The 57,671-nt window shown below is 62.6% G+C and carries 31 protein-coding genes (1 of these 31 only partly in view); 17 read left to right on the top strand and 14 right to left on the bottom strand.

The genetic code is table 11. The features are described 5' to 3' along the window. The 4 genes from M2103_RS01165 to M2103_RS01150 form a co-directional block, all read right to left on the bottom strand. Positions 1-2,460: the 5' portion of a BACON domain-containing carbohydrate-binding protein gene (locus tag M2103_RS01165; RefSeq protein WP_277508206.1), read on the bottom strand. Its footprint begins 837 nt before the window's first position; the window shows 2,460 of its 3,297 coding nt (coding positions 1-2,460); its start codon is at positions 2,458-2,460; its stop codon lies beyond the left edge, outside the window. Between the two features lie 158 nt (positions 2,461-2,618). After that, entirely contained in the window at positions 2,619-2,750 is a 132-nt protein-coding gene (locus tag M2103_RS01160; protein WP_277508204.1) for a hypothetical protein, read from the bottom strand. A gap of 46 nt (positions 2,751-2,796) precedes the next feature. Further along, complete coding sequence (locus tag M2103_RS01155; RefSeq protein WP_277508203.1) at positions 2,797-11,547, bottom strand: autotransporter outer membrane beta-barrel domain-containing protein; 8,751 nt, start codon at positions 11,545-11,547, stop codon at positions 2,797-2,799. Between the two features lie 252 nt (positions 11,548-11,799). After that, entirely contained in the window at positions 11,800-12,780 is a 981-nt protein-coding gene (locus M2103_RS01150; RefSeq protein WP_277508202.1) for an NAD-dependent epimerase/dehydratase family protein, read from the bottom strand. 173 nt (positions 12,781-12,953) lie between these two features. Between M2103_RS01150 and gluQRS the strand changes: the two genes are divergently transcribed. The 5 genes from gluQRS to M2103_RS01125 all read left to right on the top strand — a co-directional run bounded on the left by gluQRS (position 12,954) and on the right by M2103_RS01125 (position 15,679). Continuing rightward, positions 12,954-13,832, top strand: a complete 879-nt coding sequence (gene gluQRS / locus M2103_RS01145; protein ID WP_277508199.1) for a tRNA glutamyl-Q(34) synthetase GluQRS — start codon at positions 12,954-12,956, stop codon at positions 13,830-13,832. Positions 13,833-13,912: 80 nt separating this feature from the next. Beyond that, a complete protein-coding gene (gene ykgO, locus M2103_RS01140) occupies positions 13,913-14,038 on the top strand; it encodes a type B 50S ribosomal protein L36 (RefSeq protein WP_107742546.1) in 126 nt (41 codons plus the stop codon). A 31-nt stretch (positions 14,039-14,069) separates the two neighbouring features. Beyond that, the gene (locus M2103_RS01135; protein WP_277508194.1) at positions 14,070-14,333 is read left to right on the top strand and encodes a type B 50S ribosomal protein L31; all 264 of its coding nucleotides are present in this window, start codon (positions 14,070-14,072) and stop codon (positions 14,331-14,333) included. A 171-nt stretch (positions 14,334-14,504) separates the two neighbouring features. Continuing rightward, complete coding sequence (locus tag M2103_RS01130) at positions 14,505-15,224, top strand: class I SAM-dependent methyltransferase (protein WP_277508193.1); 720 nt, start codon at positions 14,505-14,507, stop codon at positions 15,222-15,224. A 23-nt stretch (positions 15,225-15,247) separates the two neighbouring features. Beyond that, positions 15,248-15,679, top strand: coding sequence for a hypothetical protein (locus M2103_RS01125; RefSeq protein ID WP_277508192.1), 432 nt, complete (start codon positions 15,248-15,250; stop codon positions 15,677-15,679). Positions 15,680-15,868: 189 nt separating this feature from the next. Here the strand turns inward: M2103_RS01125 and recN are convergent, their stop codons facing one another. Next, positions 15,869-17,530: a DNA repair protein RecN gene (gene recN / locus M2103_RS01120; RefSeq protein ID WP_277508190.1), complete on the bottom strand. Its 1,662-nt coding sequence runs from the start codon at positions 17,528-17,530 to the stop codon at positions 15,869-15,871. Positions 17,531-17,743: 213 nt separating this feature from the next. On the opposite strand from recN, the gene M2103_RS01115 reads away from it, so the two are divergent. Both M2103_RS01115 and ybeY read left to right on the top strand, forming a co-directional pair. Then, positions 17,744-18,505 carry a hypothetical protein gene (locus M2103_RS01115; RefSeq protein ID WP_277508189.1) on the top strand — a complete coding sequence of 254 codons (762 nt, stop codon included), beginning with the start codon at positions 17,744-17,746 and terminating at the stop codon, positions 18,503-18,505. 169 nt (positions 18,506-18,674) lie between these two features. Then, positions 18,675-19,124 (top strand): rRNA maturation RNase YbeY, encoded by a 450-nt coding sequence (gene ybeY / locus M2103_RS01110; protein WP_277508188.1) that lies wholly within the window; start codon positions 18,675-18,677, stop codon positions 19,122-19,124. Positions 19,125-19,193: 69 nt separating this feature from the next. On the opposite strand, the gene M2103_RS01105 is transcribed toward ybeY, so the two are convergent. The 3 genes from M2103_RS01105 to M2103_RS01095 all read right to left on the bottom strand — a co-directional run bounded on the left by M2103_RS01105 (position 19,194) and on the right by M2103_RS01095 (position 23,271). Further along, on the bottom strand, positions 19,194-20,726 hold the full coding sequence (locus M2103_RS01105) for a sialate O-acetylesterase (RefSeq protein ID WP_277508187.1): 1,533 nt from the start codon (positions 20,724-20,726) through the stop codon (positions 19,194-19,196). Between the two features lie 38 nt (positions 20,727-20,764). After that, complete coding sequence (locus M2103_RS01100) at positions 20,765-21,847, bottom strand: discoidin domain-containing protein (protein WP_277508186.1); 1,083 nt, start codon at positions 21,845-21,847, stop codon at positions 20,765-20,767. Between the two features lie 137 nt (positions 21,848-21,984). Next, positions 21,985-23,271: a S41 family peptidase gene (locus tag M2103_RS01095; protein ID WP_277508185.1), complete on the bottom strand. Its 1,287-nt coding sequence runs from the start codon at positions 23,269-23,271 to the stop codon at positions 21,985-21,987. Between the two features lie 97 nt (positions 23,272-23,368). On the opposite strand from M2103_RS01095, the gene M2103_RS01090 reads away from it, so the two are divergent. The 6 genes from M2103_RS01090 to M2103_RS01065 all read left to right on the top strand — a co-directional run bounded on the left by M2103_RS01090 (position 23,369) and on the right by M2103_RS01065 (position 34,098). Next, positions 23,369-24,409: an SAM-dependent methyltransferase gene (locus tag M2103_RS01090; RefSeq protein ID WP_277508184.1), complete on the top strand. Its 1,041-nt coding sequence runs from the start codon at positions 23,369-23,371 to the stop codon at positions 24,407-24,409. A 226-nt stretch (positions 24,410-24,635) separates the two neighbouring features. Continuing rightward, positions 24,636-25,238 (top strand): OmpA family protein, encoded by a 603-nt coding sequence (locus tag M2103_RS01085; protein ID WP_277508182.1) that lies wholly within the window; start codon positions 24,636-24,638, stop codon positions 25,236-25,238. Positions 25,239-25,392: 154 nt separating this feature from the next. After that, positions 25,393-28,404, top strand: a complete 3,012-nt coding sequence (locus M2103_RS01080) for a PD-(D/E)XK nuclease family protein (RefSeq protein WP_277508180.1) — start codon at positions 25,393-25,395, stop codon at positions 28,402-28,404. Next, positions 28,397-31,699 (top strand): UvrD-helicase domain-containing protein, encoded by a 3,303-nt coding sequence (locus M2103_RS01075; protein ID WP_277508178.1) that lies wholly within the window; start codon positions 28,397-28,399, stop codon positions 31,697-31,699. The genes M2103_RS01080 and M2103_RS01075 overlap by 8 nt, the downstream gene beginning before the upstream one ends. Before the next feature lie 85 nt (positions 31,700-31,784). Then, entirely contained in the window at positions 31,785-32,819 is a 1,035-nt protein-coding gene (locus M2103_RS01070; protein WP_277508177.1) for a phosphate acyltransferase, read from the top strand. Between the two features lie 112 nt (positions 32,820-32,931). After that, positions 32,932-34,098, top strand: coding sequence for an AAA family ATPase (locus tag M2103_RS01065; protein ID WP_277508176.1), 1,167 nt, complete (start codon positions 32,932-32,934; stop codon positions 34,096-34,098). 92 nt (positions 34,099-34,190) lie between these two features. Here the strand turns inward: M2103_RS01065 and speA are convergent, their stop codons facing one another. Further along, positions 34,191-36,137, bottom strand: coding sequence for a biosynthetic arginine decarboxylase (speA, locus tag M2103_RS01060; protein ID WP_277508175.1), 1,947 nt, complete (start codon positions 36,135-36,137; stop codon positions 34,191-34,193). A gap of 104 nt (positions 36,138-36,241) precedes the next feature. On the opposite strand from speA, the gene yajC reads away from it, so the two are divergent. From yajC to M2103_RS01040, 4 genes are all read left to right on the top strand, one after another. Further along, a complete protein-coding gene (gene yajC / locus M2103_RS01055; protein WP_277508174.1) occupies positions 36,242-36,610 on the top strand; it encodes a preprotein translocase subunit YajC in 369 nt (122 codons plus the stop codon). A gap of 174 nt (positions 36,611-36,784) precedes the next feature. Then, on the top strand, positions 36,785-39,376 hold the full coding sequence (secD, locus tag M2103_RS01050) for a protein translocase subunit SecD (protein ID WP_277508172.1): 2,592 nt from the start codon (positions 36,785-36,787) through the stop codon (positions 39,374-39,376). Between the two features lie 120 nt (positions 39,377-39,496). Continuing rightward, on the top strand, positions 39,497-41,218 hold the full coding sequence (gene recJ, locus M2103_RS01045) for a single-stranded-DNA-specific exonuclease RecJ (protein ID WP_277508170.1): 1,722 nt from the start codon (positions 39,497-39,499) through the stop codon (positions 41,216-41,218). Between the two features lie 200 nt (positions 41,219-41,418). Next, positions 41,419-45,783 (top strand): AAA domain-containing protein, encoded by a 4,365-nt coding sequence (locus M2103_RS01040; protein ID WP_277508166.1) that lies wholly within the window; start codon positions 41,419-41,421, stop codon positions 45,781-45,783. A 102-nt stretch (positions 45,784-45,885) separates the two neighbouring features. Here the strand turns inward: M2103_RS01040 and M2103_RS01035 are convergent, their stop codons facing one another. From M2103_RS01035 to M2103_RS01015, 5 genes are all read right to left on the bottom strand, one after another. After that, a complete protein-coding gene (locus M2103_RS01035; protein WP_277508164.1) occupies positions 45,886-47,058 on the bottom strand; it encodes an Sb-PDE family phosphodiesterase in 1,173 nt (390 codons plus the stop codon). A 53-nt stretch (positions 47,059-47,111) separates the two neighbouring features. Then, a complete protein-coding gene (locus M2103_RS01030) occupies positions 47,112-52,589 on the bottom strand; it encodes a calcineurin-like phosphoesterase C-terminal domain-containing protein (protein WP_277508163.1) in 5,478 nt (1,825 codons plus the stop codon). 144 nt (positions 52,590-52,733) lie between these two features. Beyond that, the gene (locus tag M2103_RS01025) at positions 52,734-53,816 is read right to left on the bottom strand and encodes a glycerophosphodiester phosphodiesterase family protein (protein ID WP_277508161.1); all 1,083 of its coding nucleotides are present in this window, start codon (positions 53,814-53,816) and stop codon (positions 52,734-52,736) included. A gap of 417 nt (positions 53,817-54,233) precedes the next feature. Then, the gene (locus M2103_RS01020) at positions 54,234-55,448 is read right to left on the bottom strand and encodes a metallophosphoesterase family protein (protein ID WP_277508160.1); all 1,215 of its coding nucleotides are present in this window, start codon (positions 55,446-55,448) and stop codon (positions 54,234-54,236) included. A gap of 129 nt (positions 55,449-55,577) precedes the next feature. Next, entirely contained in the window at positions 55,578-57,374 is a 1,797-nt protein-coding gene (locus tag M2103_RS01015) for a sugar-binding domain-containing protein (protein WP_345783530.1), read from the bottom strand. Positions 57,375-57,671 lie beyond the last annotated feature (297 nt).

Genomic DNA, 57,671 nt, shown 5'->3' with positions numbered 1-57,671 from the left:
GAGCGCGGTGGCGAGCGGGATGTGCGCGGGTTGCGCGACTTCGCAGACGCGGCTGATGCCGCCGCTGGTAATCGTGACGGTGGCGCGCCGCGGGGAGCCGGTGTCGTTGGCGTCGTGGGTGATGGTGAGGGTTTGGCTGCCTGCGTTGCCGGAGGCGGGAGTGACGCCCAGCCATGAGTCGTCGGTTGTCGCCGTCCATGTTTTGGAGGTTGTGGCGGTGAGTGTGAAATGACCGGAGCCGGAGTCGGCCTCCTTGGTGCTGGGTGCGATGACAGGGTTGAAGTTGTCGGGTGTCCAAACGACTTGATCGACCCAAGCCGCGCCGGTGGTGCCGGCGGAGGCTTTGTCAAAGGTCCAGCCGAACTGGTGTGTGCCGGTGGTGGGGATGGGGATGATTTTTTTCTCCCAGCCTAGCTGCCCGGTGATGCACGCGGGGGTTTCGGTCAGGGCGGTTGAGAGGTCGGTGGTGGCAAAGACGAGGGTGTCGGCTGCGTCGGCGGATATTTTCCACCAGAAGCTGAGGGTGCCGGAGCCTTCGACGGTGGTGAGGACGCCGCTGCTCTGGCCTTGCGCGAGGGTTCCGCTTTGCGCGGCGGCGACCCCGTCGTGGGTGGTCGTTGTCTGGCCGAACCATTCGGTGTCGGCGCCGGGCTCTTTCGTCCATGTGAGTTCGCCGGCAAGCGCGGCGGCGAGGGATGGGTTGGACTGGACGAGGTTGGAGGTGAGCGTGTATTGGCCGATGCTGCCGTATGCGGTGTAGCCGGTGCGGCTGGAAATGCTGTTCGCATGAGGGTTTCCCGTGCTTCCGGAGGTGATGCGCAAATACCACTGGCCGGCGGTGAGCTGCCTGGAGAGCGTTGCGTGGGTGAGGGTGGGGGAGTCGTTGGAACTGTTTAAGTTTCCCGAGGAGTCGAGGATTTCGAGTTTGAGGTCGGTGCTGCCTATGATCGTGCCCGTGCCGGAGACGCGGGCCGGATAGAGCGAGAAGTCGATGGTGCCGGGGGCCGAGAGATTGATGCCGTAGTAGTGGGGTTCGTCGGCGTTGCGAATGAGGCCGCTCGCGCCGAGGATGCCGTCATCGCCGGTGGTGAGCGGGAGCGCGGCCGCGCGCGTGGTGGCTGCGATGATGCCGCGGTAGCCGAATTTGCCCTCAATGATCATGAGGTCGTCCTCCTTGTTGTTGGCGCTGTAATATTCTCCCTTCGACCATTGGTAGACATTTCTCCGGTTGGTGTTGTAGGCATTGCCCATGATCGTGCCCCAAGAGGTGGCGCCCGCGCCGTGTCCCGGATAATAGCCAAAATCGTCGCTGTTGGTTTGATAGCCGGGGCCATCGTGGCTGAGGCCGAGGTTGTGGCCAAATTCGTGCGCGGTGGCGTAGGCGATGTCGGCGTTGATTGAATTCAGCTTGTCATAATAAATGAAGGCGGGGCTGTAATCGGTTTCATAACCGAGCCATCCAAACCTCTGGAAAATCGCGACCCCGTCGGCGCCGTCGGCGGCTGCGGGCATCTTTCTCCCGTTGGCGTCATTGCTGCGGGTGATCAGCACTCGGCCTGTGGTGCGGGTGAAGACGGCGGGTTTTTCGGTGGTCACATCCACGTCGAAGGCGGAGAAGTATTCGGAAACGCGCTCCCATATTTTGACGATGTTATCCTGCTCCTGTTCGTTGAAAGTGGTGGAGTCGCCGTCGATGTTGTAGGGGAGGGCGCGGTAGAGATTGACCTCATAGGATTTGTTCCATGCGGTGTTTTCAATGAGGCCTCCTCCGAAGTCGAGGAAGAGAACCTTGGTCGAGCCGGGGCGCGAGTGGCGCACGGGGGGCTGGTTGATGGGAACGGCGGCGGCGGCCACCACAGGATCGAGCGCGCCTGATGTGGAAGTTTCAGCCGTCGCGCCGCCGGAATGGTTTCCCGCGACAAAGCGGCACGCGTAATAAAGATGCCCCTTGGGCGTGAGGTGCAGGCTGGCGAAATCCGCCGCGGGTATGCGGTTTGCCGCGAGGGTTTTAAATGCGAAAGTGCGGGCATCGGGGGCAAGGGAGAGGAGTTCGTCGCGGAAGCGGGCCGAGGGAATGGTTTCGAGGATGGCGCGCTGCTTTTGTGTGAGCGCGTCTGTCCCGGCGGCATCATTGCTTCCGGCGGGGGCGGAGGCGTTTGCGCCGGATGGTTGGGTTGCCAACGAGGCGCGGACGTCTGTGCGACGGCGGTGATGTTGGTCGTGGTTAGCTGCAATGGTTCCGGCGGAAACGGGCGCGATCAGAGTTGCGGTGTCGGTTTGGGGATTATGGCGGTCCGCGACGGATTGCGGCGCGGTGACGCCGACGGGCTGTTTTGCGGTTTGCGGAGAAATTTGCCTGGCTTTCCTAGAATGAAAAATGAAGGCGACTCCCGTCACGAGCAGCACGGTTGTGCCGATTAGAAAAATCTTCCGGACTGCGGGTTTCTTGAAAGCGATCATGCGTGGAGGGAACATGGCTTTGGGTTTTTGTGCCATCCTAAAAAGTTTCAACGGCACGGATGGGGTGGCGCGCGAGGTGGGGGTAAAACGATGTTTCGAACAATAATCGCAGGGGCGGGTTTTGCGCGCACCCGCTGCCGGTCCGCGGACGTTTCAGGCTATTTCAACAGTTTGTCGAGCGCCGGGAGACCCTCGCCGGAGTAGCCGGCCAGGCCGGCGTGGAGGCATTCGCGCACGGTGTTGAATGTAGGGGAATCGTCGCAGCCTTCCGTCCGCGATGCCAGACGCATGTCCTTTTAACATGCGTTTTGCCGAAAGTTACGGCGCAAAACCGCCTTACCACATGCGGCGGTAGCCGAGGCTTAGGGACCAGGGGCGCTCGTAGGCGGGGGCCTTGGCGTATTCATAATCCAAATACACCTGGCTGCCGTCGTCGATTCGATACGCCGCGCCGAGGCCGGCTTCCATGCGCCAGCCGCGATAGGTCGGGCCCACCTTCGTGTCCAACGCGGTGATTTCGCCGCCGTTGGCATCGACACGGGCCGCGCCGATTTTGCCGTAGGGATGCCAGCGGCTTGAGAGGAGCTGGCGTCCAAAGCGGAGCTGGCCGCGGTATTGCAATGTGTCGCTGTCGGAGACGCGCACGGTCATGCGGTTGCCCGGATCGGACGATTCCGTCTCGTAGGTGTCGCCGTTCAGCCAGCCTTGCGAGATTTGCACGGAGGGTTCGAGCCACCAGCCGTCGGCGCGCTTGAGCATGCGGCCAAACTCAACCGAGACGCCTTGCGCCTTGCTCGTGTAATCGCCGGATACCGTGGCGCCGCCATACGGGCGGCTTTCAAAGTCGTGCTTGTAACGGTCGGCGCGCAACACGATGTCGGCATACCAGCCGGCGTCGCCGAGCCAGGTGGCGTAGAGGCCGAGGCCGACGTTGGTGCTGGAGCCGTCGTCGGCGTTGCGGAAATCGCGGTCGGTGCCGCCCATGTCAATGAATGCGCCGAACAGCCAGGTGGCGTTTGCGGAGTTGTTGCGCAGGGCTTTGTCGGCGCCGGCGGTGATGCCGTAGGTGTCTTGGCTGAAGCGGCTGGAGCGCATCGGGCTCAGGGCGTTGAGGCGGTAGGTGTAGCCGCGCATCCAGACGTTGCCGGTGAGCGGCGCGTTGGCGGCGAGGTTTTCGGCGCGCACGTCGCCCATGCGTTTGTGCAGGGAGTCCATGCCGTAGTGCCAGCTCAGGCCGAGGAGGGAGGCGGAGTTGACAATGGTCTGGCCGGCGTCGCTGTAGGGCGAGGGTTCGTCGCCGGTGCCGGTGGGGTTGGCAAGATACCAGTTGGCCGGGTCGGTTTCGCCCTTGACCCAATAATAACGGTAGAGGCCGGCGTCGCGGTATTGCGGGCCGGTGAGGCTGAAGTCGGCTTCGTTCGCGGCCTGCACAATCATGAGGCGTTGTCCGGCCTTGGTCGGGTTGCCGCCGTGGTTGGAGAGGTCGAGCGTGTAGGAGCCCGTCGTGTTGCCGTCGATGCGGAGGAGGTCGCCTCGGAGGAGGGCGAGGTTCGCGGACATGGTGATGGTGTTGGCGCCGCCGGCGAGGTTGCCGTGGACGCGCAGGGTTTTGAAGACGGTGTTGTCTGCGGCGGGCGCGCCGAAGAAGATTTTCGCGCCGGTGGCGAGGGTGAGGTTGTTGACGTCGGAGCTGGCGGTGATCGTCCACGAGCTGGTGGCGTCGATGTCCACGTTGGCGATGTCGATTTTGCCGGTGAGCGCGGTCGCGTTTTTCAAGAGGACGCTGACATCGGCGATTGCATTGTCGGTGATGATGTTGCCCGACAGGGATGAATTTTCGACGTTGAGTGTCACTGTCGTGGGAACATTTGTTACAGAGCCATCAGTGCCGGTGCGGGCTGTTTGCACATTAAGAATGTTGCCGGTCTCGGCGACGAGCGAGGCTGCGGAGCCGATGTTTTTGATGGTGACAACCGCCTGATTTTCCAGGTTCGCATTACTGGCGGACGAGCCCTTGGGAACCTCAATGTAACCCACATTGATGATGTCACCCGCGGTGTGCATGCTCCCGCCGTCAATGGTGACGGTGCGGGCGCCAACCGTGCCGCTTGTGTGCGGGGTGATGTCAACACCGTGCGCATTCGGGCCGGTTGTGGTGATCGCCGTATTGACGAGCGAGACGGTTGAGTCACCGGGATTGCCGAGATAAACGCCGTGGGCGCTCGCGCCCGTGGTGGCAATGCTCACGTTCGTGGCTGTGACAACAGCACCGCCGCCGTCGGCAACAACGCCAAGGCCATAAAAGCCGCTTGTGGCAATGGCGCTATCGGCGAGGTTGATGACACCGCCGTTTGAGGCATAGGCGCCATAGGATTTGGAGCCGGTAAGGCTGATATCAACCCGTGACGCATTGATGACGCCGCTGCCGGTGCTTGTGAGGGCCGAAGCTCCGGCTCCGGTGGTGCGCAGGGTTCCGCTGGTGATCGTGATGGAGGACCCCGCGGCGGAATAGACCGCATGAGCCGCGTCACCTCCAGTGAGAATATCAACATTGAGGCTGCCGCCGTCGGCATTGATTTTTGCGTTGCCGGCGTAAATGCCCATGCCCGTTCGCACACTGCCAGTGGTGGTGGCTGTGACATTCAACACGCCTCCGCCTGTATTGATTGCGGAATTTTCAGCAGCGACAACCTGGCCGTGGACGGTTTGCTCGTGGCCGTCGAGGTTGAGGACGGAGCCGGGGTCGAGGGTGAGGCGGCTGGTTTTGCCGAGGGCGTTGTCGGTGATGGCGGTGACGGTGCCGGTGGCGATGGTGGTGGCGCCGGTGTAATCGCTGAGGCCGTTGCCGACGCGGATGTTCATGCCGTCGGTGGCGGTGAAGGTGTAGTTGCCGGAGCCGGAGAGGATGGCGCCGAGGGTGTTGTCGGTCGCGCCGTCGGTGGAGATTTGCACAGTCTGGCCGGCGAGGGCGTCGATTTGCGCGAGGCCGTAGTTGAGGTAGATGCCGCTGCCGGTGACGGCGCCGTAATAGTCGTAGGTGAGGTCGGCGACGTGCGTGCCGGATTGCACGAGGGCGCTGGTGGAGGAGACCGCGCCGGTGATTGTGCCGGAGCTGGTCGAGGAGGGGATGAAGTTGATGGAGAGTTGCGTGCCGATGTTGCGCACGGTGCCGGTGGCGGCGACGAGTTGGTTTTGCATCATGCCGGCGGTGCCGGTTTCGATGTAGTTGTCCTGGTCGAGGAGCGCGGGGGCGCTTGGCGGCGTGGCGGGGATGATGTTGTGCACGGTGCCGGAGAGGGCGACTTCGACGGTGCCGCCGCCGGAGGCGTCGAGCGTGCCGGAGACGGTGAGGAGGTCCTCGACGAAGTTCACGCCGGTGCTGCCGGAGGTGCGGACGGCGAGGGTGCCGCCGTTGAAGGAGAGGCCGGCGATGGCGCCCGCGCCCTCGACGGCGGTGCGGTTGAGGGCGTCGAGGCGGAGGGTGGCGTTGGCGAGGGCGGACATGTTGGTCGCGCCTTGCGAGTTGGCGGCGCCGCCAAGGATGAAGCGGCCGTTGCCGAGGGCGAGGGTGCCGCGGAAATCGTTGACCATGTCGGCGGCGGCGTTGGTGCCGAGGGCGATGAGGTTTGTGCCGCTGCCGTCGGCGAGGCTGATTTTGAGAACGCTGGTGGCGTCGGTCGTCGTGCGGTGGTTGTAGGTGTAATCGCCGGAGGTGGCGCGCCGGACGTGGAATTGCGAGCCGTTGAGGAGGTCGAGGTTGAGGGTGTTGGAGCCGGTGGCGGCGGTGTAGGACCAGAGGGTGTCGTCGGGGGTGGTTTCGCCCTGGCGTCCGCCGATGATGTCGCCGGTGACGCTGGTGGCGTTGTCGAGGATGACGCGGAGGGCGTTGGTGTTGGTGGCGCTGGCGTGGAACGAGATGGCGTTTGTGCCGTTGGCGACCGAGGTGACGCCGTCGAGCGTGAGCGTGCCGGTGGTGTTGACGGCGCGGACGAGTTCGGCGGCGGCGGTGATGGCGCCGGTCTTGATTGTGACGCTGCTGCCGAGCGGGGCGCCGACGGGCTGGTTGTCCGTGCCGAAGAGGATGGCGCCCGTCTCGCTGGTGATGGTGGCGTTGGTGGTTTCGATTGTGCCGGCGTTGTCAACGGTCACGGCCACGGCGTTGTTTTTGGCGATGAGGGTGGTGTTTTGCGCGACGAGTTTTCCGCCGCGATCGGCCCCCGGCGTATTGTCGTAGCCGGAGGCCTTGATCACGGCGGTGCTGGCGTTGGCGCTGGTTGTGGTGAGCGTGCCGCCGGTGATGCTCACGAAGGCGTCGTAGTTGGCGAAGGCGGCGTGCGCCATGTTGCCCGCGGTGGTGATGTTGAAGTTGTCGAGCGCGAGCGTGCTGGTGAAGAGTGTTCCCGCGCCGCTGGCCGCCGCGCCGAAGGAGAGGTCGCCGGTTGTGGTGATGGAGCCGTTTTTGAAGGAGAGGATGGCGCCGTTGGCGGCGTGGATGCCGTAGGATGTGGAGCCGGTTGTGCTGACGTTGGTTGTTTCGGCGGCGCTGACGACGCGCGCGCCGGAGCCGACTGCGTAGATGCCGTGCGAGTAGTCGCCGGTCGTGGCGATTGTGCTGGTGGAGCCGGGGGCGGGCGTTGCTGTGAGGGCGGCCAGATAAACGGAGTTGTTTTCGGCGTTGTTGCGGGCGTTGGCGCTTACGGAACCCGAATAAGCATGAATGCCGTGGGAGGATGTGCCGCTCGTGTTGATGTTGCCGGAGTTGACGACAATGGCCGCGCCCTCGGTATTCTCGGTGCGGGCGTAAATGGCGCTCGACGAGCCGCCCGCAGTGATGAGGCGGCCTGTGTTGATGATGGCGGCTGCGCTGTTGGCGCCGCCCGGCGTGGTGCCGGAGGTGACGCCGGCATAGAGCGCGTAGGCGGAATTGCCGCGGGTTTCGATGGTGCCGGAGGAATAGGTGATCGTCACATTGCCGTCGTTGCGGACCGCACTGCCGTTGATGGTCGCGGCGAGGCCGTAGGAATAGACGTTTGTGCCCGTGCTCTCGGGGATGTCGGCGGCGGCGAGGATGTTGCCCGAGCCGGTGATGGACAGGTCGCCGATGTTGTTCATGGCGTGGATATACGCACCGGCGCCACGGTTTTGGGCGTGGGTTTCGATGTCGCCGTCGATGACCAGGTTGACGTTGCCGGTGCCGGATTTGCTGATGTAGACGGCCACGCCGGCGCCGTTGAGCCAGCTGCCCGCGCCCGTGTCGTCCGAGCCATCTTCGATGGTGATTTTGCCGGTGGCGTGCGTGACGCTGACATCGCCGTTGCCGCTGTTGGCGTTGACCAAAATGCCGTGCGCGCTTTTGGCGCCGGTGGTGATGCCGGCGTTGTTGTCGATGGTGATGCCGCTTTTGCCGACGACGTAGATACCGTGCGAGAACGTGCCCGTGGTAATGATCGCGCCGGAGTTGGTGATTGAGATGTCGCCCGTGCCGGTGGCGTGAAGGCCGTGGGCTTCATTGCCGTTGGTGGTGATGTCGCCGGTGTTGTTGATCGAGATATTGCTGTCGCCAGCCGCCTGGGCGTGGATGCCGTGGGAGGCGTTGCCGGTGGTTTCGATGTCGGCGGCGTTGTTGATGTAAATGTCGCCGGTGGTGCCCGTCTTGACGGCGTTGATGCCGTGGGCGTTGGGTTCGGAAACGCTGTTGATTGAGATGTCGCCGGCGTTGTCAATTTTCATGAGACCGTCGATCGCTTCCGCGTGGATTCCGGACGGAGCCGTCGTGCTGCTTGGCGCGATGGCGTTGGCGAAGGTGATGCTTCCGGTGTTGCGGATCGTCAGGTCGCCCAGGGTGTTGTAATGACGGGCGTAAATACCGTAGGTGGCGGCTTCGATGACGCCGTTGTTGGTGATGTCGATCTCGCCCGCGCGGGTCACGCTTGCGGCGCCCTTGTGCGACGCGGCGTAAATGCCGGCTCGGTCGGTGTCGATTTTGCCATCGTTGATGATTTTTATTTGGGAGGCATCGCCGCCCGTGACCAGGGTTCCCATGGACACCCTGATGCCGCCGCCGCCGTCTTCAGCGCCGCCCTCGGTTCGCGTCGTAATATCGCCGGTGTTGCGAACAAGGTTGAGGGAGTCGGTGAGGTCGTCCCGCACGCGCTGGTCGATGAAGATGCCGTAAGCGCGATTTCCCGTGGCATCGATTGTCGCGGCGTTGTGGATTTCAATGTTACCGCCGGCCCGGACTTCGCCCGAATAAACATGATAACCGGGGCTGGAGGTGCCGGTGGTGGTGATGGAGCCCGTGATGGGCGCGGTGTCCGTGCCGAGCCGGATGTTGACGTTGCTGTTCGCGGCACCGGCTTGGATGCGGTAGCCCGCCGCGTTGTGGCTGTTGATTTCGGCGGCCGAGGCGACGGTGATGGTTCCATAAAGACCTCGATTCATGACGGAAACCACGCCGTCGCTGTAAGCGGTGGAGGGGCTGCCGTTTTTGAGGTCGAGCCTGGCCTTGCCGATGTCGAGGTTGATGTCGGCTTTGTTATCCGCGTCCGCGATGCTTGCGTCCGGCTTGTAAATGGCGTGAATGACGCCCTCGCCATTATTTTTTGTGGCAATGGTGTTGGTGAACGAGGCGTCGTCGCCGACTTTGATGTTGATGGTCGCGTTGGCGCCTAAGTGCTGGGCGAGAATGCCAAAGCCGCCGCCTTGGGAGGCAAAGGTGCCCGTGATGGGAGCCTCGGAGCCGTCGGCGTTGTAACCGATAAAAATGCCGCCGCTGGAAGACGCGGCATGCGTGGCGTGAATGAGATGGGCCAGTTGCGTGGTGGAGCCCGGGTCGAAGTTGCCGGTGCTGGCGATGTAGGTGTTGCCGGAGCCGGCGTGTAAGGTGGCGATGGCACGGGTCGGGGAATTCTGGGTGGCGGAAATATTGCCGGAGTTATTGATGATAATGTCGCCGTCGCTCGCGGGGTTGGCAATCACGGCATGGATGCCGTAGCTGCCGGCGCCGCCAGTGGTGATGTCGGCGGCGTTGTTGATGGTGATGGCTCCCGAGCCGGCGTTGCTGGCGTAGATGCCGTGCGAGGCCGCGCCGGCGGTGGCGATTTTTCCCGAGACGGGCGCGGCGGCGCCGGAGTCGTTCACGCCGATGCTGATGTTGCCGGTGGCGGCGGTGCCGCTGATGAGCGCGTGGATGCCGTGCGAGTTGCCGCCGAGGGTGGAGAGGTCGCCGGTGCTGGTGATGCGGATGTCGCCTTGAGCGGTGAAGGCGGCGCCGGCGGCGGTCTGCTGATGCGCGTAGATGGCGGAGGCGGCGTTGGCGACGCCGGTCGCGCCGGTGCCGGTGGAGATGTCGGTGCCGTTGTTGTCGATGTTGATGTCGCCAGTGGCGTCGGCCAGCGCGCCGGTGCCGGTGATGTGGAGCGCGGCGATGCCGTAGTTGGCGGAGCCGTTGCCGGTTTGCGAGGGTGTTTCGAGGATGTTGATGCTGCCGCCGTTGGTGGTGATGTTGATGTCGGTGTCGGTGCCGTTCAGGCCCTTGGTTTGCACGAGGATACCGTCGCCGTTGACGCCGTTGGCGGTGATGTTCGCGTCGGTGACGGTGACGGTGATGTCGCCGGAGGTGGCGGTGGATTCGGCGCGGATGCCGGTGGCGTCGTAGGCCGCGGTGGTGATGCTGCCGTTGGCGTGGTTGATTTCGATGCCGTCGGAGGCTCCGGTGGCGGTGACGTAGGCGTGGATGGCGTGGGAATAGGTGCCGCCGACGGTGGCGGTCGAGGTCGTCACGAGGTCGCCGGTGTTGTTGATGGTGATTTTGCCGGAGCCGGAGCCGCTGGCGTGGATGCCCATGGCGCCGGTGCCGGAGGTGGTGATCGCGCCGGTGTTGTTGATGTTGATGGCACTGCTGGTGACCGGGGCGCTGGCGCTGGCGTAAATGCCGTGCGAGGAGTTGCCGCCGGTCGTGATTTCGGCTGCGGAATGGATGTTGATGTTTCCGGTGCCCGAGTTGACGGCTTCGATGCCGTGCGCGCCGTGTCCAGTGGTGGTGAGCGTGCCGGTGATGGGGGTGACGGCATCGCCGATGTCGATGGCGCCGGAGCCGGTGGCGATGGCGCGGATCGCGTCGGACGCGGTCCCTGCCGTGGTGATGTTGGCGGTGGTGTCGATTCTGATTGATCCCGCGGAGCTGCTGGTGGAAATGCCGTGGGCGTTTGCCGCGGTCGTGGTGATGGATGAACCGGGGCCGGTGATGTTCACCGATGCCCGCGCGCCGCCGTTTGCATAAATGCCGACACTGTCCGTGCGGATTTGTGTGTTGCTGCCGGTGATGTTGATGATGGCGGTGGTGGATGAGCTGGCGGAGAGGCCTGTCGCGGCCAAGCCCCGCGATTCCACTGTGGTGTTGTCCCCGGTGATGTTGATGACGGCCTGTTTGCGTCCGGAGGCGTAAATGTTGGCGCCGGTTCCCATCTCGCGCACAGTGGCTCCGGTGTAGTTTGTTTTGAAGGAATTGTTGTCACCGGTGATGTTGACGATTGTGCCGCCGCCCGAGGAGGCCTGGTTTTCGGCGAGTATGGTGTTTGTGTAGTTGCTGTTGCCGGAGCCGACCGCACTGGTGGTGACATCCACGACGCTGTTGGATGCGTTGAAGTTGACCGTGTTGGTGGAATCGACGGACTTGGTTTTGATGTAGATTCCCTCCACAATGGCGCTGCCCCGGCCGTAAAGCAGGATCGAGCCTTCGAGGTTGAGCGTGAGATCACCGTAATCCTGATCGTTTGGCAAAACAACGCCATTGTTGCCGCCCAGTGAGATCAACGAGGCGTGACCGCCCGCGCCCGTGGCTCGTGATGCGTCGGTGCCAATGGTCGCTCCATTTATTGTGAGGATGGCGCCCTGTCCGGTGGCGCTGAACGCGGGCGAAAAGTTGGGGTCGCCCGCGACGAGATAATTGGTGGACGAGGTGATGCCCGACACATTGGCCGTGGGCGTCTGGCCGTTGGCAATGCCCGCCATGAAAATAAGCGAGAGGATAAATGCCGGGGAAAAACCAGCCAGTGAATCTAGCGAATGGCGAATGTGCGTTTTCATCGTGTGTGTGCTCAAAGAAAAAACTTTGTTAAAAATGATCCCTGAATTTGCAAAAAAGATGAAATAAGGCCCAATTGCAAGATTCAGTGATCCTGTTTGAATTGGCGGAACTCATGAGTTTGCCGCCAAGGGACAATTTCGATAAACACGCAACGTATTGTTTATAAATACAATAACTGTATTTGTGAGATGTGTGCCTTGAAAAAAGAGGGTGAGGCGCAACCAAACCTGAATGCGCCATTTTTGCCCGTGCTATTTCTTATAGTAGTCCTTGAACCAATCGACGAAGTTTGCGAGGCCGGTGTCGAGCGTGGTTTTCGGTTCGTAGCCGGTGGCGGTTTTTATGCGTTCGATGTCGGCCCAGGTTTCGGGCATGTCGCCGGGTTGCGGGGGGAGGAGTTTTACGTCGGCTTTGCGGCCCAGCAGTTTTTCCATTTTCCCCACGAACTCCAGCATCCGGACGGGTTTGTTGTGTCCGAGGTTGAACACGCGATAGGGGGGCTTGGGCTGCGGTTCCTGCGCGGGCAGCTTGAAAAGCACCTTGAGCACGCCGTTGACGATGTCGTCGATGTATGTGAAGTCGCGCAGCGATTTGCCGTGGTTGAAGAGTGGCAGCGGTTCTCCTGCGCTGATTTTTTTTGCAAAGATGACCGGCGACATGTCGGGGCGGCCCCACGGGCCGTAGACGGTGAAGAGGCGCAGGCCCGTGATCATCAATCCGTGCAGGTGCGCGTAGCTGTGGGCCATGAGCTCGTTGCTTTTTTTTGTCGCGCCATAAAACGACAGGGGCTGGTCGGTGATCTGGTCCTCCGAAAAGGGCAGGCGCGCGCTTGCGCCGTAAATGCTGCTCGACGAGGCGAAGACGATGTGCCGCGGCGGATGCTTGCGGCAGGCTTCGAGGATGTTGAGAAAGCCGGTGATGTTGCTGCGCACGTAGGCATCGGGATTTTCCGTGCTGTAACGCACGCCCGCCTGCGCGCCGAAATGCGCGACGTAGTCGGGCCGGTAGTTTTCATACAGGCTGGAAAAGGCGTCCGCGTTGGCAAAATCCATCTGGACAAAACGAAACCCGTCCAGGCCTTCGAGTTGCGCGAGGCGCGCGCGTTTCAGATCCACGGGATAATAGCTGTTGAGGCTGTCAACGCCCAGCACTTCGCAGCGTTTTGTTTCCGCGAGTTGGCGGCTGATGTGATAGCCGATGAACCCGGCGGCACCTGTGACGAGAATCTTCATGAGTTAAGTGTGAGTGAAGTAAAGGCGGGCGATTGCTCCGCCGCCAGCGAAATTAAAAACCGGAACGGGAGGCGCCGAAGCGGGCGGCGCGTCCGATTGCGTCCCGCGGCGCATGCCGCAAATTGACATCGCTTTCGATTGCCGCCTTTCTTGGCTTTTCGCCCGCAAAAAACGTGTCTCTCGAAAAAACACCGCCAGCATCCCCGCGCTACGTCGGACGCCTCGCGCCGTCGCCGACCGGATATTTGCACCTCGGGCATGCGCGGACATTTTGGCATGCCGCCGAACGCTCGCGGACGGCGGGCGGCACGCTTTTGATGCGCAACGACGACCTCGACCGCGTCCGGTGCCGGCCGGAGTTTGCCGGGGCGATGCTCGAGGATTTGCGCTGGCTCGGGTTTTCATGGAGGGAACCCGTCTATTCGCAGAGCGGGCGGATTTCGCTCTATCGCGAGGCGCTGGAGCGTTTGCATGAGGCGGGGTTGATTTATCCGTGCAATCGTTCGCGGCGCGATGTCGCCGGGGCCGCCGGCGCGCCGCACGAGGACGGGGCGCAGGATGACGAGCCGGTGTTCCCCCGCGAGTGGCGTCCTCCGTCGGGTGCCAAAATCCCCGCGCTCCCGTCGCGCGCCGAGCCGGTCACGACAAACTGGCGTTATCGTGTGCCGGATGGCGAGGCGGTGACGTTTTTCGACAATGCGCTCGGGCCGCAAAGCGCGGTGGCGGGGCGCGACTTTGGCGATTTTATCGTGTGGAGGCGCGACGACATGCCGAGCTACCAGCTCGCGTGCGCGGTCGATGACATTGCGCTTGGCGTGACGGAAGTCGTGCGCGGGGCGGATTTGGTGCGCTCGACATTTCGCCAGATTTTGCTGATGCGCGCGCTCGGCGCAAATACGCCGCAGTATTTTCATTGCCCCTTAATGGCCGATGAAAACGGACGGCGGCTTGCCAAACGCCATGACGCGCTGGCGCTGCGCACGCTGCGGGAACGGGGCGTTTCACCGGAGGCGCTTCTGCGGCAATTCCACGCGGATGCGAAGGCCGGCTGATATTTGCCCGGGTGAAGGCGCGCTTTTTTCCACATTTCATTTGACAGACGGTGAAGGGAGCGGTGTCTTTTCCGGTTTTTATGAAAGTCGTCTCCTCCATCAAATCCGCGAAGAAACGCCATCCTGACTGCCAGGTGGTTCGTCGTCGTGGCAAGATCTACGTTATCAACAAGACCGACCCGCGTTACAAGGCGCGTCAGGGTTGATCTCCCAACTATTTAATCAGGAATAATTACCGTGAAAGCCGAAGGTCATCCTACTCTCAACAACGTTTGCTTCCTCGACGTCGCAACCGGAAAGCGTTTCCTCACCAAGTCCACCATGAAGTCCGCCCGCAAGGAGACGATTGATGGCCAGGAATACTTCGTCGTCGTGCGCGACGTGACGATGGACTCGCATCCCGCCTACACCGGCGAGAAGCGCCTCGTGGACACGGCCGGTCGTGTCGAGAAGTTCACGTCGAAGTTCCGCCGCCGTGGCAAAGCCGCCGCTGCCAAATAAGGTGTTTTTCAAAAACTCTTAAAGCTCTTTTCGAAACCCTCTCCCAACAGCGGAGGGGGTTTTTTAATGGCCGCAAAGAGGCGTAAAAGGCGCGAAAAAAGGAACGGAGTTGCCCGTCGGGTTTGCTTTTCAGTCTTTCAGCCCTTCAGTCTTTCAGCCTTTCTTTCCGTCATGCCCGATCCTGTCGCAGTCAATTCCATGTTTTCGCGCATTGCGCGCCGCTATGATTTGGCGAACCGCCTGCTCAGTTTTGGCATGGACCGGTGGTGGCGCTGGCGGCTCGTGCGCGCCGTGCGCAAGGGCGGGCCGGACGCGGTGCTCGACCTGGCGACCGGCAGCGGCGACGTGGCGTTTGCGCTCGCGCGCGGACTGGATGCCGGCACGCGGATCACGGGCATGGACTTTTGCCAGCCGATGCTCGACGAGGCGGAGGTGAAAAAGGCGGCGTTGAAAAAGCGCGGCGGGCGTCATGCGGCGCGCGCGGACCGGATTGTTTTCCGGCAGGGCGACGGCATGGCGCTGCCCCTGCCCGACGCGTGCGCGGACGCGGTCACGATTTCGTTTGGACTGCGCAACATGGCCGGCCGGCACAAATCGCTTTGCGAGATGCGCCGCGTGCTTCGCCCCGGCGGGCGCGTGTTCGTGCTGGAGTTTTCGCAACCGTGGTGGTGGTTCAGGCCGGTTTATTATTTTTATCTCCGGCACCTGCTGCCGCGAATCGCGGGATGGGTGACCGGCGACCGCGAGGCCTACAATTACCTGAACAACACGATCGAGCAATTCCCCGCGCGCCCGGTGCTCGAGGCTGAGTTGCGCGCGGCCGGTTTTGAAAAGGTGGCCTCGCACGGCATGACCTGCGGCATCGTGGCGCTGCATTCGGGAACCAAGTAAACTTTTTTTTGACGCGGGCTGGCATGGACAAAAACTTGCAACAACCCGCCGGGACGGCACTCTACGGCACCGTCATCAAAGGAAATAGCATCCAAAACCATCCAACCATCATGAAAAAAATTCTGTCATCCATCGTCATCGCCCTTTGCGCCAGCGCCTTCGTTCTTGTTGGCTGCGCGAAGAAACAGGAAAACGCGCTCGAGATTCCGACCTTCAAGAGCAACAACATAAACCTCTATCTCAAGGACTACGCGGCCTATTGCGACTCGGTGAAGGATCCGCAGCAATACGCGCAGATTCCCGAAAAAATGGCCGAGTTTGCGAAACGCCAGGCCGAGGTCGTCAAGGAGCTCCAGGGCGAGACCGAGGTGAACGCGTTTAACAAATGCATCACGCAAATTCGCGAGCGCTTTGAAAAAACGCGCGGCGAGGCGGCGAAGGCGGCCAATAAATAACAAGTCCGCATCGCTTAAAAATTCTAAAACAAAAACGGATGCCGATATCAGATCGGCGTCCGTTTTTGTTTTATTTGTTGTTGGCCATAACGGTAGGGCGAAGCCTCCGGCTGAGCCGGCATATATAGAAATGATCAATCGGCTCAGCCGGAGACTTCGCCCTGCCCGAAATCCATTAACGAACAGGCTCTATTTCCCCAGCAATTCCCCGGCGTGGGCGAGGGCGCTTTTGGCGGTGCGGTCGCCGAGCATGCGGGCGAGTTCGCTTACGCGGGCCTTGCGGTCTTCGTGGATCGGCTCGATTTCGACAACAGTGCGGTTTTTCGACTGGTCTTTTGTCACAACGAAATGGTTTGCCGCCTGCGCCGCGACTTGCGGCAGGTGCGTGACGCAGAGCACTTGGTGGTTGCGTGCGATGGACGCCATTTTTTCGCCGACCACTTTTCCGATTTCGCCGCCGACATTGGCGTCGACTTCGTCGAACACAAGCAGCGGCACTTCGTCGAGGTCGGCGAGCACGGTTTTTAACGCGAGCATCACGCGCGCGAGCTCGCCGCTCGATGCGACGCGGTTGAGCGGAAGCGGCGGTTCGCCGATGTTTGGCGAGAAGAGAAACTCGCAGCCGCAATCGCCCGTCGGCCCCGGCTCGGCGAGCGAGGTGATGCTCACGCGGAAATCGGCCTTTTTGAAACCGAGCTGGGCGATGCTTTTGGCGGCGACCTTGGCGAGTTCCTTGGATGCCTTTTCGCGAACTTCGCGCAGCGCTTGCGCGGCTTTTTTCATGGCGCGCGAGGCGTCGGAGATTTGTTTTTCGATGCGCGCGAGCGAGCCTTCGATGTCGCCTTGGATTTCGAGGCGGCGGCGCATGTCGTCGCGCGCGGCGATGACGGCGCGGACGTCGTTGCCGTGCTTGCGGCGGGCGTCGAGCCACGCGTCCATGCGGGTTTGCAGTTCGGCGGCCTGTTCGGGGTCGAATTGGTATTCGCCGCCGAGGGCCTCGAATTCCGCGCCGAGGTCGGCGAGTTCGAGCGAGGCGGATGAAAGGCGGTCGGCGAGCGCCTTGCTGGCGGGGTCGAGAGTCTCAAGATGGCGCGCCTCGCGCACGAGCGCGGCGATTCGCGCGGTCGCGCCGTCCTCGCCCATGAGTCCTTCGGAAAGCGCGGAGGCGAGGCTGATGAGTTCCTGCGCGCGGCTTTGGCGCTGAAAATCGCGCTCAAGGTTTTCGACGGCTTCCCCGGTGAGTTCGAGCGAGTCGAGTTTGGCGAGCTGGGTTTCCAGAAAATCGATCTGGTCGGGCGAGAGGCGGGTTTCCCTGGTGATGCGGTCGCGCTCGGCGAGGAGCTCGCGCCACGCGCGGTATTTTTCCCGGTAGGCGGAGAGCTCGGGCGAGGCGCGGCCGAAGAGGTCGAGCAGTTCGATCTGGCAGTTTTCCTTGAGTAGGCGGCGCGGTTCGCTCGGGCCGTGAAAGTCGATCCAGGCCTCGCCGAGTTGCTGGAGTGTCGAGAGCGAGGCGAGGCCGCCGTTGACGGTGATTTTGGGGGCTTTTTCGCGGGCGAGGCTGCGTTTCAGGATGAGCAGGCCGTCGTCGCATTCGGGCAGGTCGAGCGAGGCGAGGAGGGTGTTGATTTGTTTCGCGCTCTTGAAAAAGAGCGCGGCCTCGACTTCGCACGAAGACGCGCCCTGGCGGATGAGAGTTTTGTCCGCGCGCTCGCCGGCGAGCAGGCTGAGCGCGCCGAGGAGGATGCTTTTGCCCGCGCCGGTTTCGCCCGTGACGGCGGTGAAGCCGGGCTCGAAGTCGAGCGAGACTTCCTCAAGCAGGGCGAGGTTTTTGATGCGGATCGATTGAAGCATAGGCGGGCGTGAAAATTGGAGGCTGCAATTATGGGCATACTAAAACAGCGAGACTTTCAAGCCGAAGCGGGGGCGTGGCGTTTTCGGGGCGATTCCGCGTTTGTTTTTTTTTACAAAAAACTATTGCCTATTTGCTTACAACAATGAGGTTGCCCGGCAAAAGTGCCTCGGTAGATTTGGAACCAACATATTTTTTAGGACACTATTCCAATCATGAATGCCACAACCATGCCCCTTGGCAAATTGCGGAAAGCGGCGGTGCTCGCATTGCTTCTACTGCCCGTCCAACTCGTGCTTGTGTTTGCCGCGCCTGATAAGAAGGCCGCCTACTTTAGCGATGCGACCACGCCGAACATCGTGGCGCTTTTGCCCATGCCTCCGGACGCGGGGACGCAGGAGGACCTGGCCGACCGCGAGAGCAGTTTCGCCGTTTATTCAGCGCGCACGCCCGGGCAGACGGCCAAGGGCAAGGCGCAGGACAAGCTGAATGTGTTTCATTTTTCGCCAAGCATCGGCTCCGCGTTCAAGAAGGGCGCCATTCCAAAAACCGAGGCGCTTTTTGCGCAAGTTGACCGCGAGGTGCGGACAATGATTACCAATGCGAAAAAGTATTATCAACGTCCGTATCCGGCGCAGGTTGACTCGGAGCGTTTCAAGGACGCGATTGCGAAGGGCGACATCGGTTCCTACCCGTGCAGGAATTCCACGACGGGCACGCTTTACGCGCTTTTGCTCGCCGAGTTTTTTCCCGATCAGCGGGCCGCGATTTTGGAGCAGGGTCGCGAGGAGGGCTGGCTGCGCGTGCAGGGCGGCGTGGTGACGCCGCTGGATGTTTACGCGGGGCGCGTGCTCGGTCGTTCGCTTGCATCCTCGCTCGCGCGGAATCCGCAATTTCTGGTCGATTTTGAGGAGGCGCGCGCGGAGCTCGCGGAGGCCATGGCGCCCAAGGCGGATGCGCCCGCCGTGAAAAAATAAAGCGGCGGCATTGGCGGCGGATTGTTCGCGACTGCGTGAAACCGATCTCACGCCGGCAGCGGGTGCGTTTGGGGAAAATTATCCAAACGCGAGGCTTCACGTCGCGGGTGATTCGTGCATTGATGTGCGGGTTATGCGCGAAGTCCTTGTCCGCAACTCACACCGCCGCTTGAGGCTCGACCGGAAGTGTCGCGCCGCGCTTGTGCGCGCCATCGGCGTGCTCGATGAAAACCGGGCGAAGTTCCTCGGCGGGTGCCCCGCCGGCGAGCTGTCGATTGTTTTTCTGTCCGACGCGGCGCTGGCTCGGTTGCACGACGAATTTCTAAACGACCCGACGACAACCGACGTGATTACCTTCGAGGGCGCGCCGGAGTTTGGCGCGGCGGGCGAGGTGTGCGTGTCGGCGGACACCGCCGCAAATTACGCGCGGGCACACGGGCGCGAATTCGCGGAGGAATTGATGTTGTATGTCGTGCACGGCTGGCTGCACCTGGCGGGCTACGACGATTTGCAGCCCGCCAAAAAACGCAGGATGCGCGCCGCCGAAAACCGCGCGATGACGCTGCTGCGCAAGGCGGGCGCGCTGCCGGGTTTTGCGTTCCGGAAGGGGGCAAAATAATCGGCGCGAATATTCGCGCCGATTGTGCTGTTTGCGCCGGGTTGCCGTCCGGCGTTTTCGAGGCTGCTGTTACTTCCAGTCGTCGCTGCGGAAGGGCGAGGCGGGGAGGTCGGCGCCGTTGTAGAGCGGGGCGGGCGGGTCGTTGTCCCATGCGTAGCGGACGGCGACCGGATCTTTCACGCGTTCGCTGGAAACGACAATGGTCTCGCCTTCGATGCGTGCTTGCGCGGGGAAGAATCTTTTGTCGGCCCCGGCTATCACAAAGCCGGGCAGGTTCGGGTCTTTCGACTTCAACCCGGCGGCGTGGTCAAACTTCACTCGCAATGCGCCGTTTTCCTTGGAGACTCCGGCAAACATCGGGCCGGAGTATTCGCCGCCGAGTTTGTAGGTATGGGCGAAGGCGTTGAGCGCGAGGCGGAGGCCGACGTCCTGCTTGTTTCTGGGATGGATGTCGTTGCTGGCGCCGATGTCGATCGTGACGGCCTGGCCGGTGTTGGGGAGCTTGAGCGCGTATTCCTGCGCCTCGCGCAGAAATGCCCAGTTGTTGCCCCGGGCGTAATTGGCGAGCTGCACGTAGTAGAAGGGGATGTCGCCTTGCTGGAAGTCGGCGCGCCACTGGCGGATCATTGTGGGGAAGAGCGTGCGGTATTCGGCGTAGCGGGAGGCGTTGGCCTCGCCTTGATACCAAATCACGCCGCGTATGGCGGCGGGGACGAACGGGGCGATCATGCCGTTGTAGAGCGAGCAGGGGGCGCGGCGGCTGGTGGGCCCCTCGGGTTTTTTGGGCGCGGCGGTCGTGAAGTTTTTGCCCTCCTTCTTGGCGGTGTCGCGGTTCTTTTTCCACTGGTCGGAGTCCTTCTCGTATTTCTCGGCGCGGTAGGGGTATGATTTCACCTCATCCTGCCAGCGTTCGAAGACCGCGCGCGCGGCGGGGTCGGAGGCCAGTCCTTGCAGGCTCATCCACGGCTCGATTTGCGTGCCGCCCCACGAGCTGTTGAGCAGGCCGATTGGGACGTTGAGTTTTTTGAAAAGTTCGCGTCCGAAGAAAAACGCGGTGGCTGAAAACTCGCCCGCCGTCTCGGGGCTGCACACGGTCCATTCGCCGACGGCGTCGTCGGCGGGAGTGGAGGAGGGGACGAGCTTTGTCTTGAAATGCCGGATGAGCGGATAGTTCGCGGCGGCGATTTCGTTCGCGGCGTTGTTCATGGGTTTGACGACCCACGCCATGTTCGACTGGCCGGAGCAGAGCCACACTTCGCCGACGAGGACGTTGCCAACGGTGACGGTGTTTTTGCCCTTGGCGACGAGGCTGGCGGGCGTGGCGTTGGCGGGCATGGGCGCGAGTTTCACGCTCCAGCGTCCCATGTCGTCGGCGGTGGCCGAGACGGTTTGCGACTGGAAGGTGACGGTGACTTTTTCGCCGGGGTCGGCGCGGCCCCAGACCGGCACGTCCTTGTCGCGCTGGAGCACGGCGTTGTCGCGGAAGTAGGGCGCGAACACGACGTCGGCGGTCGCGGTCGTGAGTGAGAGCGCGATGAGCGCGGCGAGCGCGACGAGGCGGTTTCGCGAGTGGGTGGGTTTTTGAGTGGTTGAACGGATCATGTTTGTGAGAGTGGTTGCAGTGTGGTTGCGGGTTGGAATCAGCGTTCAGTTTGCGCGTAGGCCTCGACTTCGGTGGTGAAGCAAAACGCGGGATCGTAGTTGCCGACTTTTTCCGAGTGGTTGCCGAGGTAGGAGAGGCGCACGTGCCGTGCGAGCGTGGGCGCGAATTCGAAGAGGTGCGCCTCGGCCTTGCCGAGCGGGAAGTCGTGGCGTCCGACCTCGGTGTAGTTCACGCCGTCATAGCTGACGGAAACGGCGATGGTTTTTGTGGAGCCGAAGTTTGGCACGCCGACGCGCACGTGCGTGAGCTTGGCGCTCGTGTTCAAGTCGATGGTCACGTTTTTGGGGAATTTCTTTGCGCGGTCGGTGGCGAAGGTGGCGCCGCGGCGCATTGCCCAGAGGCCGTCGTTGAGTCCGGTTTCCCAGTTGCTGGGATTGGGCGCGTCGCAGGTGTAAGGTTTGCCGAGGGCGAGGTTCATGACGAGACCGCTCGGGAGGCGTCCACGGGGAAGTTCCTTCTTCGGGTCGGCTTTCGGCGGGGGCGGCTTCTGGTCCGCGGCGAGGCCGCTTTGCGTCGGGCCGCCGGAGGTGCCGAACACCTCCACTTCGGTGATGAAGCAAAACGCCTGGGAGTAGGCGCCGGCTCTTTCCGAATGGTTGCCCGTGAACATGAGCCGGACGTAGCGGGCCTTGACGGGTTTGAATTTGTAGAGGTGGTTGTCGTTTTTCCCCAGCTCAAAATCATGGCGTCCGACATCCTTGTATTTTTTGCCGTTTTCGCTGGTTGCGATGACCACGGTTTTCGTCGAGCCGAAATTCGGCGTGCCGACAAAGATGGACGAGATTTCCTGTGTTTTTTCGAGGTCGATGACGACGCCTTTTGGAAATTCGTTGGTGTTGCCCGAGGCGTAGGTGTTGGCCTTGTCGGTCACCCACGAGCCGTTGGTGAGGCCGGGTTCCCAGCCGTGTTTGTTTATGTCACTCGAGAAGTAGGGTTTTCCAAGCGCGAGATTGGGGCCGAGGTTTTTGGGCAGTTGCTCGGGTGTGAGGGCGGCGTTCGCAAACGCGCAGGTCAGCAATGCGAGCGAGACGGTCAATGACCGGCGGAGTCGATGTGTCATGTGTCAGGGATGTTTTTGGTTTTGCGGGAGGTGAAAAAGCAACGCCCGTTTCGGGCGGAAACTGTTTGTTGTGCGGGCAACCGTAAGGTTTTTGGGGGCCGGTTCAAGAAAGGGATTTCGCGTTTCCGGCGACGCGCTCATTGGCGGCCCAGAATCGTCACGCCTTGGAGCGCGGTGATGGCGGCCTGCAATTGGCGGTCGGGCATTATTTCCGTTCCGAGGCGCTCCTTGAACTCGGCGGGGTCGGCGGCGAGGTCGGGTCGGGAAAGTTGCAGCCCGATATTTTCCTCCTCCTTCGGCTCCAGCACAACTTCGATCTGCGGCGCGACACCGCGCTCGTGGATGGTCACGCCGCCTGGCGTGAAATAACGGGCGGTTGTCAGTCGCATGCCCTCGCCGTTTTTAAGTTTAAAAACACTTTGAACCGAACCCTTGCCGAAGGAGCGCTCGCCGACGATCACGGCGCGGTTTGTGTCCTTCAACGCGCCCGCCACGATTTCGGCCGCGCTCGCGCTGTTCGCGTTGATCAGGACCGCCACGGGAACGTCGATCGGCGGCTCGTCCGAGCCGGAGCGAAACTCCTCGCGATCCCCCGGCGCCCGGCCCTGCGTGAACAGGATCAACTCTCCTTTTTTGAAAAACGGCTCCGCCACATCAATCGCCGAGTCGAGGACGCCCCCGGGATTGTTGCGCAGGTCGATGATGAGGCTGGTTGCGTTTTGCGAGGCGAGTGTGTTGAGCGCCTTGTAGAATTCCTCGCCGGTGCGGTCGGTGAATTGCGTGATCTGGAGGTAGCCGACATCGCCCTCCAGCAGGCGCGCATTGCGGACGCTTTCGGATTGGATTTTTTCGCGCGTGAGCGTGACGGTGAACTCGCGATTTTCCGATGCGCGGAATAAACCGACGTCAACCTTGGTCTTGGGTTTGCCGCGCAGTTTTTCCACGACGCCGTCCATTGTCGGATTTTCAAGCGCGACGCCGTCGATGCTTCTGATTTCGTCGCCGCGCCGGATGCCCGCGCGCTCGCCGGGCGTGTTCGGCATCGGGGTGATGACGCGCACGCGCTCCTTGCGCAGCTCGATCTGCACGCCGATGCCGCCGAACTCGCTGGTCATTCCCTCCTCGAGTTCGCGGAAATATTTTTCCTCAAGAAACTCGGAATGCGGATCGAGCGATTCGAGGACGCCGTGCAGCGCGGATTTGGCGAGCTCGGGCGCGCGCGATTTTTCCGGATCCACGTATTTGTTGTTCACGAGCGTCATCACATCGCGCACATAGGCGGACGCCTTGCGCAGCTCGCCGTCGGGCAGAATGCCGATCGCAATCGCGACCCGCTCGACGCCGCCAATCAACAGTATCCCCAGCGCGACACCGCAGGCGACGGTCAGGATGGTTCGAAATGTGGATGAATGGGAGGGCTTCACGGGCTGCGGATTATTTTTGAAAATATAGACTGTGGCTCAACGGTCTTGTTGTAAATGGATTCGTCAACCGTTCTGTCATAATTCAACCTCACCTCCCATGAGCGATTTTCTTGAGCTTTTTCGCGCGCGCGCCGATGCCGGGGCGGACGGTGTTTTGCGGATGCCGTTTGATCGCTTCATGGCGCTGGCGCTCTACGATCCCGCGCTCGGTTATTACCGGCGGGATCGCAAACGCGTGGGGCGCGGGGAGGGCACGGATTTTTTCACGGCGAGCACGAGCGGGCCGGTTTTTGGCGAGCTGATTTGCGCGGCGGCGGAAAAGCTTTTGCGCGAACAGGACGCGGGCGCGGATTTGCGCGATTATGTTTTTGTTGAAATCGGCGCGGAACCCGGGGGCGGCGTGCTTGCGGGCGTGGCGCATCCGTTCGCGCGCGCGCGCACGATCAGGGTCGGCGAATCCGTGGCGGGCAATGCCGCGCTGACGGGAAAATGCGTGGTGTTTTCGAACGAGCTTTTCGACGCGCAGCCATTTCGGCGTTTTGTGTTTCGCGACGGCGCGTGGCGCGAGCTCGGCGTGGCGCTGGATGCGCGCGCGGGCGCGCTAATCGAAACAGGACTGCCCGCGATTGAAGGCGCTCCGATGCGCGACGCGCCTCCATTGCCACCCGCGCCAATGCCCGGGGGCTGGCATCTCGATTTGCCGCTGGCCGCGAGCGCGCTTGCGCGTGAAATCGCGGCGCAACCGTGGAGCGGACTTTTCCTCGCGTGCGATTATGGAAAAAGCTGGCGCGAACTTCTCGAGACGACTCCGGCGGGCACGGCGCGCGCGTATCACCGCCACATGCAATCGAACGACTTGCTCGCGCACCCCGGCGAACAAGACCTGACGTGCCACATCTGCTGGGACTGGCTTGCGGAGGCGCTGGCCGAAAACGGTTTTTCCCCGCCGCGAGTCGAGTCACAGGAGGCGTTTTTTGTGCGCCATGCCGGCAAGTATTTGGAAAACGCGTTCGCGGAGGATGCCGCGTGCGCCGCCGGGGCGGGTTCGCGCAAACGCTCGCTGATGCAACTGTTGCACCCCGCGCACATGGGGCAAAAATTCCAAGCGCTGCATGGATTCAGGGCGGCTAGAGTGTAATATGTTGGAAATCAAAATAGTTATCATATTTTGCCCCAATGTGTTTTCACGGGGGAAATTTTTCAAAAACACATGAAACTCGACGCGTAACTTGGGCTCCCCGCGCCTGCAGTTTTGGCTTGGTGTATTCCGCGCAAGAATGACGAAAAACGAGGATAAATAACTTGCCGAGCCAACGGCATTGCACGATAAGTTCGAACTTACACCACTTTTTTCCCAATCAACCATGAACATCTTCAGCAAAAAGCTCATCCTCGCCGTCGCCGGCGCATTGCTCCTGTTTTCCACTGGCTGCGCGACCAAAAAAGCCTCCCGTGACGCCCGCCCAACACCCGACCAAACGCTTCTCGGCGACAGGGGTGCGGCAGAATATAATCCCACTGATAGCACTTACGTTCCCCCCACGTATGTTACGGATGTTACGACATCCACACACACGCTCATAGATCAGCGCAATACCCCTTCTGCCAACCAAAATGGCGAGATTCGCAACGTCCCCGAGCTCCAGTCGATTTACTTCGGCTTCGACCGCTCGGCGATTGACCAGAAGGAGCGCTCGAAATTCCAGGCGATCAAAGACTATCTCGCGAAGAACCCGCAGTATCGCGTCATCTTCGAAGGCCACTGCGACTGGCGCGGCACCGCCGAATACAACATGGCTCTTGGTAGCCGCCGTGCAAGCTCCGCCAAAAAATATGCCACGACCATTGGCATCGACCCTGCCAAGGTCGACGTGCGCTCCAAGGGCTCGACACAGGCCGTCGAACGCGGCTCCGAGGAAGTCATGGCCAAGGACCGTCGCGCCGAAATCGTCGTGCTCGTGAAATAAGCGCCGGATAAAGAGTATCCAATTTTCAAATACAAAGCTCCGGATGCGAAAAGCGTCCGGGGCTTTTTTGCGCCCCTTCGCCGGGCGCTCTTTTTCCACGCGTCGCCGACTCAAAACATTGACCGCGCGCGCGCTTCGCTTTTCGCTTTCCACCATGCCCGCAGCCATTCACCTCTACCGTCACATGCAGAGCGCGTGGAGGGATGTCGTGACGCCGTGGCTTGCCGCCGACGGACATGCGCGAGGGCTCGTTCGCAGCCATGTGGTCGTGCCGACGCGCGGGCAGGCGCATGCGTTCAAACAGCGCTGCCTCGAGCTCGGCATTTCGCTGTTCGGCGTCGAGTTGCTCACGCCGGGGCTGGCGCGCGCGCGCTGGCTGGCGCGCATGGAGCCGGGGCGTTTTCGTCCGGCGCTGGGGCGCGAATTTCTCCTGTTCGGCTTGCGCGAAATCATCGGGCGGCGGTTGGAGCCGCTTGATCCCGCGCGCGAGGAGGATCGCCCGGAGTGGGGATTTCTCAAGAGCCTTCAGAGCGATTGCGAGCGGGCGCTCGGCGATTTCGACGACCTGATAAAAAGCGGGTTTTCGGCGGATGATTTTCCCGAGCCAATTTTGCGCGGGGTGTTTGGCGAGCTGGCCGCGTGGGTGGAAAAACTCGGCTGTGATTTTGCGCCGCGCCAGACTGCCGCGTTTGTGCGGGACGACGAGCCCGGCCCGCGAATTCGCGGACGCCTGCTCGTTCACGGTTTCAGCGCCGAGCAGCGCGGGGAGTTTTTTAATGTCGCCGCGTTCGCACGCTGTTTCGACGACGTGACGCTCACGCTGCCCGAGCCGGAATTTCGCGGGCGCAAGGCGCTCGACGAAACGTGGATCGAATTGTGGGAGACCGCGCTTGGCGCAAACGCCGTTCCGATCGACGAGCCCGGCGAGCCTCCGGCGTCGTGCGAAAATGTCGCCGAGGTTTGGGCGTCGAGCGACGGTTTGCCGGACGAGGCGGCGCGCTCGCTCGAGGCGCAGTCGGACGTGATTGTCGGCACCACGCGCGCGGCGGAGATGGAGCTTGCGTGCGAAAAAATCGACGCGCTGCTCAAGCGGGGCGCGGAAAACATCGGCGTCGTTTTTCCGACGAGCGACGCGGCGCACCTCCGGCTCGCGGAGCTGCTCGTGGAGCGCGGCATCGCGTTTGTCGACCAGCTCGAAACCGCCGCGCCGGTGCCGGTCGAAATCCAAGCGCAGCGCGCGTTGCTTGCGTTTTACCGCAACGACTGCCGCCTGGAGGACTTGCTCGCGCTGTGGCCGTTATTGCAGGCGACGGGCGAGGCGAACGGGCAGACGCTCGCCACCGCCCGCGATGTGTGCGAACGCCTGTTCGACGAGCACCAGACGCACTCGCTCGCGAAGTGCATGCCGACGCTGATCGCACGCGCGGAAGAACGTCGCGAGTGTAAGGATGTCGCCGTGGTGTGCGTGGAAAAATTGCTCGGCGCGGACAACGAGTTTGCGTGGCCGGAGCGGCTCTCGCTCGCCGACGCGCTCAAGTGCTTTTCGGCGGCGTGCGAACGCCTCAACCTCGGCGAGATTCCGGGGCGCGCGGCGCTGGATGAGTTTGCGCGGCACGATCAGCGGGTGCTGCCCGCGCCGATTGTGTTTTCGCTGATCGAGTCGTTCATTCCCGCGAAGGGCGCGGCGGAGGGCGTGCCGGGGCGCGGGTGTTTCGCGCGCGTCACGCTGACGACGCGCCGGCGCGCCGAGGGCGGCGTCTGGTCGCACCTGATTTTTGTCGAGGCCAACGCGGGCGTGTGGCCCGAGCGCCAGGAGGCGAGCTGCTGGCTGCCCGACGAGGCGCGCGCCGCGCTCAACGCGCGCGGCCACGGCGGCATCGATTTGTTCACGGCGGACGACCGCGCGTTCTTGGAGAAGCGCGGCTACGCGGCGCTCGCGCGCGACACGGGCGAGGGCATTGTTTTCACCGCGTCGCTTTTCAACGAGGAGGAGCCGGAGTTGAAGCTCGCGCCGAACAGCTGGGTGGAGCGCGTGCGCTGGCAGGCGCTCTCGCACGCGGCCGGCGGCGCGGTGCCGGGGCACGAGGAAATTTTCGACCGGCTGGCGCGGCGGAGCGGGGGGGCGCACCTTGCGCCCGATTGCGTTGGGGATGCGCAAGCCGATGATTCTTCGAACACGAGGGCGCACGCCAGGTGCGCCCCCACGGGCTGGCTCGCCGTCTGGAAGTCGCGGCGCGATCCGGCGTATCCATTTGATGAATACTTTTTCTGCGCGGCGCCGCGCAAGCTCGCCGACGTGCGGCTCGGCGTGCGGCAGATCGAGGCCGGCGCGGGCGATCCCGCGAGCCTGTGGTTCAGCTCGGTGCTGGGCGCGGGCGCGGTGGACTGGGGGGTGTTCGAGCGCGCGCCAAACAAGATTCGCGGACAGCTCGCGCACCGGTTGCTCGCTGACGCGTTGCGCGGCGATCCAGCGGGGGGACAGTTTTGCACCATGCCCGCCGGGACCGCGGCGCGCGCGCAGCTCGACGCCTCGCTTGCGGAGTTGCGCAAGGCGTGGCCGGACGACGCGTATTGGGAGTCCTTCCACATGGAGCTGGCGGAGGCGTGCCACGCGTTGCTGGGAAAAATCTTCGCGCACGATGCGGGTGGTTTTGTGGCGACGGAATACTCACTGCCCCGCGATACGCGCCTGCAGCTCGACCCCGCGGACGAGGACTCGCGCATTTGCGTGAGCGGGCGCATGGATTTGCTGCGGCTCGACAAACCGGATTTTCACGGTGCGAGCGCGGACATCATTGATTTCAAAACCGGCAGGGCGGGCACGCTCTCGGCGGCGGCGATGTCGAAAAAGGGCGAGCTGTTGCAACTGGGGATATATCTGGAGGCCGCGCGGACGCTCGGCGCCGCGAACGGTCGCGTGTGGCTCTTCAAACCCGACGCAAGCGAGCCGGCGTGCATCGGCATGGAGGAGCTTCCGGAGGCGCTCGCGGGGTTGCGGCAGATCAAGCGTTATCTGGAGGGGGGGCGTTACGGCGCGCTGACGGAGGACCGGTCGGAGTATTCGTTTGGCGGCGGAGGCTGGCCGATCGCGTGCGCGCCGATTCCGCACGCGGTGCTCAAGGCGAAGCACGGGGTGACGTTTGGAAAGGCGGTCTCCCATGAGTGACGCGAACGCACAACAACCCCTCGCCGACGCCGGGCCGCGCGAGCGTTTCCGCAACGAGTGGCGGAGCAATTTTGCCGTGAGCGCGAACGCGGGCTCGGGGAAAACCACCGCGATTTCCGAGCGGCTTGCCGCGATGGCGATGTCGCCCGAGGCGGCGGTCATGCTGCCGAAAACCGCCGTCGTCACCTACACAAAAAAGGCGGCGCAGCAAATCGGCGAACGCGCGCGCGCGGTGCTCTTGCGGCGGCTCGCGGAAGGTAGGGCGAAGCCTCCGGCTGAGCCGTCGAATGGCAATGACTTCCCGGATGCGGCTCAGCCGGAGGCTTCGCCCTACCCAAATCAATCGGGCCAGGCCGCGCTCAATCATCTGGAGCGCGCGTTTTTCGGCACGATCCACGGCTTCTGCCTCACGCTGGCCAAGCGCCACGGACAGGCGCTCGGCGTGAACCTGAATCCCGAGGTGGTCAGCGACGGCGACGCGGCGTGCTGGGAGGAGTTTGTCGAGCAGGACCCGATGCGTTTCGACGCTCTCTCGGCGGAGCAGTTGCGCGCGTTTTTGCGGCACATGCCGCTGCCGGGCATTTTCGGGCTCGCGGGAAAAATGACCGCGTCGGTCGCGAAGGAGTTGCGCGCGCGCAAGCCCGCCGGCCTGCCGCCCGGCCCGGACGCGCGGGCGCTCGATGAAATCATGGCGCTGGGCACGCGCGCGGGAAAATCCGCCGACGCGCTCAGGCGCAACCAGCAAAACGCCGACGAATGGGCGCGGCGTTTTCGCGAGGAAAAAACTTTCCTGCCGTTCATCTCGCCGGAGGGCTCGGCCGCTAAGATCAAGGAGCACTACGCGCGGTTTTTCGCGCCGATGAAAAGCTGGCTGGCGGCGGCGAGCGCGACGCTCGCGGCGGAGCTGTCCGAGCGTTATCGCAACTGGCGCTTCGAGCGCGGCGTGCAGACGTTTGCCGATCAGGTCGAAACGGCGCTGGCCGTTTTGCACAACGAGGCGTTTCTCGACAAAATCCGCGCCGAGGGCTGGCGCGTGATTCTCGACGAGGCGCAGGACACCGACCCGATGCAGTTCGCCGTGCTCGTGGAGATCGCGCGGCCGCCGGGCGCGGCGCTCGGCACGTGGCCCGACGCGCGCGCGGGCAAGGCCGGACCCGCGCCGAGGCCGGGACATTTTTGCATGGTCGGCGACGGGCAGCAGGCGATTTACGGAAGCCGCGCCGACGTGCGCAATTTCACGCGGCACCTCGCGGCGTTCGAGCGCGGCGACGGCGGCGAGAAGCTTGAGTTCAGCGTGACGTTTCGCACGCCGCGCCGCGCGATCGCGCTTTTCAACGGGGCGTTTCCGGGCGCGTTCGGCGAGGGCCACGATTTTAATTACGGGCTGCCGCCGGCGGAGGGCGCGGAGCCGCCGCTGTTGCAGGTGCCGTATCAGCCGTTGATTCCCGGCCCGTCGAACGCCGAGGGCGCGGCGTGCCGGATCGAGTTGCGCCTCCCTTCCGACGACAGGCTCAGCGTCGAGCAATGGATGCAGCTGGAGGCGCTTCAGCTCGCGGCGTTTTTCAAGGCGCGCGGGCCGGCGGGCGTGGGCGCGAGGGAGTGGGGCGACGTGTGCCTGCTCGCGCCGGCCAATCCGTGGCTGGTTACCGTTGGAAAAATTTTGAAGGAAAGCGGGCTCAAGGTCGCGTTGCAGGCGCGGCGAAACCGCTGCGGCGACAACCCCGTTTACGCGTGGATGACGGGACTGCTCGCGGTGATTTGCGATCCGGACAACGCGTTCGAATGGTTCGGCGTGCTGCGCGAGGTCTTCGGCGTGAGCGATGCGCTGCTCGCCGCGGAAATCCGCGAGCCGGAGCTGGACGCGCTGGGCAAGGGCGGGCGCAACTGGCTATGGGAAACGCCGGAGGAGCACCCGCGGCCGTTGCGCGACGCGCTTGAGACGATGCGGCCGTTTGTGCTGCGGGCCAACGACGGCGGCCTGCCGCTCGCGCGCTTTGCGGAGGAGCTGGCGCGCGCGTGCAAAATCGAGGAGCGCGCGCTCGCGATCTCGCCGGGCGGCGAATTGGCGGACGAGTTGCACCGGCTGCTTGCGAACGCGGCGACGCTCGGGCTCGAGGGCGCGGGGCCGCGCGAGTGGCTCGCGCATTTGCTCGACGGGCTCGACGAGCAGCGCCCGACGGGCAAGGCGGAGCGCGACGCGATCAACCTCGTCACCTCGCACTCGTCGAAGGGGCTGGAATGGGATGTCGTGATTCCGCTCGGTTTCTGGCGTCCGCAGCAAAAGCCTCCCGTGGCGGGGATGCAGCTCGTGCCGGAGGTGCCGGGCGTCGGGCCGGTCGTATATTTTGACACGGCCAGCATGCCGGAGGACATGCGCGTCTCGCGCGACCGCGAGGCGAAGCGCGAACAGGCGCGGCTGCTGTATGTCACGCTCACGCGCGCGAAAAAGAGGCTCGTGATTCCGTGGGGCGGCGGCGGTTTTGGGAAAGCCGGAAACGGCGCGAGCTTCGCGGATATTTTCGGACGAGTGGATTTGATCGAGGCGCTGCCATTGTGCGAAAGCGATGCGGAAATTGCGGATGCGGCGGGCGTGGCGCAAGAGGGTGGGGCGGGCGGGGCATCCTCCCCGTCCGGCAACGGGACGCCGCCGCTCCTTGCGCAAGCGGAATTGCCGCCGCTTCCGGCGCGCGTGCTGCCGCACCAGCTCGCGCACTTCGACGCGGTGCGCGGCGCGCTTCACGAGGCGACGGCGGACGACTTGCGGCCGGCGCGCGACGGCGACGAGGCGATTGAATACGGGCTTTGGTGGCATGGCGTGATGGAGTCGCTGCCGTGGGACGCGGACGATGCCGCGCTGTCCGCGTATTTCGAAAAATCGCTGGAGGCCGCGCGGGAGCGGTGCGGCGAGGCCGGCCTTGCGCGCGGACGCGAGGAGCTCGGGCGTTTTCAGACGGGCGAAACGCTGCGCGAATTGCGCGAGCCGCGCTGGACGCGCGAGGCGGAGCTGCCGATCTTCGCGCCGGCAAACGAGGCGGGCGACGCGTGGGTTGACGGCATCATGGACATGGTGATTCACGACGCCGCGGCGAACGAGGCGCGCGTGGTCGATTGGAAAACCAACCGGCGGCGCGCGGGCGAAAGCGACGAGGCGCTGCTGGCGCGGCTCGCCGACGAATACGCGCCGCAGTTGCGCGCCTACGGACGTTGCGTGACCGGATTTTTCCCGAAGGCGCGAGTGCGTCTGTTCGTGTATTCGAGCGCGGCGGGCAAGGTGATCGAGATCGCCGGGGAATGATTTTTTGCGCTGTTTGTTTCGGGCGCCATTGGCGATTGAACGAGCCATTGACGAGGGCGCGAAGGCGCGCATTCTCCTGTTTTCAATGCCGATCATCCCCAAACTCGCCGCAAAATTGCAACGACACCCCAAGCGCGTCGTTTTCGCCGAAGGCAACGACCCGCGCATACTCCAGGCCGCGCGCCAGTGGGTCACGAGCCGCATGGGCGCGCCCATTTTGCTCGGAGACCGCACGCTTATTAAAAACTCCGCGATGCGCCTCGACATCAACCTTCAGGGCATGCGCATCATCGACCCCGCGCAGAGCGAGGAGTTCGAGCCGTTTGCGATGCAATTCGCCGAGCTGCGCAGAAGTCGCGACAAGGAAATCTCACTCGACGAGGCGCGCGACACCATGCGCGACACCAGCTACTTTGCCACGATGATGCTCGCCAACGCGCAGGCGGACTGCCTCGTCGGCGGCGCCACGCGCGTTGCGTCGAGCGCGCTGCGTCCGCTTTTCCAAATCATCCCGAAGCACGAGCACGCGCAAAATGTCGCGTCGCTCATGATCATCGCCTTCGACGAGCACAAGGTCGGCTCCGACGGCACGTTGTTTTTTGCGGATTGCGGCGTGATTCCCGAGCCCACGGCCGAGCAGCTCGCCGACATCGCCGTGTCCACGGCGCAGATCGCATATCACATCACAAACGAGACGCCGCGCATCGCGATGCTCAGCTGGGCCACGCACAGTGATGCGTCGCATCCGTCCATCGTGAGGGTTCGCAGGGCGACGCAACTGGCCCGCGTCAAGGCAATCGAGGCGGGGCTCACCGTTGAGATCGAGGGCGAGATCCAGGCCGACGCGGCGCTCGACGCGCTCACGGCGCAGACAAAAAAAATCGGCGGTCCCGTCGCCGGTCGCGCCAATGTCCTCATCTTCCCCGACCTGGCCAGCGGCAACATTGCGTTCAAGCTCGTGAACATACTCGGCGGCTCCTACGCCTACGGGCAAATTCTCACCGGCCTGAGCCGTCCCGCCGCGGAAATCAGCCGCGGTTCCAGCGCGCACGATGTTTACGGCGCCGCGGTCATTGTCGGCTGCCAGGCCATCGACCACAAGCTGCTCTACGGAACGTGAGGAAATTAGAAATTAGAAAGTCCAAGCCTGTGCATTATTCAAATTTCACCCGATTGTTTTTCTGATCCGTCTCATCGCGTTGTCTTTAAATTCTGATTCATAATTTTTCCGCATGTCCTCCGAACCGACCGCCAATCCTTTCGAGCAACCCGCGCTTCCCCTGCTGACAAAGCCGACCAACACCGAGACGAAGCGCATCTTTGTCGCCGCCACGCGCATGAACGACGGCAAGACGACCACCTGCCTCGGCCTTTACGCCGCGCTCCAGGCGCTTTATCCGCGCGTGGGCTTTATCAAGCCCGTGGGCCAGCGTTTCGTCACCATTGAGGGCACGCTCATCGACGAGGACTCCTACCTGCTCGACGTTATTTACAAGGTGAGCGTGCCGATCCAGAGCATGAGCCCGGTGACAATCGACAGCACGCTCACGCGTCGCTACCTCAAGCAGCCCGACGAGATGCTCGCCGCGCTCGAGGATAAAATCTGCCGCGCCTTTGACCGGGTTTCGTGGGAAAAGGATTTCACGCTCATCGAGGGCACGGGGCACGCGGGCGTCGGCTCGGTGTTTGACCTTTCGAACGCGCGCGTCGCGCAGCTGCTTAACGCAAAAGTGATCCTCGTTTCGCCCGGAGGCATCGGGCGCCCCATCGACGAAATCGCGCTCAACAAGGCGCTTTTTGACAAGGCCGGCGTGGAGGTGATCGGCGCGATTCTCAACAAGGTCGAGCCCGACAAGATGGACATGATTGCCGAATACGCGGGCGAGGGGCTGCGCCGCCTCGGCGTGCCGCTTCTCGGCGTGCTGCCGATTCACCGGATGCTTTCGACGCCGAGCATTTCGCAAATCGCAGAGGAGATCGACGGGCGCTGGCTCAACGGCCACTGGAACGCGCCGGTGCACCGCGCCGAGCGCGTGATTGTCGGCGCGATGACGGCGAAGGGCATTGTCGATTACCTGCAACCGGGCGTGGTGATCATCACGCCGGGCGACCGGGACGACATCATCCTCGCCGCCATTTCGAGCGCGCAGCTCTCGGGTGAAAAAACGATTTCGGGGTTGATCCTTTCGAACGACATCATGCCGCATCCGAAGCTGATGGACTTGCTCCAGCGGACGGAAATTCCCGTGATCGCCGCGCATCGCGAATGTTACGATGTCTCCTCGCGCATCCACAGCATGACCGTGAAAACGCAGCCGCAGGACACCGACAAATTCCCCGTGATCAAAAAGCTCATCATGGATCACGTGGACATGGACCGTTTGCTCGCGGCATTTTGACAAGCGTGGCGAGAAGGGGATGCGGGCGCGCAAGTCGGAGGCTTGCCGGGCTGGGGTGGGGGCTTGCCTCGCGGAGGCGCGGAGAGCCCGGTCTACTTTTTCTGCCTTTTTTTTCGCTTTGCGCGCTCGATGTTCAGGTAGGTTTTTGTTTGGAGCTGGGTTTCGTAGAATTCCAGCAGGCGCACGCCTTCGCGCGGCTTCACCAAATCCTTGCGGGTCGCGGTGTCGATTTGCGCCTTCATGCGGCGGCAGAGTTCCTCCCACTGGTATTGCACGCCTTCGATCACCTCGGCGATGCGGCTGCCGTTGATCGCCTCCTCGATGTAGAAGCCGTTCGGTTCGTCGGGTTCGAGGAAGACGTGCGCCTCGCTCACGCGGCCGAAGAGGTTGTGCAGGTCGCCCATGATGTCCTGATACGCGCCGGTCAGGAATATGCCCAGGTAGTAGGGCTTGCCGTTGAGCGAATGGAGCGTGAGGTAGTCCTTCGTGTCCTGCAGGTCGATGAAGCTGCCGATTTTGCCGTCGGAGTCGCAGGTGATGTCCACGAGGATCGCGTTGACGGTGGGTTTTTCCTTGAGGCGGTGCAGCGGCACGACGGGGAAAAGTTGATCGAGCGCCCAGTGGTCGAGGAGTGATTGGAAGACGGAAAAGTTGCAGACGTATTGGTCGGCGAGGAGTTTTTTGAGGTCGCGCAACTCCTCGGGCTGGTAGCCGGACTCGTTGCCCTCGTGGTCGATTTTTTCGCAGATCTGCCAGAAGAGCGACTCGGCGGCGGCGCGGTTTTCGATGTCGAGGTAGCCGAGGTTGAAGAGCGAAAGCGCCTCCTCTTTTTTCTGGAGCGCGTCGTGGAAGCGCTCGAGGCGTCCGAGGCGCGACTTGTTTTTCAACTGCGCCTCGAGCGCGTAAACAATGTCGTGCTTTTGCTTCGGCAGGTGCTGCTGGCGGAGCGTCTCCTTTTTGTTGATGCGCTCGAAAACCTCCACGACGAGCATGGAGTGCGGCGCGACGATGGCGCGGCCGCTTTCGCTGATGAGGTCGGGCACGCGCACGTTGGAGGCCTCGCAAATGTCCATGACGTTCGAGACGACGTCGCGCGCGTATTCCTCGAGCGTGTAGTTCATCGAGGACTCGAAGTTGGTGCGCGAGCCGTCGTAGTCGACGCCGAGTCCGCCGCCGATGTCGAGGTAGCCCATCGGGAATCCCATTTTCGCGAGCTGGCAGTAAAAGCGCGTGGCCTCGACGACGGCGTTTTTGATCGTGAGGATGTTCGGCACCTGCGAGCCGATGTGAAAATGCACCAGTTTCAGCGATTTTGAGAGCTTGGCGGCCTTGAGTTTTTCAATGGCAAAAAGGATTTCTGCGGTGTTCAGGCCGAACTTTGCGTTGTCGCCCGACGACGACGACCATTTGCCCTCGCCGCGCGTCTGGAGTTTTATGCGAAAGCCGATGAACGGCTTCACGTCGAGCTCCTGCGAAATGCGGATGATGTCGTCCACCTCGCCCAGTTGCTCGATGACGATGATGATGCGCTTGCCGAGCTTGCGCCCGAGGAGCGCGAGGCGGATGTAGTCGTTGTCCTTGTAACCGTTGCAGATGATGAGGCGCTGGTTGCTGTCGTGCATCGCGAGCGCGATCATGAGCTCGGGCTTGGAGCCGGCCTCAAGCCCGTGGTTGTAGACCTTTCCCGCCGACATGATTTCCTCGACCACCTCGCGCAACTGGTTGACCTTGATGGGAAACACCCCGCGATAGTCGCCCTTGTAGTTTTCCTCGCGGATCGCGCGGCGGAACGCCTGGTTGAGCCGTTGCACGCGGTGCCGCAGCAAATCCTGGAACCGGATCACCATCGGCGCCTTGATGCCCATGCCCGCGGCCTCGTCAACGACGTCCATGATGCGAATTGTCGGGCCGTCCGGAACGGGCCGCACTTCGGCAAAGCCCTCGTCATCAACGCCGAAATGCCCCGTGCCCCAGCGATTGAAACCGTAAAGTTCCTCGGATTTTTCGACTGACCAGGTGGATGCGGATTGTTTTTTCAAGATGTGTGTAAAGAAAAAATGACCAAGGTTTGTTGCTTGCTATTTAATCGGCAGGATTGGTTTACTTCGTGTTTTCTTTTCGCAAAACACTCAACACTCAAATCATGACTATCGCCACTATTTCCAATTTCGCACTGCAAATCATTGCCCAGGCCGAAGGCGCGCCGGCGAGTCAACCCGCCTCCGGTGGCAGCAACTTCCTCATGCAATTCGGCCCGATCATCCTGATGGTCGTCGCGTTCTATTTCCTCCTCATCGCCCCGCAGCGCAAAAAGCAAAAAGAGCACCAAAAACTCCTCTCCGAACTCGACTCCGGCGACCAGGTTCTGCTCGCCAGCGGCATCTTCGGTGAAATCACCAACCGCAAGGACGACCGCTTCGTGGTTCGCATCGCCGACGGTGTGAAGGTCGAGGTTGCGAAAAACTTCGTCCAGACCGTCATCAAGAAAAAAGGCGCCAACGACCAGAAATAACCCCGCCCCGCCCCTGCGCTTCGCGCGATTCCGGCGCCGGATGTCATCGAAGGACACGGCTCCGGAACGTGAAGAAGGTGGCAAAAATACCGTTACGTTTCCCAGCCCCCCCGTTACCTGAAAACTCCCCGAACCCCGCGCGGCACAACCAATTTCAACCAATAAAACAAACATATGATAAAACGTAACCTCTGGAAGATCATCATCAGCCTTGCGGTGGTGGTCTTTTGCGCAACATCACTGGTTCCGCTCAAGGACCAGGAATTCATCGACTTCGTGAAACTCGAAGCCTCGGCCAAGCAATCCGAGTTCAACGCCCTCATGAAGGAGGCCGTCGAGCTCAAGGACAAGGGCCGCGCCCGCACCGCCTACCTCGGCCTCAAGCAGCTGGCCGGCGACCGGAAGATTGACCTCCAAAAGGAATACTTCCCCGACATCGACGTCGGTCGTTCCAAGAACCCCGACACCAAGAATGAAATCCTCCTCAAGCACCTGCTCAAGTCATCCAAGGCCAAGCTCCAGCTCGGCCTCGACCTCAAGGGCGGCGTCGCGTTCACCCTCGAACTTGACGCCAAGGCCATCGCCGACCTCGACCGCGACGCCCGCGCGGACAAGTTGAAAAAAGCGCAGGAAATCATCGAGAAGCGCATCAACTCCTTCGGTGTCACCGAGCCCATCATTCGCGCGGTTGGCGACACCCGCCTCGAAGTGCAGCTCCCCGGCGTCAACACCAAGGACGACCCCGGCGTCGTGGACAGCCTTCAAAAGCCCGCCATGCTGGAGTTCCGTCTCGTGCATCCCTTTGTTTATCCGACCGGTCAGCCCGGCGAGCAAATCCCCGCCGGTTACGAAAAAATGACCTCCGCTGAAAATGACGACGGCGGCACCGTTGACCTCTTTGTGCAGCGCCGCCCCCTCGCCGACGGCAAGATTATCAAGCGCGCCTACGCCTCGCTTGACCAGTGGAACAGGCCGCAAATCAACATGGAGTTCACCGACACCGGCCGCGTGAAGTTTGCCGAAATCACCCGCGAAGTCGCCCGTTACAGCAAGCAACTCCAGCAGCAATCCGGCAATCACGAGGCTCGCGCCAGCATGGCAATCGTGCTCGATGGCAAACTCCAGTCCTATCCCGGCGTGAAAGACGAAATCGACAGCAACGGCGCCGAAATCACCGGACGCTTCACCACCATGGAAGCGCAAAACCTCGCCGCCGTGCTCAATAATCCGCTCGACGTCCCCATGCACGTCAGGGAGCAATACGAAATCGGGCCCTCGCTCGCCGAGGACGCCATTTCCAGCGGTCTGCGCGCCTCCATCATCGGCGCCGCGCTCGTGGCCGCGTTCATGATCATGTTTTATTCGAGCGGCGGCCTCCTCGCCGTCATCATGCTCGGCATCAACGTCGTCATCATCTTCGGCGTCATGGCCAACTTCAACGCCACCCTCACACTCCCGGGACTCGCCGGTATCGTGCTCACGATCGGCATGGCGGTTGACGCCAACATCCTTATCTTCGAGCGCATGCGCGAGGAGATACGCGAGGGCAAATCGCTCAGCGCCGCCAACCATGCGGGCTTCATGAAGGCGCTCTGGACAATTCTCGACGCGCACTTTGTGCAGCTCCTCATTTGCGCCGTCATGATTATTTACGGCAGCGGCCCGATCAAGGGCTTCGGCGTCACACTCGCCATCGGTGTGTGCTCCACGCTCTTCTCGGTGCTCATCACCGGACACATGCTCCTCGAGCTTCTCGTCGACGGCGGCGTGCTGAAAAAAATCACCATGCGCCACCTCCTCCGCAAGGCCCCGCACTGGGACTTCGTGAAGTGGGGCTGGAAAGCCCTCATCGCCTCGTGGCTCATCGTCGCCATCGGCGTCGGCGGCATCATCTACACCGGCAAGGCAATCTACGGCATCGATTTCGCGGGCGGTGACTCCGTTTCGCTCAAGTTCAACAAGGACAAAAAAGTCGACACCGGCGCCATTCGCGCCGCCGCCACCGGAGCCGGCATCGGCGAGATCATGCCCGCCTACGTCAAGGACATCGGCTCCGACAACGAAATCCTCCGCGTTGACACCACTTACAACAACGCGCCGAAACTCGTCTCCGCCCTCCAGGCCAAATTCCCCGAGGCCAATTTCCAAAGCCTTGGCGTCAGTTCCGTCGGTCCCTCCATCGGCAATGAAATCCTCTGGAAGGCCATCACGGCCATCGCCATCGCGATGCTCGTCACGCTCCTCTACATCGCCTTCCGTTTCGAGCTCGGCTTCGGCATCGGCGCCATGTTCTCGTCGGCGCACGACGTGCTCATGACCGTCGGCGTTTTCGTGATCATCGGCCACGGATTCCTGGGCTTCCAGTTCACCGCGCCCATGGTCGCCGGCATCCTCGCCATCACCGGTTACTCGATCAACGAAACCGTTGTTGTGTTCGACCGCATCCGCGAGGAACTGCGCATCAACATGACCGGCTCGCTCAAGGACATCGTGAACACCGCGATCAACAAGGTCTTCGCCCGCACGATCATGACATCGACGACCACGCTCCTCGCATCCCTGTCGCTCTTCATATTCGGCAGCGGCGTGCTCAAGGAAATCGCCTTCACGTTCACCGTCGGCATCATCACCTCCACCTTCTCCGCCATCTTCATTTCCTCGCAGGTCTTCTACTGGTATCACAGGGGCGACCGCAAGCGCGTTGAAAAACACCAGGACGTGAAGCCCACCTACGAGTGGACCGGCGCCAGCAAGGCCAGCGAATAACACGAATGCGGAACTCGGATTGCGGAATGCGGAATCAATGATCCGCGCACTCCGCAAAGCGCGCGCCCTCGTGCCCGCATACATTCCGCATTCCGAAATCCGCATTCCGCATTTCACACAATGCGCTGGATATACACGCCCTTTCCAACCGCCGAGGTTGAGAAACTAAGCCACGCCGTGGGCGCGAGCCCCGTGCTGGCCGAGCTGCTTATGCGCGCCGGCCTGAGCACGCCGGAGGAGGCAAACAAGTTCCTGCATCCCACGCTCAGCGAACTCAACGACCCCTTCCTTCTCAAGAATCTCGAACAAGCCGCCACGCGGCTCCGCACCGCCATCGCCAACAAGGAGGAGGTCGTCGTTCTTGGTGACTACGATGTGGACGGCGTCACCTCGACCGCGCTCCTCGTCAACGCCCTGCGCGCCTTCGGCCTCTTCCCGCGCTTCATCGTCCCGCGACGCATGGAGGACGGCTACGGCCTCTCGCGCTCGGCCATCGACCGCGCCCTCGAACTCGGCAAGCCCCAGCTCTTCATCGCCCTCGATTGCGGCACCAACTCGCACGAGGAAGTCGCCTACCTCATCTCGCAGGGCATCGACGTCCTTGTCGTTGACCACCACCGCTCCCGCGAGAAAACCCTCGAGCAGGGCATTCTCGTCAACCCTCACGTCTCCGAGGACGAGGGTGACGAACCCTGGCGCAATCTCTGCACCGTCGGCCTCGTTTTCAAACTCGCGCACGGCCTGCTCAAGCTGCTTCGCACCGAAAACAACGAGACCGCCTTCAAGATAAAACTCCGCGACTCGCTCGACCTCGTCGCCCTCGGCACCGTCGCCGACCTGGTCCCCCTTCACGGCGAAAACCGCATCCTCGCCCGCACCGGCCTGCGCATTCTCCAAAAGACAAAGCGTCCCGGCGTGCTCGCCCTCATGCAAGTCGCCGGGGTCAACCCCGAAAACGACATCATGCCCGTTGATGTCTCCTTCCGCCTCGGCCCCCGCATCAACGCCAGCGGACGCCTCGCCGACGCCGCCATCTCCGTCGAGCTCATGCTCTCCGACGACGCCGAGTTCTGCACCAAGACCGCGCAGGAACTCGACGCCTTCAACCGCGAGCGCCAGGACATCGAGCGCCAGATGACCGAGGAGGCCGAGCGCATGGTCGAAACTCTCTACGCCGACCGGCCCGGTTTTGTTCTCTATTCCGAAAACTGGCACCCCGGCGTGGTCGGCATCGTTGCCGGGCGCATTTCGCGCAAATACCACCGCCCCACCGTCGTTCTCGGGCATGAAACCGAGCAGGCCAAGGGCTCCGGGCGCAGCGTTGACGGCATCAACCTCGTCGAGGTTCTCGGTGCCTGCGCCGAACAGCTCAACAGTTGGGGCGGACATCCCATGGCCGTCGGTGTCTCGCTCGTGCATCAAAACATCGACACCTTTCGCGACCAGTTCGAGAAAGCCGTCGTCGCCCATGCGGGAAGCGCCATTCCCGAGCCCACGCTCGACATCGCCGCATGGCTCCAGCCCGAGCAAGTCCGCGAAAACCTGATGGACGAAATCTGCACCCTGCATCCCTTCGGCCAGGGCAACCCCGAGCCCGTCTTCGGCATTCGCGGCATCGTTCTCGATCATCGCCCGGACGTGTTTAAACAGCAGCATTTCCGCTTCCATTTTGACGACGGCCTTGGCCGCCGCCTTTTCGGTGTCGCTTGGAAAATGGCCGGACGCATTCCCCCTGTCGGCGAACCAATCGACATCGCCGTCAAAATCGCCTGGAATCATTTCAACGACCGCAAGCTCCTCCAAATGGAACTCATCGACTGGCGCAGAACCTCGACACAGTGATGCTTTTTAGGCTCCGGCGTTTTAATTTTTAGAATTTCAAAATTCCATTCGGCAAAACCCCAAGCCGTTCAAAAACATTCCGGTTTTGGGCTTGGGATGCGACGTTTGAAATTATCGGCGGGCGCACCGGCTCGCCGCGTAAAAATATCTCCATTGCTCCGCCCATGTTTCGTGTTTCAGTGTTCGGTTAACCCTCCGCCATGATTCTCGAAACCATGCTCCAGCGGCTCTACGCGAGCCTCACCTCCGGCCCCGGACTCAACGCACGCCCCCACGGCAGCCGCCAGCGCATCGACCTTCACGATTTCCGCCACCTACAAGGCACCGATCCCGCGGCCGGGTTTCTCGCGCAACTCCTTTCCGCCGCGGGCAAGTCGATCGAGTTTCCCGCCAGGACCCCCGCCTTCAAAAAACCCGACTACCCCGAGAGCGAGTGGTCCGACGAGCAGAAGGACGCCCGCGCCGCCGCCGAGCGCCAGACCCGCGTGCTCAACAAAACCCGCGAGATCGCCGCCGACGCCGTTGACTACTACAACGACTACGGCGAACAAGCCCTCTACATCGGCTTCCCGCTCCTCTCCATCCCCGCGCGCGACGAAAACCACGGCTCCCGCGCCCGCTCGCGCGGCGCCCGCATCCTCGCGCCCCTCGCACTCGTCCCCGTCAACCTCACCGTGCGCCGCGACACGCGCCCCGGCATCTCGATTTCCACCAGCGGTAACGGCGCCGACCTCGTGCAACCCAACCCCGCGCTCATGGCCTGGATCGAGCAAAAAACCGGCGCCGACACCGACGAGCTTTTTGCCGACGACAACGCCGAGGCCCCTTGGCGCGAAATCACCGACATCATCAACCTCGTCGCCAAGGCCGCAGGCATCCCGCTCCCGCAACCCGGCGCGCAAACACCGCCGCCGCCCGCCCTCTTCGACGCCGCCACGCCGCTCCAGCCCGTTCCCAAAACCGACGCGCTCCCCGACGCCCCCGCGATCCTTCCCTGCGCCGTCCTCGGCCTCTTTCCCGTCACCAATCCCGGACTCCTCCGCGACACCCAGTGGATGATCGAAAACGAGCCCGCGCTCGACAACCCCATCCGCCCCTTCCTCACGCCCGAGGCGCTCGTCGAAACCGATCCCGATCATCACGCCGCCGAGGCCGCCGCCGAAGCCATTCGCGACCACGCGCAACTCCCCGCGCGCGATTTTTCCAACGAGCTTCTCGTCACGCACGCCGATCCCTGCCAGGCCGAAGCCGTTCTTCACGCCCGCAACAGCGCGGCCCTCGTCATCCACGGTCCTCCCGGCACCGGCAAAAGCCAGACCATCGCCAACGTCATCGGCGACCACCTCGCCCGAGGAGAAAAAGTCCTCTTTGTCTGCGACAAACGCACCGCGCTCGACGTCGTCAAATACCGCCTCGACGGCATGGGCCTCGGCCCGCTCTGCGGCGTCATTCACGATCCGCAACGCGATCGCCGTGACCTCTACCTCGGTCTCCGCGAACGCCTCGAAAATCTCGCCCAGGACCAGCTTCACCCAAACCCCGCCCCCGAGCTCGACCGCATTAACACCCGCCTCAACAAACTCCACGCCGAGCTCCGCGAAAACTTCGACAGCCTCCACGCCACCGCGGACGGCTGCGCCTCCTTCCACGATACCTGCGGCAAATGGCTCGAACTCGCGGGTGCCGTCGCCACGCCCATCCCCGCGGTTGACGGCCTCACGCCCGCGCTCATCGAGGAGCACCGCGTCGATCTTGAGGAAGGCGTGCAGCGCGCCCTCGCCGCCCGCTGGCCCGAGAATCCATTTCGCAACCGCGTCGGCATTTCGCTCGCCGACTGGCTCGCCAAGCCCGCCGCGGCCACCGCCGCGCAACTTCGCGACCTTGTATCCAAATCCTCGATACTCGACCGCTACCCCGATTCGCCCGCCGCCCCGCTCTCCGCCGGCATCGCGCTCGACGAGCAAGTCGGCGCCCGCGTCGAACTCGCCGCCAGGCTCGACGCCGCGATTGCGCACGCCCGGCACGCCACCGCCGCGCGCCTCGCCGCCGATCCGCACTGGCAAAACTGGCGCGCGGAAATCGAAACCCTCGCCCCCGAAAAAGAACCGCTCGCCAAACCCCTCGACCGCGAACTCCACCTCCAGACCAAGGGTGCGCTCCCCGCGCTCGCCCAGTGCAACCAGCGCCTGCTTGCGCTCCGCGAATGGCTTCCGCTCGCCGATTCGTGGAAACGCCATTTCGCCTTCTCCAAAAAAAGCGCCGCGCGCCGCGCCCTCGAACCGCTCGCACTTCCGCTCGACCGCGCCTCCGCCGAACGCGCCCAAACCTACTACGCCGCGCTCAAGGCCCGCCACCTCTGGGCCGATGTCCACGAGCGCATCCACGCCGCGCAACCCGCCGACGCGCTCCCTCCCGACGAAACCCTCCGCGCCCTCGCCGACGCGCTTCCGTCAATTCTCGACGCCCTCGAAGCCGCCTCACTTCCCGCCAACTCCCACCTGAAATCCGCAGCCCTCTCCGCGCTGGGCGAGCCGGCAACCTCGGCCAATTTCCCCGCGCTCCTCCGCCAGGGCGCGCAACGCGCCTCCGCGCTCATCGACCTTCGCGACACCCTTGCCGCCACGAAACTTTTCCACGCCGCCGCAATCGACGAACTCATCGACGCCTGGCGCTCCAACCCCGCCGTCACCGTCGAAACCCAGCGCTTCGTCGAGTTCCAAAACACGCTCGAGGAATGCGTCCGTTACACCGACGTGATCAGCCGCCTTTCGCCCGCCCTGAGCATCGCGCTCACCCACGCCGCCGACGCCGCGCTCCCCTGGGAAACCGCCGAGCCCGCGCTCCGCCTCTCCGCCCTCACGCTCGAAATCCAGACGCAACTCCGCGAAAATCCCGCGCTCGCCCGCATCGACACGCACCGCGTCGAAGCCGCGTTTTCCGAGAAACTCGAACGCACCGCCGAGAAAGCCTCGCTCGTGCGCCAGCTCATCCTTTACCGCTGGCAAAAAGTCTGGCGCGACCGCCTCCTCGCCGCCACCGGCGGACGCCTCAACACACTCGGCGCCTCGCTCCGCCAGCGCCTCTTTGTCCGCGGCCAGCGCGCCATGAAACTCCGCCAGATGATCGCCGCCGGAGCCGACATTCCCGGAGGCGATCCGCTCTTCGATTTCTGCCCCGTCTGGATGGCCGGCCCGTCAACCGTCGCGCAGATTTTTCCCCGCGCCCACCTCTTCGACGTCATCATTTTCGACGAAGCCAGCCAGTGCCGACTCGAGGAAGCGTTGCCCGTTCTCCTCCGCGGCAAACGCGTCGTCATCGCCGGCGATCCCAAGCAGCTCCCTCCCACGCGCTTCTTCGAAAGCGCCCTCACCGAAAGCAACGACACCGCCGCCGAAACCGCGGAGGAAGTTTTTGCGCAGCAACAATCCGAAACCGAGGACCTCCTCGGCGCCGCGCTCAACCTCAACGTGCAGGAGGCATTTCTCGACGTCCACTACCGCTCGCGCAACGCCGCGCTCATCGGCTTCTCCAACGACTCCTTCTACAACAAGCGCCTCCAGCCCATCCCCGGCCATCCGAAAAACCGCGCCGTCCACGCCCCCATCCTCCTCACCCACGTGGACGGCGTTTACCACGAACGCGGCAACGAAGCCGAGGCCCGCGCCGCCGCCAATCTCGTCGCCGAACTCCTCGACACCGCCGAACCGCCCTCCATTGGCGTCGCCTGCTTCAACCTCAACCAGCGCGATCTCATCATCGACGCGCTCGACGAAAAAGCCGCCGCCGATCCCGCCTTCGCCCAAAAACTCGAAACCGCCCGCCGCCGGCGCGGACGCGATTCGTTCGAGGGCCTCTTCGTGAAAAACCTCGAAAACGTGCAAGGCGACGAACGCGACCACATGATCATCTGCACCACGTTCGGCCCCGACAAGGACGGCAAGTTTCGCCGCAATTTTGGAGCCCTCTCGCGCATCGGCGGCGACCGCCGTCTCAACGTCCTCGTCACCCGCGCCCGCGACGCCATCCACGTCCTCACCTCAATCCCCCGCGTCGAATATACCTCCGTCACGCCGCCCGAGCCCGGACGCTCCATCACCGGACGCCACCAACTCTACGCCTACCTCCGCTATGCCGAAACCCTCGGCGCGCGTTTCGACGAATGGCAGACCGAACTTGAAACCGCGCGCCGTCACGAGCATGCGCAAGTCCTCCGCGACGAAACCACGCAACCCTCCGCGCTTGCCGAAGCCCTCGCCCGCCGCCTTCACGCCGCGAGCAACATCGGCTCCACCGTCTATTGGGGCAACGACGGCTTCTGTGTGGACATCGCGCTCACGCACCCCCACATGCCCGCCGACGTCACGATCGGAGTGCTCACGGATTTCAACCGCTACAAAAAAACACCCGACCCGGTTGCGTGGGAAAATTTCCGCGCGCAAATCCTCCAGTCACAAGGCTGGAGCCTCCATCGCATCTGGAGTCCCGCGCTCTTCCGCGACCCTGAAAAACTCCTCGCCGAAATCGCGGACCGGCACCAGGCCGCCACGGAGCAAAATCAATCCTGAGCAGACTGCGCGGCCGGCGGCCTTGTGCGCACTACACAAAGCAGGGCGGTTTCGTGAAACCGCCCTGCCCGTTTAAAGATCAATACTTATTCGCAAACGGTATTACTTGGCCTTGGCCTTGGATTTGACCCTTTTGTCCTTGGGTGTTTTCGGGAGTTTTACCGTGAAGGTCAGCGGAGTCTCGGGCGAAGTGAGGAAATTGCTCACTTGGAAAACGACCTCGTCGGAGCCTGTCTCGTCGGGGAAGCCAACGCCGATGCCGCGCGAGGAGTGCGGTTTCACGAGGTAGTCGCGGTAGAATGCGGGTTTTTCACCGGGCACGACTTTGAGGAGTTTGAAGGTCAGGCCGGAGTTGTTTTTGATGGTGACCACAAAGCGGGGCGTCTGGGTGTTGGAGCCCACGTTGTGCGCAACTTTGACCGAGAGGCATGCCTCGACGAGCGGGCGCAGCCATTGTTCCTCACCGTAGATGAACTCGCGAAAATACACGGCGGTGCGGCGATTGTCGAGGGCCTCGCGGATGGACGCCGCCGTGGCTTCCTTGGCAAAAACGATCGTGGTCGTGCGATGCTCGCCTTTTTGAAAATCATAGCCGTTCTGGATGGGCGCGTGCACATCGGACGCGCCGATCATGGTGAGTTTTTTATCGAGCGCCCATTGGAAGGCGTGCGGGCTGTAAAGGCTGCCGTTGGCGACTTCGATGCCCTGCATCCAGCCGTTCTGGAATATTTCCTCGTGCTCGGGGAGCCAGCGGGTGATGTGCGCCTGCTGGTTTTCCCAGCGCGGATGGTTCCATGTGATGAACGCGCCCTGTTTTTTCGCCTCCTCAAGCGCCTTGCGCCAGTCGGTCGTGCTCATGGCGTCGGCGTCCTTGATGAAGATGGCGTTGAAGTGGCCGGGGGGCATTCCGTAGGTGACCTCGGTGCCGGGGATGACGACGAGGTTTTTGGGCGCCGCCTTGCTGGCGATTTCAAAGGAGTAGTTGCGCGAGACTTTTTCGTCGTAAACGTTGCGGCGGCGCTCCTGGTGGTCGGTCATGGCGATGGCGGCGAGTCCCTCGCGGGAGGCCTCGCTGGCGCGGACTGCGGGCCAGACTTGTCCGTCGGAAAACACGGTGTGCATGTGCAGGTCGCAACGGAGGGTTTTGTAGCCGGGGATGTCGGGGATTTCGACGCGGAACGGGTCGTGTTGCGCGTGAAGCGTGCCGAGCGCCAGTGCAAAAAGCATGGCGAATAATGAACAGTTACGGATGTGGTGGTGATGTTGTTTTTTCATGGTGATGAGTTGATGGGAGTTGGAGATGGGTTGCGCGGCGGATTGCGGACGGGTTATCGTTTGCGGCTCAGCCGGAGGGTTCGCCCTGCCAGAAGGAGCAGCAGGGCGGGGAGGAGGAGTAGCGAGGGCGCGCCACCGCCGCCTCCACCGCCGGAGCTGTTGCCGGTGTCCGGTGTGTCGATGGGGGGCGCGGCAACCGTCACTGTGAACGCGCCGGAGGTCACGATTTCGCCCGTGCTGGTTGTCAATGCCACGGCGTAGGCTCCGGCGTGCGCGGCGGCGGTTGCGCTGGTGACGGCGTAGGTGGCGGAGGTCGCGCCGACAATGGCGGTGTTGTCGCGATACCATTGCCGTGCGGTGGGTGTGAATCCGGTTGCGTTGCCGGTGAGCGTGAAGCCGCCCGCGTGGGGAACGCTGGCGCTGCTCGCGGTTTTGTTCGCGCCGGAGCCGGTCACGGTTGCGCTGATGCTGGCGGCGCCGTTTGTTTGCGCGGGGGTGGCGGAGTTTTTGCCCGCGGTGTTGCCCGCTTTTGCGGTGATGGAGGCGGCGGTGTTGCTGTCGCCGGAGTCGATGATGTGCGCATAGCCGGGGACAAAGACTTTGTCGTCGCCGGTCGCGGTCGTGCCGGTGGTGGCGTCCATGATGTTGTCGGTCGTGCGGAGGCGTCCGGAGGATTGCTTGGTGAGCGGATTTTTCACGCCTTGGTAGATGTTGCGCACCGAGAGGATTTGCGCGCCCGCGCCGGCGATGGTCGCGGTGGTGTTGCCCGTGGCGGTGATGTAGTTGTTATACATGTAAACGCGGGCGTTGGTCGCGCCCGGCATGTTGTTTTTCAGGTTGGCGCCCCAGAGGTTGTGATCGAGGAGGATGCCCGTGGATGCGCCCGCGTTGGAGATGGTCATGGCCGAACCGGTGCCCGCGGGTGTGGCGGTGAATATATTCCACGAGAAGGCGATGTTGTCGGCGTTGCCGGTGATGGAGACGGGGGCGTCGGTGAAGGTGCAATGGGAAACGTCCACGTCGTTCGCGCCGTTGATGGTGAGCGCGCCGGTGGTGAAGTTCACACCGCGGATGATGGTGTCGCTCGCGCCCGCCGCGAGGGTGAGGTTTCCGGAGATGGTGGAGGTGGCGTCCGCGCCGACGATGGTTTTGCCCTTGGCGACGGTGGCTCCGCCGACGAGCGAGAGATCAACCGTGCCGGACACGGTGATGGTTGCGGTGCCGGTGGCTTGGAGCTGCGCCTTGAGCGTTTGCGCGGCGTCGAGCGCGAGGTTGGGGTTGACGGTGAGCAGGGCGGCGTGGCTGGTGGCGAGGCCGCGCGCGTTGGTTGCGGCGAGGCGGTATAGCGTGCCGTTTTGCGCGATGGTGGCGTTGGGGATGGTGTGGGACGCGGTGGTCGCGCCGGAGATGTCCGTCCATGTGGCGCCGTCGCTTGAGGACTGCCATTTGAGCGAGGGTTTTGGCGTGCCGCTGACGACGGCGGTGAAGGTGGCGGGGTTGCCGGCCATCACGGTGGCGTCCGCCGGTTGCGTGGTGATTTCGGGCGAGGCGAAGTTGGCGGGGAATTCGGAGAGGTCGGTGGTGAAGTCGGACAGCGAGTAGGTTTTTCCGAAGCGATCGGTGGCTCGGATTTCAATATGTTTTGCGGCGGCGTTTTTCAGGGTGTGGTAATACAGGTGGTTGTTGCTGCTGCTGTCGTAAGTGCGGCCGAGGACGCCGACATGGTAGCCGGCGGCATAGGCGTCCACCTTTGCCGAGGTTGAGAGCTTTGTCAGCGAATCGGACACTTTGACGTTGTCCTCATAGACGGCGAATTTCCATTTGCCGGTGGTGTCGGAGTTCCAGATGTCAACAACGACGTCGTTTGCGTTCCGTCCGTAGGTGTATGTGCCGTAGTTGCCGCCGAAGCTGGCGTTGCCGCGATACATGCGCATTTGGTAGGTGTCGCTGTAGCCGGTGGGTTTGGAATACCAGTCGGTGATTTTGGTGCCGGAGATGGTATAAACGCCGTAGCCGTTTGGCGCGCCATCAACATTGACGATGGAGTTCCACCATGCGCCGCAGGCGCCGCCGTGGATGTGCTCGTAGGCTGTGATGTTTTTGGTGGAGCCGCTGATGGTAAATGTGATGTTTTGCTGGTAGTGCGTGTGGCCGGCCATGAAGTGGACGTCGGCGTAGTCCTTGAGGAGGGCGAAGAGGTCTTGCGCCTTTTGGTAGGTGCCGCCGCGCAACGGGATGTGGTAGGCGACGATGATGGTTTTTGTCTTGGGGACGTGGCTGAGGTCTTGCTTAACCCATTCGAGGATTTCGGTGGTGAGGCCGGTGCCGTAGCCGCTTTGCTTGGTGTAGAGGATGTCGTCGAGGCCGATGATGTGGACATTGCCGATGTTGGCGGAGTAGTTGAGGGGGCCGCAGATATTTTCGTAGTCCTCGCCGGACTCGTAGTCCTTGTTGAGGCCGGAGTAGGCTTGGTTGTGGTCGTGGTTTCCGGGGACCGAGAAGTAGGTGACGGGCGAGGCGTTGACGATGTCGCGGAGCGGGGCGAGAAGGTGGAGGTTGTCGCCCACGATGTCGCCGAGCATGATGGCGTAGATGGGGGTGTTGGCGGGGGTGGCTTGGCGGAGTTTGCCGATGTCGGCAATGGTTTCGGTCTCGAAGCGTTTGAGCTGGGCAAGGGAGGTGACTTGCGGATCGCCAATGCCGAGGAGCATGAAATCGGTTTCGGGCGCGGGGAGGCGGACGAGGTCGAAGTTGTAGCGGTTAACGCCTGTGACGAGTTTTTTCGAGAACCACGCGTAGCCGGTGCGTCCGGTGCCGAGGGTCTTGACGGCGTGGGTTTCGGGGGTGGAGTAGAAGACGACGCGAGCCTTGGCGTTGCGTGTCATTTGATAGATGCCGGCGTCGTTGGTTTTGACGCATGTGAAGCCGTCGCTGACAACGACGTTCGGGACGGGCGCGCCGGTGTCGTCGATGATGGAGCCGTAGAGGGTTTTGCCGGCGTCGGGGGTGATGACGGGGTGGTTTCCCTCCACCCAGCGCGCGTGGAGGATGTGGCTGGTGGCGTCGGAGGCGACGATGGTGGTGTCGGTGACCGGCGTGCCGCCGTTGGGCGCGGTGAACCAGCCGGCGAAGGTGAAGCCGGCGCGCACGGGCGCGGGGAGTTCGCCATAGGCGGCACCGGGAGTGACAACTTGTTGCGCGGGCGTGACGGAACCGCCTTGCGGGGCGAAGGTGACGGTAACGCCCGCCGGCGTGGCGGCCTCGGTGAACGTGGCGCTGTTTGCGCCTCCGACGGTGATCAAGCCGGTCTTGACGGTTGTGAGTTGGGCGGGAGTGGGCGTGGTTGGCGGCGCGCCGTCTATCGAGACGCGAACGGTGTATGCGCCGGAGGCGTCGCCGGTGATGATGAGGCGGTCGCCGTCGCCGGTGGCGGAGTCGATGGCGAGAATGAGCGTGCCGGTGCCGGCGAGGGTGCTGGCGGTGGCGGTGTGGTGGCCTCCGGAGGAGCCGCCAAGGTCGAGCACGGCGTTGTTGACGAGGATGCCGAGGGATGCGGCGGGTGTGGCGACGCGGAGGGTGCCGGATTCGATGGTGGTGTCGCCGGTGCGCGAGCCGGTGTCGGCGAGGACGAGGGTGCCGGGGCCGCGTTTGGTGAGGGAGCGTCCGTCCCAGCCGGTGGCGAGGGCGCTTGCGTCGGCGCGGTCGGCGAGCGGGGTGTCGAGTGTGAAGGTGTTGCCCGCGGCAATGGTGAAGGCACCGTGCGCGTTGGCGGCGGGGGCGTGCCATGAGAGGAGCTGGCCGACGCGGTATTCTGCGGAGCCGTTGGGGGCGCCGAGGATGGTTTTGCCGTTGTAAATGTAGTCGGGCAGGCCGGTGGTGCCGGTGAGGGCGGGTGTGATGGAGATGGTTTTGAATTCGCCTTCGATGCCGGTGCCGGCGCTCAAAACGGTGATGGCCGGGAGGGCGTTGGAATTGGTGGCGTTGGCGGCGGTGGAGTAGCCGGCGAGGGTGTTGATGTTGGTGATTTTGAGCGTGCCGGAAATGTAGGCAGAGCCGGCGGTGGCAACGAGCGGAAGGTCGCGGGCGGGGCCAGGGGAGGGCGTGATGGCGAGGAGGGTTTGGGCGTTTTGGTAGTAGTTGCCCTCAACGAGGATGTTGCTCGCGGCGCCGAGGGTGAGCTCGGATTTGTTGCGCATGCCGAAGAGGAAATTGCCGCCGACATCAAGCAGGCCGTCCACTCGCACGATGGAGTTGCCGGGGACGGGGACGGCTGTGCCGGTGCCGACGGTGGAGCCGTTGCGCCCGATTTGGACGTGGCCGTAGCCGGTGCCGTTTGTGCCGGTGATGACGGTGGCGTTTTCGGTGATGTGGAGGTTGGCGTGGGAGCCGTTGCCGATGGCGAAATAGTCCCCGACGCCCAAATAGCCGTCAACGATGACGGTGCCGCCGACCGGGCCGGTGGCGGTGTGGCTGGCGTTGGACATGCTGTTGCCGTTGGCGATGGCGAGGAAGGTGCCGACGGTGACGGTGCCGGTTTGGGCGATTTCGAGGTGGCCCGCCCCCGAGCGACCAACGATGAGGTTGCCGGCATTTTTCCAGACGCCGTCAACGAAAACGGTGCCGGAGGCGTTGGCGCGGTAGGTGACTCCGGAGGCCATGCCCAGGTGGCCGAGGCTGGTTTCGGTGCCGCTGAAAATGACGGTGCCGGTTTGGCCGATGATGAGGACGCCGGAGGCGGCGGTGTCGGACGCGGTGCCATTGTTTCCGCGATAGGCGATGGAGTTGATGGCGTTGGTGCCGTCGATTCGGAGGAGGCCGTTTACGATAACGGTGCCGGAAGTGCTTCTGTTGGGGCCAATGTAAAAATAATTGGTGGACGCGGTGTTGGCGCTGGCGATGACGGTGCCGGTCACGCCGATGGTGAGGAGGTTGCCCCGGCTGCCGACGGCGTGGGCGATGGAGAGGTTGCCGTTGTTGGTGGAGCTGCCCTTGATTGTCCAGAGGCCGTTGATGGTGGCGGTGCCGGAGCCTCCGGCGTTGCGGCCGAGGAAGGCGTTGGCGTGATTGGTCAACTTTGCGCCTTGGGCGAGGTGGAATGTGCCCGAGCCGTAACCGCCAACGTAAAAGGTGCTGGCGCGGACGGAGCCGGAGCTGAGGATGGTGAGCCCGCCGGCGCCGCCCGTGGGAGCGGGAAAAATGGCGTTGGTGCCGCCGACGCCGCCGATGGAGAGCTCGCCGCCGGAGTTATACCAGTTGCCGGAGACGATGACGGCGGCGTTGTCGCCCGCGGCGAGGCCGATGTTGGTGTCGTAAACGGTGGCGTTGCTGGTGACAAAAACGGTGCCGCTGGCGATATTGGCGACATCGCCGTTGCCACGGGCGGCGGGAGTCGTGAGGCCGAGGTCGGAATACCAGTTGTTGTCGGTGATGTTGCCGGAGCCTCCGCCCCAGAAGCGTTCGGCGGCGCGGGTCGCGGGCGCGAGGGCGAGTGCGAGGGCGAACCCAAAGATTAATGCGGGGGTGTTTTTCATGGGATGGCGGGGGAGGGGGAGGTTCGCGCTTTGGCGCGTTATGAAAAGAGTGTTGGGGAGGGTTGTTTTTTTCAAGGTTCGTTTGGGCGCGGGCAGGAGGGGCGGAGTGGCGGGGCGCGCCTCAAAACAAAAAACGCGCCGGCATTATTTCCCCTGAAAGTGTTCGACGATTTGTTGGGCCTGGGCGGGGCAGTCGGATGAAATGTAGTCCACTCCGAGGTTGGCCATTTCGATCACGTTGGCCATCGTGTTGAGCGTCCTTACATTGATGGTCATGCCCAGGTCGTGCGCTTCCTTGATCCAATGGGGATTTGAGCGAATGGCCTTGAAGCCGTAGTTGGCGCCGGTGATTCCGAGCGCGTGGAGTTCACTCGGGGGTTTGTCTCCGTTCAGGTAGGCCACCTTGCAACCCGGCTGGATGCGTGTCAGCTCCTTGCAAATATCAAGGTTGAACGCGAGGAACATCACTTGGTTCATCAATCCTGCCTTGTTGATCGCCTTGACCGTGGCGGCGACGACGGCGTTGTTTTTCTCCTTGGTCTTGTGCGTTTTTATCTCCACCGCGAGTGTCATTTCGGGCTTGGCCTTGGCTTGCTCCAGGAACGCCTCAAGCGTCGGGATGGGCTCGCCGTTTTCCAGGACGAATCCCTTAACTTCGTCATATGTGGAATTCTGGATTGAGATTCCGTTTATGGTTTTTGCGTCGTGATGGATGACCAGTTTGCCGTCGGCCGTGAGCCACACGTCAAACTCCGAGGCGAACACGCCAAGCTCCTGCGCTTTGCGCAGCGCGGTGATCGAGTTTTGCGCGGAGCCGGCGGTGTTCCAATAACCCCTGTGCGCCGTGACCTTGGGAGTGGAGGGAAGCGCATCAACTTTGTTCAGTTGGGTGAAACCCAAGTGCCGTGTTTTATTATTACGAATCAACTCCACTTGATACCTGCCGGACTGGAATCCTTCGGGAATGATGATTTTCAGCCTGTCGCGGGCGACCTCGCCGTTCAGAATTATTTCCCCGGCGTTATTTTTTCCCGTCGGGGTTAGTTTTATTTTGTCATTCGCTTTGAAGCCGTTTCCCCAAATTGTATAAGGTTTTCCCGAGGCGACATTCAGCCCCGAGAAATAAAACGGTTCCGTCGTATATTTCCGGGCTGCCGCCGCCGATGCTTGCGCGCAGGCGATCAGCGACAGGCTGAATATTAATATCAGTGCGTGTTTTATATTCATTGGGGCGTTGTTGATTTAATGGTTTTTCCCGAACAAAGCATAACCACGGAGGGCCTAGCGCGGCTCCGCCGCAACCGAAGATTGAGGATGCAAGGAATCGGAAATGCCGTATTTTTTAACCGCAGATGGACACAGATAAACGCAGATGCGGAAAGCAATAAGCGTTGCGGTTCGATGGTTTGAATATCTGTGTTCATCTGCGTTTATCTGCGGTTGAATTTGTCTTTGGTTTGATTGAGTCGCGACATAGGGAAATCATGCAAAAATTAGAGGATTTTTGAAGATAGTATTACGGCACGGAGGCGGAAGAAAAACATCGGCGATTCCTCATGTGTTTCTCCGTGCCTCTCAGTGTCCTCCGTGGTTAACAATCAGAGGGTTTTAATTTGGGATGATCTCTTGGCTCACGCGCGCGGCTCAAGCCAGCGGATTGAAACTTATCTCGTGCGCGATGGAGCCGTCGTGGATCATTGTTGCGGCGAGCCGCAGTTGTTTGGCGTCGGCGTGGCCGCGGATGATTGTGGCGTTGGAGATCCCGCGTCCGCCGCCGAGGAGTTGGGCGTAGGGGAACTTTTTTGTCGCGGGTATCAATGTGGCGCGGTGGTTGTGGCCGGAGACGATGACTTGCGCGCCCCAGCGCACGAGCGAGTCGTGCCACACGGCGCGTCCGCGCAGGCTGACGTGATCCCATTCCTTGTTGTCGTAGTTGGCCTGGACTTCATCGGTCCAGCGCAGCGGGATGTGGCAAAACACGACGCGGTAGGGCGCGGAGCGCAGCGCGGGATGCTGGATGACCCGCTCGAGCCAGTGGGCTTGCTCCCTGATGAGCGGTTCGAACGCGGCGACTCCCTTGAAGGAGGGGTGCGAGTCCGGTTTGTCCTCGCCGGTGTCGAGCGTGATCGCGGCCATCGGGCCGGAGCGGAAGGCGTAGAAGGGGCGTCCGGTGGGGAAATCCACGTAGTCGGTCATTTTGTTCGCCCAGATGCCGCGCACGTCGTGGTTGCCGCGGGTCAGGAGGATGGGCGGGCCCTCGGCGAGGTCAACGCCCTTGGGGCTGACGTAGATGCCGGGAAGCCGCGAGGCGTCGTTGACGTTGTTGCTGAGGTCGCCGTTCCACAAAAGAAAATCGTCCTCGGCGCGGCGCAGCGAGTGGAGTTTTTGGATGGTTGCGGCCTGGTCGTGCGTGTCGTTCCAGACTGAGAAGCGGGTTTCGGCGGCCTTGGGCGAAAGGGTCTTGTGGCTATAAACGCGCGTGCGGATTTGTTTTCCCTGGCCCTTGAGCGGTTTTAAGGTGGCCCGCCAGTGGTAACGCGTGCCGGGTTTCAATCCGGTGAGGCGGATTTTTGCCACCTTGTCGTCGTGCGGGACGAAGCCCCATTCGTCGCTGGCGGCCGTGAACTGAAACTTTGGCGTTTCGCCGTAGTCGATCCAGGCGAGCGCGGCTTCGCGAAGCGGAAGCGTGATGGTGAGGCTGCTTGGCGTGGGGGCGAAGACGGCGGGCGTGCCGTTGAGCAGTCCGGTGCTTTCCGCGCTCGCGGCGTCCGCGGAAGCGGCGGCGAGCGGCCTGGCGAGTCCGGCGGCGGCGAGCGTGCCGATGGTTCCGATTGAGGTGATGAATTGGCGGCGTTGCATGATGGGTTTTCGGGTTTAATTTCGTAGGGGCGCGCATTGCGCGCGCCCTAGTTATGCGAATGATTGTTTGCGCGGGTTTGCGCAAAGCGGGCGGGCGCGAGGGCGCACGCGAGGTGCGCCCCCACGGGGTTACTCGGCCAGGGCTTCGATGACGGCGCGGTTGGCGGCGCGGACGGCGGAGCCGTCCATTTTCAAGACTTTGCGGTCGTAGGTGTAGAATCCGTTGGCCTCGATTTCGACGTCGGTCGTCTGCGTGTAAACGGCGGCGGCATAACCTTCGGCGACCATGTCCTTCAGCATTTTTGTGTATTCAACATACTTCGCCGTGAGGTCGTCCTTGCCGGTGAATTTGACTTTGCCGTAACCCCAGTTTTTGCCGTCCGGTTTCCAGAGGTGGCCGGGCAGCGGGAGGGCGAGGCCGCCGTATTCGCCGAGCACAAGCGCGAGGTTTGAGTAGCCGGGGAACATTTTCGGCGCGGGATAATTGTGGAAGTCAACAATGTCGCCGCACGCGCGCATGTTGCCGCCGCTGGCCGCGTTGACGAGGCGCGAGGGATCGCGCTCCTTCGTCCACTTGGCGATTCTTTCCGTGTCGAACTGGCCCCACGCTTCGTTGAACGGCACCCACACGACGACCGAGGGATGGCCCTTGCAGAAGTCCATGATTTCGCCCCACTCCTTTTGGAAATTATCCTTCGAGAGCGGCGTGCGCAGCGTGTCGATTCCGCCGCCGAGCGTGTTGCGGCCCCACTTCGCGCCGAGGCCGTAGCTGTGCGTGCTGGGCATGTCCTGCCACACGAGAATGCCTTCGCGGTCGCAATGCCAATACCAGCGTTGCGGCTCCACTTTCACGTGCTTGCGAATCATGTTAAAGCCGAGCTCCTTGGTCTTGATAATGTCAAACAACAGCGCCTCGTCGGTCGGCGCGGTGTAGAGGCCGTCGGGCCACCAGCCTTGGTCGAGCGGGCCAAAGTGAAAATAGTTTTTCCCGTTCAATTGCATGCGCACCATGCCGGAAGCGTCGCGCTTCATGGAGATTTTGCGGAAGGCTGTGTAGGAGCGGGCTTCATCGACGGTTTTGCCACCCGCGAGAAGGCGCGCGCGCAGGTCGTAGAGTTTCGGGTTTTCCGGCGACCAGAGCGTCGGGTTTTTCAACGAAAGCGTCAGGGCCTCGCCGGCGTTGCCGCGCGCGGTGGCAACGACCTTGTTGTTGTCAACCAGCTCCACCTCGACGGTGGCGGGCGCGGCGGTGGCGACGGTCACGGCGAGCGTGCCGGCGTCGATGTCGGAGACGGTTTGCACGTCCTTGATGTGGTTTTTCGGCACCGGTTCCATCCACACGGTTTGCCAGATGCCGGTGACGGGGGTATACCAGATGCCCTTGGGATTGCGCACCTGCTTGCCGACGGGATTGTCGGACGCGTCGGTCGGGTCCCAGACGCGGACGACGAGCGTGTTCGAGCCGGAGGCGTTGAGGAAGCGGGTGATGTCGAACGAGAACGGGGCGTAGCCGCCGGTGTGCGAGCCGACGGGCGCGCCGTTGACAAACACATCCGCGCGCCAGTCAACCGCGCCGAAGTGCAGAATGATGTTTTTTCCGCGCCACGCGGCGGGGATGGCGAGCTGGCGTTGATACCAAAGTTCGTTGTCCGAGCCGACCTCGCGTTGCACGCCGGAGAGCGAGGACTCGATGGCGAAGGGCACGAGGATTTGCCCCTCGTAGGCTGTGGGCAGCGCAGCGCCCTTCGGGGCGATGGTGTAGTCCCACAGGCCGTTGAGATTTTGCCACTCGGCGCGCGCGAGGCGCGGGCGCGGATACTCGGGCAGCGGATTGGAGGGATCAACCTGGGCGGCCCAGGGCGTTTTGATAAGGTCGCCGGCGGGCGCCCAGGATTTGGCGGTTGCGGTGGCTCCGGCGAGGAGCATCGCGACAAGGAATAACGGCAGGCAATGTTTCATAGTTTGGGTTTTGTGGTTCATTGGAGAAAGGGAAAATTGTAACCGCGAATGGACGCAAATGGACGCTAATAAAGACGGGGAATGAGACGGAAAAAGGGAAGGGGTTTATGTCATGGGGAAAACGAAAAATGGCGATAGGAATAATTATTCAATTTCAGGTTTTCTGCGATTGCTCGCGGGGTGTGTTTTCACAGCAAATTTTTGACCACGGATTACACGGATTAACACGGATGAATGCAGTAGGGGCGTCGCTTGCGACGCCCG

The organism is Ereboglobus sp. PH5-5, from assembly GCF_029504805.1.
Lineage (GTDB): Bacteria > Verrucomicrobiota > Verrucomicrobiia > Opitutales > Opitutaceae > Ereboglobus.
The sequence above is the reverse complement of the archived record's forward strand: the minus strand, read 5'-3'. Positions and strand labels throughout refer to the sequence as shown.

Coding starts and splice junctions, on each gene's coding strand:
- M2103_RS01160 (WP_277508204.1), bottom strand. CDS start 2,750: ATGCGTCTGGCATCGCGGACGGAAGGCTGCGACGATTCCCCTACATTC.
- M2103_RS01155 (WP_277508203.1), bottom strand. CDS start 11,547: ATGAAAACGCACATTCGCCATTCGCTAGATTCACTGGCTGGTTTTTCC.
- M2103_RS01150 (WP_277508202.1), bottom strand. CDS start 12,780: ATGAAGATTCTCGTCACAGGTGCCGCCGGGTTCATCGGCTATCACATC.
- ykgO (WP_107742546.1), top strand. CDS start 13,913: ATGAAAGTCGTCTCCTCCATCAAATCCGCGAAGAAACGCCATCCTGAC.
- M2103_RS01130 (WP_277508193.1), top strand. CDS start 14,505: ATGCCCGATCCTGTCGCAGTCAATTCCATGTTTTCGCGCATTGCGCGC.
- M2103_RS01125 (WP_277508192.1), top strand. CDS start 15,248: ATGGACAAAAACTTGCAACAACCCGCCGGGACGGCACTCTACGGCACC.
- recN (WP_277508190.1), bottom strand. CDS start 17,530: ATGCTTCAATCGATCCGCATCAAAAACCTCGCCCTGCTTGAGGAAGTC.
- M2103_RS01115 (WP_277508189.1), top strand. CDS start 17,744: ATGAATGCCACAACCATGCCCCTTGGCAAATTGCGGAAAGCGGCGGTG.
- M2103_RS01105 (WP_277508187.1), bottom strand. CDS start 20,726: ATGATCCGTTCAACCACTCAAAAACCCACCCACTCGCGAAACCGCCTC.
- M2103_RS01100 (WP_277508186.1), bottom strand. CDS start 21,847: ATGACACATCGACTCCGCCGGTCATTGACCGTCTCGCTCGCATTGCTG.
- M2103_RS01090 (WP_277508184.1), top strand. CDS start 23,369: ATGAGCGATTTTCTTGAGCTTTTTCGCGCGCGCGCCGATGCCGGGGCG.
- M2103_RS01085 (WP_277508182.1), top strand. CDS start 24,636: ATGAACATCTTCAGCAAAAAGCTCATCCTCGCCGTCGCCGGCGCATTG.
- M2103_RS01080 (WP_277508180.1), top strand. CDS start 25,393: ATGCCCGCAGCCATTCACCTCTACCGTCACATGCAGAGCGCGTGGAGG.
- M2103_RS01075 (WP_277508178.1), top strand. CDS start 28,397: ATGAGTGACGCGAACGCACAACAACCCCTCGCCGACGCCGGGCCGCGC.
- M2103_RS01070 (WP_277508177.1), top strand. CDS start 31,785: ATGCCGATCATCCCCAAACTCGCCGCAAAATTGCAACGACACCCCAAG.
- M2103_RS01065 (WP_277508176.1), top strand. CDS start 32,932: ATGTCCTCCGAACCGACCGCCAATCCTTTCGAGCAACCCGCGCTTCCC.
- yajC (WP_277508174.1), top strand. CDS start 36,242: ATGACTATCGCCACTATTTCCAATTTCGCACTGCAAATCATTGCCCAG.
- secD (WP_277508172.1), top strand. CDS start 36,785: ATGATAAAACGTAACCTCTGGAAGATCATCATCAGCCTTGCGGTGGTG.
- recJ (WP_277508170.1), top strand. CDS start 39,497: ATGCGCTGGATATACACGCCCTTTCCAACCGCCGAGGTTGAGAAACTA.
- M2103_RS01040 (WP_277508166.1), top strand. CDS start 41,419: ATGATTCTCGAAACCATGCTCCAGCGGCTCTACGCGAGCCTCACCTCC.
- M2103_RS01035 (WP_277508164.1), bottom strand. CDS start 47,058: ATGAAAAAACAACATCACCACCACATCCGTAACTGTTCATTATTCGCC.
- M2103_RS01030 (WP_277508163.1), bottom strand. CDS start 52,589: ATGAAAAACACCCCCGCATTAATCTTTGGGTTCGCCCTCGCACTCGCC.
- M2103_RS01025 (WP_277508161.1), bottom strand. CDS start 53,816: ATGAATATAAAACACGCACTGATATTAATATTCAGCCTGTCGCTGATC.
- M2103_RS01020 (WP_277508160.1), bottom strand. CDS start 55,448: ATGCAACGCCGCCAATTCATCACCTCAATCGGAACCATCGGCACGCTC.
- M2103_RS01015 (WP_345783530.1), bottom strand. CDS start 57,374: ATGCTCCTCGCCGGAGCCACCGCAACCGCCAAATCCTGGGCGCCCGCC.